Source organism: Nonomuraea spiralis (assembly GCF_014648435.1).
Taxonomy (GTDB): Bacteria; Actinomycetota; Actinomycetes; order Streptosporangiales; family Streptosporangiaceae; genus Nonomuraea; species Nonomuraea spiralis.
Genome location: NZ_BMRC01000002.1, coordinates 170,787 through 226,587, shown reverse-complemented (window position 1 = coordinate 226,587; position 55,801 = coordinate 170,787). Strand labels below are relative to the sequence as shown.

At 71.4% G+C, this 55,801-nt stretch carries 56 protein-coding genes (2 of these 56 only partly in view); 30 read left to right on the top strand and 26 right to left on the bottom strand.

The window, feature by feature from the left end; all coding sequences use genetic code 11:
- Window positions 1-785: the 5' portion of a 1-deoxy-D-xylulose-5-phosphate synthase gene (dxs, locus tag IEZ27_RS04940; RefSeq protein ID WP_189646486.1), read on the bottom strand. 1,099 nt of this gene lie to the left of the window's left edge; only the first 785 of its 1,884 coding nucleotides appear in the window; its start codon is at window positions 783-785; the stop codon falls past the left edge of the window.
- 148 nt (window positions 786-933) lie between these two features.
- Here dxs and IEZ27_RS04935 point away from each other — a divergent pair, with 148 nt between their 5' ends.
- From IEZ27_RS04935 to IEZ27_RS04925, 3 genes are all read left to right on the top strand, one after another.
- Window positions 934-1,818 carry a neutral zinc metallopeptidase gene (locus IEZ27_RS04935; RefSeq protein ID WP_125646310.1) on the top strand — a complete coding sequence of 295 codons (885 nt, stop codon included), beginning with the start codon at window positions 934-936 and terminating at the stop codon, window positions 1,816-1,818.
- Window positions 1,819-1,871: 53 nt separating this feature from the next.
- Entirely contained in the window at window positions 1,872-2,684 is an 813-nt protein-coding gene (locus tag IEZ27_RS04930; RefSeq protein ID WP_189646120.1) for a neutral zinc metallopeptidase, read from the top strand.
- 69 nt (window positions 2,685-2,753) lie between these two features.
- A complete protein-coding gene (locus IEZ27_RS04925) occupies window positions 2,754-3,470 on the top strand; it encodes a neutral zinc metallopeptidase (protein ID WP_189646119.1) in 717 nt (238 codons plus the stop codon).
- Between the two features lie 10 nt (window positions 3,471-3,480).
- Here the strand turns inward: IEZ27_RS04925 and IEZ27_RS04920 are convergent, their stop codons facing one another.
- Genes IEZ27_RS04920 through IEZ27_RS04905 form a run of 4 tightly spaced genes read right to left on the bottom strand, consistent with a single transcriptional unit; the run spans window position 3,481 to window position 7,924 of the window.
- Complete coding sequence (locus IEZ27_RS04920; protein WP_189646118.1) at window positions 3,481-4,686, bottom strand: ROK family transcriptional regulator; 1,206 nt, start codon at window positions 4,684-4,686, stop codon at window positions 3,481-3,483.
- Window positions 4,687-4,721: 35 nt separating this feature from the next.
- Window positions 4,722-5,984 carry a sugar ABC transporter permease gene (locus IEZ27_RS04915; protein WP_189646117.1) on the bottom strand — a complete coding sequence of 421 codons (1,263 nt, stop codon included), beginning with the start codon at window positions 5,982-5,984 and terminating at the stop codon, window positions 4,722-4,724.
- Entirely contained in the window at window positions 5,981-6,745 is a 765-nt protein-coding gene (locus IEZ27_RS04910; RefSeq protein WP_125646320.1) for an ATP-binding cassette domain-containing protein, read from the bottom strand. Before IEZ27_RS04910 ends, IEZ27_RS04915 begins: the two co-directional genes overlap by 4 nt.
- A 60-nt stretch (window positions 6,746-6,805) precedes the next feature.
- Window positions 6,806-7,924 (bottom strand): sugar ABC transporter substrate-binding protein, encoded by a 1,119-nt coding sequence (locus IEZ27_RS04905; protein WP_189646116.1) that lies wholly within the window; start codon window positions 7,922-7,924, stop codon window positions 6,806-6,808.
- 304 nt (window positions 7,925-8,228) lie between these two features.
- Here IEZ27_RS04905 and IEZ27_RS04900 point away from each other — a divergent pair, with 304 nt between their 5' ends.
- From IEZ27_RS04900 to IEZ27_RS04890, 3 genes are read left to right on the top strand one after another with little or no spacing between them, the layout of a single operon-like run.
- Complete coding sequence (locus IEZ27_RS04900; RefSeq protein ID WP_189646539.1) at window positions 8,229-8,423, top strand: hypothetical protein; 195 nt, start codon at window positions 8,229-8,231, stop codon at window positions 8,421-8,423.
- A gap of 11 nt (window positions 8,424-8,434) precedes the next feature.
- On the top strand, window positions 8,435-9,091 hold the full coding sequence (locus IEZ27_RS04895; RefSeq protein WP_189646115.1) for a helix-turn-helix domain-containing protein: 657 nt from the start codon (window positions 8,435-8,437) through the stop codon (window positions 9,089-9,091).
- 33 nt (window positions 9,092-9,124) lie between these two features.
- A complete protein-coding gene (locus IEZ27_RS04890; protein ID WP_189646114.1) occupies window positions 9,125-9,376 on the top strand; it encodes a hypothetical protein in 252 nt (83 codons plus the stop codon).
- Window positions 9,377-9,638: 262 nt separating this feature from the next.
- Here the strand turns inward: IEZ27_RS04890 and IEZ27_RS04885 are convergent, their stop codons facing one another.
- The gene (locus IEZ27_RS04885) at window positions 9,639-9,944 is read right to left on the bottom strand and encodes a DUF1330 domain-containing protein (protein ID WP_189646113.1); all 306 of its coding nucleotides are present in this window, start codon (window positions 9,942-9,944) and stop codon (window positions 9,639-9,641) included.
- Between the two features lie 188 nt (window positions 9,945-10,132).
- Here IEZ27_RS04885 and IEZ27_RS04880 point away from each other — a divergent pair, with 188 nt between their 5' ends.
- A complete protein-coding gene (locus tag IEZ27_RS04880; protein WP_189646112.1) occupies window positions 10,133-11,035 on the top strand; it encodes a LysR family transcriptional regulator in 903 nt (300 codons plus the stop codon).
- A 391-nt stretch (window positions 11,036-11,426) separates the two neighbouring features.
- Entirely contained in the window at window positions 11,427-12,128 is a 702-nt protein-coding gene (locus IEZ27_RS04875; protein WP_229823291.1) for a DinB family protein, read from the top strand.
- Window positions 12,129-12,137: 9 nt separating this feature from the next.
- On the opposite strand, the gene IEZ27_RS04870 is transcribed toward IEZ27_RS04875, so the two are convergent.
- Window positions 12,138-12,815: a sulfite exporter TauE/SafE family protein gene (locus IEZ27_RS04870; RefSeq protein ID WP_268246040.1), complete on the bottom strand. Its 678-nt coding sequence runs from the start codon at window positions 12,813-12,815 to the stop codon at window positions 12,138-12,140.
- A 368-nt stretch (window positions 12,816-13,183) separates the two neighbouring features.
- Window positions 13,184-14,410, bottom strand: coding sequence for an MFS transporter (locus IEZ27_RS04865; RefSeq protein ID WP_189646110.1), 1,227 nt, complete (start codon window positions 14,408-14,410; stop codon window positions 13,184-13,186).
- An 86-nt stretch (window positions 14,411-14,496) separates the two neighbouring features.
- Between IEZ27_RS04865 and IEZ27_RS04860 the strand changes: the two genes are divergently transcribed.
- Complete coding sequence (locus IEZ27_RS04860) at window positions 14,497-15,627, top strand: GlxA family transcriptional regulator (protein WP_189646109.1); 1,131 nt, start codon at window positions 14,497-14,499, stop codon at window positions 15,625-15,627.
- The gene (locus IEZ27_RS04855) at window positions 15,564-16,274 is read left to right on the top strand and encodes a neutral zinc metallopeptidase (RefSeq protein WP_229823286.1); all 711 of its coding nucleotides are present in this window, start codon (window positions 15,564-15,566) and stop codon (window positions 16,272-16,274) included. The genes IEZ27_RS04860 and IEZ27_RS04855 overlap by 64 nt, the downstream gene beginning before the upstream one ends.
- A 28-nt stretch (window positions 16,275-16,302) precedes the next feature.
- Here IEZ27_RS04855 and IEZ27_RS04850 read toward each other — a convergent pair whose 3' ends face one another.
- Complete coding sequence (locus IEZ27_RS04850) at window positions 16,303-16,935, bottom strand: TetR/AcrR family transcriptional regulator C-terminal domain-containing protein (RefSeq protein WP_229823274.1); 633 nt, start codon at window positions 16,933-16,935, stop codon at window positions 16,303-16,305.
- Window positions 16,936-17,006: 71 nt separating this feature from the next.
- Between IEZ27_RS04850 and IEZ27_RS04845 the strand changes: the two genes are divergently transcribed.
- Both IEZ27_RS04845 and IEZ27_RS04840 read left to right on the top strand, forming a co-directional pair.
- The gene (locus tag IEZ27_RS04845; RefSeq protein WP_189646108.1) at window positions 17,007-17,918 is read left to right on the top strand and encodes an ATP-binding cassette domain-containing protein; all 912 of its coding nucleotides are present in this window, start codon (window positions 17,007-17,009) and stop codon (window positions 17,916-17,918) included.
- 64 nt (window positions 17,919-17,982) lie between these two features.
- Entirely contained in the window at window positions 17,983-18,777 is a 795-nt protein-coding gene (locus IEZ27_RS04840; protein WP_189646107.1) for an ABC transporter permease, read from the top strand.
- A 147-nt stretch (window positions 18,778-18,924) separates the two neighbouring features.
- On the opposite strand, the gene acnA is transcribed toward IEZ27_RS04840, so the two are convergent.
- Window positions 18,925-21,654 (bottom strand): aconitate hydratase AcnA, encoded by a 2,730-nt coding sequence (gene acnA, locus IEZ27_RS04835; RefSeq protein WP_189646106.1) that lies wholly within the window; start codon window positions 21,652-21,654, stop codon window positions 18,925-18,927.
- A 145-nt stretch (window positions 21,655-21,799) separates the two neighbouring features.
- Complete coding sequence (locus IEZ27_RS04830) at window positions 21,800-22,528, bottom strand: metal-dependent hydrolase (protein WP_125646343.1); 729 nt, start codon at window positions 22,526-22,528, stop codon at window positions 21,800-21,802.
- A 311-nt stretch (window positions 22,529-22,839) separates the two neighbouring features.
- Between IEZ27_RS04830 and IEZ27_RS04825 the strand changes: the two genes are divergently transcribed.
- From IEZ27_RS04825 to IEZ27_RS04810, 4 genes are all read left to right on the top strand, one after another.
- Entirely contained in the window at window positions 22,840-23,592 is a 753-nt protein-coding gene (locus IEZ27_RS04825) for a PadR family transcriptional regulator (RefSeq protein WP_189646105.1), read from the top strand.
- 55 nt (window positions 23,593-23,647) lie between these two features.
- A complete protein-coding gene (locus IEZ27_RS04820; protein WP_189646104.1) occupies window positions 23,648-24,142 on the top strand; it encodes a DUF1707 SHOCT-like domain-containing protein in 495 nt (164 codons plus the stop codon).
- 90 nt (window positions 24,143-24,232) lie between these two features.
- The gene (locus IEZ27_RS04815; protein WP_189646103.1) at window positions 24,233-24,913 is read left to right on the top strand and encodes a DUF6879 family protein; all 681 of its coding nucleotides are present in this window, start codon (window positions 24,233-24,235) and stop codon (window positions 24,911-24,913) included.
- Window positions 24,914-25,067: 154 nt separating this feature from the next.
- A complete protein-coding gene (locus IEZ27_RS04810) occupies window positions 25,068-25,940 on the top strand; it encodes a CAP domain-containing protein (RefSeq protein ID WP_189646102.1) in 873 nt (290 codons plus the stop codon).
- Window positions 25,941-25,979: 39 nt separating this feature from the next.
- On the opposite strand, the gene mug is transcribed toward IEZ27_RS04810, so the two are convergent.
- The 6 genes from mug to IEZ27_RS04785 form a co-directional block, all read right to left on the bottom strand.
- Window positions 25,980-26,477, bottom strand: coding sequence for a G/U mismatch-specific DNA glycosylase (gene mug / locus IEZ27_RS04805; protein ID WP_229823272.1), 498 nt, complete (start codon window positions 26,475-26,477; stop codon window positions 25,980-25,982).
- Window positions 26,478-26,508: 31 nt separating this feature from the next.
- Window positions 26,509-27,903 (bottom strand): sugar porter family MFS transporter, encoded by a 1,395-nt coding sequence (locus tag IEZ27_RS04800; RefSeq protein ID WP_189646101.1) that lies wholly within the window; start codon window positions 27,901-27,903, stop codon window positions 26,509-26,511.
- A gap of 85 nt (window positions 27,904-27,988) precedes the next feature.
- Entirely contained in the window at window positions 27,989-28,114 is a 126-nt protein-coding gene (locus tag IEZ27_RS54875; protein ID WP_268246035.1) for a hypothetical protein, read from the bottom strand.
- A gap of 67 nt (window positions 28,115-28,181) precedes the next feature.
- Entirely contained in the window at window positions 28,182-30,641 is a 2,460-nt protein-coding gene (locus IEZ27_RS04795; RefSeq protein WP_189646100.1) for a polynucleotide kinase-phosphatase, read from the bottom strand.
- On the bottom strand, window positions 30,625-32,142 hold the full coding sequence (locus tag IEZ27_RS04790) for a 3' terminal RNA ribose 2'-O-methyltransferase Hen1 (protein ID WP_189646099.1): 1,518 nt from the start codon (window positions 32,140-32,142) through the stop codon (window positions 30,625-30,627). The genes IEZ27_RS04795 and IEZ27_RS04790 overlap by 17 nt, the downstream gene beginning before the upstream one ends.
- A gap of 54 nt (window positions 32,143-32,196) precedes the next feature.
- The gene (locus IEZ27_RS04785; RefSeq protein ID WP_189646098.1) at window positions 32,197-33,111 is read right to left on the bottom strand and encodes an LLM class F420-dependent oxidoreductase; all 915 of its coding nucleotides are present in this window, start codon (window positions 33,109-33,111) and stop codon (window positions 32,197-32,199) included.
- Window positions 33,112-33,230: 119 nt separating this feature from the next.
- Between IEZ27_RS04785 and IEZ27_RS04780 the strand changes: the two genes are divergently transcribed.
- From IEZ27_RS04780 to IEZ27_RS04765, 4 genes are read left to right on the top strand one after another with little or no spacing between them, the layout of a single operon-like run.
- Window positions 33,231-34,235, top strand: coding sequence for a glycoside hydrolase family 18 protein (locus IEZ27_RS04780; RefSeq protein WP_189646097.1), 1,005 nt, complete (start codon window positions 33,231-33,233; stop codon window positions 34,233-34,235).
- A 37-nt stretch (window positions 34,236-34,272) separates the two neighbouring features.
- Complete coding sequence (locus IEZ27_RS04775; protein ID WP_189646096.1) at window positions 34,273-35,391, top strand: sensor histidine kinase; 1,119 nt, start codon at window positions 34,273-34,275, stop codon at window positions 35,389-35,391.
- Entirely contained in the window at window positions 35,388-36,488 is a 1,101-nt protein-coding gene (locus IEZ27_RS04770) for a sensor histidine kinase (RefSeq protein WP_189646095.1), read from the top strand. The genes IEZ27_RS04775 and IEZ27_RS04770 overlap by 4 nt, the downstream gene beginning before the upstream one ends.
- Window positions 36,485-37,084 carry a response regulator transcription factor gene (locus IEZ27_RS04765; RefSeq protein ID WP_125646369.1) on the top strand — a complete coding sequence of 200 codons (600 nt, stop codon included), beginning with the start codon at window positions 36,485-36,487 and terminating at the stop codon, window positions 37,082-37,084. Before IEZ27_RS04770 ends, IEZ27_RS04765 begins: the two co-directional genes overlap by 4 nt.
- A gap of 2 nt (window positions 37,085-37,086) precedes the next feature.
- On the opposite strand, the gene IEZ27_RS04760 is transcribed toward IEZ27_RS04765, so the two are convergent.
- From IEZ27_RS04760 to IEZ27_RS04745, 4 genes are all read right to left on the bottom strand, one after another.
- A complete protein-coding gene (locus tag IEZ27_RS04760) occupies window positions 37,087-38,229 on the bottom strand; it encodes a DUF418 domain-containing protein (RefSeq protein WP_189646094.1) in 1,143 nt (380 codons plus the stop codon).
- A gap of 143 nt (window positions 38,230-38,372) precedes the next feature.
- Window positions 38,373-38,729 carry an STAS domain-containing protein gene (locus tag IEZ27_RS04755; RefSeq protein ID WP_189646093.1) on the bottom strand — a complete coding sequence of 119 codons (357 nt, stop codon included), beginning with the start codon at window positions 38,727-38,729 and terminating at the stop codon, window positions 38,373-38,375.
- A 652-nt stretch (window positions 38,730-39,381) separates the two neighbouring features.
- A complete protein-coding gene (locus IEZ27_RS04750) occupies window positions 39,382-39,702 on the bottom strand; it encodes a GYD domain-containing protein (RefSeq protein ID WP_189646092.1) in 321 nt (106 codons plus the stop codon).
- Window positions 39,703-40,531: 829 nt separating this feature from the next.
- Complete coding sequence (locus IEZ27_RS04745; protein ID WP_229823269.1) at window positions 40,532-41,782, bottom strand: class I SAM-dependent RNA methyltransferase; 1,251 nt, start codon at window positions 41,780-41,782, stop codon at window positions 40,532-40,534.
- Window positions 41,783-41,879: 97 nt separating this feature from the next.
- On the opposite strand from IEZ27_RS04745, the gene IEZ27_RS04740 reads away from it, so the two are divergent.
- A complete protein-coding gene (locus tag IEZ27_RS04740; protein ID WP_189646091.1) occupies window positions 41,880-43,520 on the top strand; it encodes an alpha/beta hydrolase in 1,641 nt (546 codons plus the stop codon).
- Here IEZ27_RS04740 and IEZ27_RS04735 read toward each other — a convergent pair.
- Window positions 43,507-45,552: an APC family permease gene (locus tag IEZ27_RS04735; protein ID WP_189646090.1), complete on the bottom strand. Its 2,046-nt coding sequence runs from the start codon at window positions 45,550-45,552 to the stop codon at window positions 43,507-43,509. The two genes, IEZ27_RS04740 and IEZ27_RS04735, sit on opposite strands and share 14 nt — an antisense overlap.
- A gap of 101 nt (window positions 45,553-45,653) precedes the next feature.
- On the opposite strand from IEZ27_RS04735, the gene IEZ27_RS04730 reads away from it, so the two are divergent.
- From IEZ27_RS04730 to IEZ27_RS04720, 3 genes are read left to right on the top strand one after another with little or no spacing between them, the layout of a single operon-like run.
- Window positions 45,654-46,319 (top strand): potassium channel family protein, encoded by a 666-nt coding sequence (locus IEZ27_RS04730; RefSeq protein ID WP_189646089.1) that lies wholly within the window; start codon window positions 45,654-45,656, stop codon window positions 46,317-46,319.
- Window positions 46,319-46,978 carry a potassium channel family protein gene (locus IEZ27_RS04725; protein ID WP_189646088.1) on the top strand — a complete coding sequence of 220 codons (660 nt, stop codon included), beginning with the start codon at window positions 46,319-46,321 and terminating at the stop codon, window positions 46,976-46,978. The genes IEZ27_RS04730 and IEZ27_RS04725 overlap by 1 nt, the downstream gene beginning before the upstream one ends.
- Window positions 46,979-46,986: 8 nt before the next feature.
- The gene (locus IEZ27_RS04720; protein ID WP_189646087.1) at window positions 46,987-47,394 is read left to right on the top strand and encodes a TIGR03668 family PPOX class F420-dependent oxidoreductase; all 408 of its coding nucleotides are present in this window, start codon (window positions 46,987-46,989) and stop codon (window positions 47,392-47,394) included.
- Here IEZ27_RS04720 and IEZ27_RS04715 read toward each other — a convergent pair.
- From IEZ27_RS04715 to IEZ27_RS04700, 4 genes are all read right to left on the bottom strand, one after another.
- Window positions 47,360-47,827: an NUDIX domain-containing protein gene (locus tag IEZ27_RS04715; protein ID WP_189646086.1), complete on the bottom strand. Its 468-nt coding sequence runs from the start codon at window positions 47,825-47,827 to the stop codon at window positions 47,360-47,362. The genes IEZ27_RS04720 and IEZ27_RS04715 overlap by 35 nt on opposite strands.
- Window positions 47,828-48,338: 511 nt before the next feature.
- Window positions 48,339-49,136 carry an SDR family oxidoreductase gene (locus tag IEZ27_RS04710; RefSeq protein WP_189646085.1) on the bottom strand — a complete coding sequence of 266 codons (798 nt, stop codon included), beginning with the start codon at window positions 49,134-49,136 and terminating at the stop codon, window positions 48,339-48,341.
- Between the two features lie 45 nt (window positions 49,137-49,181).
- Entirely contained in the window at window positions 49,182-49,853 is a 672-nt protein-coding gene (locus IEZ27_RS04705; protein ID WP_229823268.1) for a DUF3159 domain-containing protein, read from the bottom strand.
- A gap of 4 nt (window positions 49,854-49,857) precedes the next feature.
- Complete coding sequence (locus tag IEZ27_RS04700; protein WP_103955393.1) at window positions 49,858-50,244, bottom strand: OB-fold nucleic acid binding domain-containing protein; 387 nt, start codon at window positions 50,242-50,244, stop codon at window positions 49,858-49,860.
- A 205-nt stretch (window positions 50,245-50,449) separates the two neighbouring features.
- Between IEZ27_RS04700 and IEZ27_RS04695 the strand changes: the two genes are divergently transcribed.
- The 6 genes in view from IEZ27_RS04695 to IEZ27_RS04670 are tightly spaced (at most 15 nt apart) and all read left to right on the top strand, a layout consistent with a single transcriptional unit that may run on beyond the window.
- Complete coding sequence (locus IEZ27_RS04695) at window positions 50,450-51,247, top strand: hypothetical protein (RefSeq protein WP_189646084.1); 798 nt, start codon at window positions 50,450-50,452, stop codon at window positions 51,245-51,247.
- Entirely contained in the window at window positions 51,247-52,968 is a 1,722-nt protein-coding gene (locus tag IEZ27_RS04690) for a peptidoglycan-binding protein (RefSeq protein ID WP_229823264.1), read from the top strand. The genes IEZ27_RS04695 and IEZ27_RS04690 overlap by 1 nt, the downstream gene beginning before the upstream one ends.
- Window positions 52,961-53,635, top strand: a complete 675-nt coding sequence (locus IEZ27_RS04685; protein WP_189646082.1) for an ABC transporter ATP-binding protein — start codon at window positions 52,961-52,963, stop codon at window positions 53,633-53,635. Before IEZ27_RS04690 ends, IEZ27_RS04685 begins: the two co-directional genes overlap by 8 nt.
- Before the next feature lie 2 nt (window positions 53,636-53,637).
- On the top strand, window positions 53,638-54,813 hold the full coding sequence (locus IEZ27_RS04680) for an ABC transporter permease (protein WP_229823259.1): 1,176 nt from the start codon (window positions 53,638-53,640) through the stop codon (window positions 54,811-54,813).
- Between the two features lie 15 nt (window positions 54,814-54,828).
- Window positions 54,829-55,518 carry a two-component system response regulator CseB gene (cseB, locus tag IEZ27_RS04675; protein WP_189646081.1) on the top strand — a complete coding sequence of 230 codons (690 nt, stop codon included), beginning with the start codon at window positions 54,829-54,831 and terminating at the stop codon, window positions 55,516-55,518.
- Window positions 55,515-55,801 carry the 5' end (the start) of a sensor histidine kinase gene (locus IEZ27_RS04670; protein WP_189646080.1) on the top strand. The gene runs 916 nt beyond the window's last position, so the window shows 287 of its 1,203 coding nt (coding positions 1-287); it begins with the start codon at window positions 55,515-55,517; its stop codon lies off the right edge, out of view. Before cseB ends, IEZ27_RS04670 begins: the two co-directional genes overlap by 4 nt.

Below are 55,801 nucleotides of genomic sequence, written 5' to 3'. Positions count from 1 at the left end.
GCCTTGCGCAGCGCCGCCTCCATGGCCTGCTCGTCGTGGCCGTCGATGGGGCCGACGTACTTCAGGCCGAGGTCCTCGAACATCGCCTGCGGGGCCAGGACGTCCTTGACGCCCTTCTTGAAGCCGTGGAGGGCGTCGTAGATGACGGGAACGTTCCCGAGCTTGTCCTTGACGTATTCGAGCATGTCCTCGTAGCGGCGGGTGACGCGCAGCGAGGACAGGTGGGAGGCCAGGCCGCCGATGGTCGGGGAGTAGGAGCGGCCGTTGTCGTTGACCACGATCACGACGGGCAGGTCCTTGATCCCGGCGATGTTGTTCAGCGCCTCCCAGGCCATGCCGCCGGTGAGCGCGCCGTCGCCGATCACCGCGACGGCCGTGCGCTCGCGATCGCCGCGCAGCTTGAACGCCTTGGCCAGGCCGTCGGCGTAGGACAGCGCGGTGGAGGCGTGGGAGTTCTCGACGAAGTCGTGCTCGGACTCGGCCTGGCTCGGGTAGCCGGACAGGCCGCCCTCCTGCTTGAGCGCCTCGAAGCCGGCCTGGCGGCCGGTGAGCAGCTTGTGCACGTACGACTGGTGGCCGGTGTCCCAGATGACGGGATCGTTGGGGGAGTCGAAGACGCGGTGGATGGCGATGGTCAGCTCGACCACCCCGAGGTTCGGCCCCAGGTGGCCGCCGAACCTGGCGCAGGAGTCGACGAGCAGGTCACGGATCTCCCCCGCGAGCCGCGGCAGCTCCTCGACAGCGAGTCGTTTGACGTCGTGCGGTCCCTCTATCGAGCCCAGCAACCCGCTCACGGATGCGACTCCCCTCTGCCTCGTACGCCGTCTGCTTCTTTCGACGACGCAGAAGAGTCTAGTTCGCCGACGTCTCACTGACTCCATCGAGTCAAATCCACCCACATATGTCCGATCTTGACCTAGTCTTGCCGGACATATGAACTCCCTCCCTAAAGGCAGGATCGCGGCCCTGGTCGCCGCGGCTGTCGCACTCACCATGGCCGCCGCCTCGCTTGTCCTCGTGCTCTCCGACGTCGCCGCACCCTCGGCCGAGCGCACACCGGTCAACGTGGCACAGAAGGTCGCCTCTCCTCCCGCCCCCAGCGGCGCCGCCGCCGTGCCCGGCGGCCGGGCGATGGCCACCGCCAACGCCCTCTACAAGACCGGCAGGCTCGCCGACGCGAACTGCGCCCCGGGCGCCCTGCCCGCGGGCAGCATGATCGCCTACCGCCGCTTCCTCACCCGGGTCACGAACTGCCTGAACAAGGCGTGGGCGACCCAGTTCCGCAAGGCCCGGATGCCGTTCAGCAAGCCGCGTCTGCGGATCATCACCAAGAAGGTCAGGACGCCCTGCGGCGCCTGGAACACCGGCGCGGACGGGGTCTACTGCTCCACCGACCGCACGATGTACCTGATGATCAGCCGCGACCAGCTCCGCAACCCGTTCCCGCTGGGCATCAGCCGCCTGATCGCCCACGAGTACGGCCACCACGTCCAGCAGGCCTCCGGCATCTGGAACTACTACTGGACGGCCAGGTCCGCCGCGGGCAAGACCGGACGCCTTCAGCTCTCGCGCAGGTCCGAGCTTCAGGCCGAGTGCTTCTCCGCCGTCTTCATGAGCACGATGAAGGGCACGGAGCTGGTGAACCAGGCCGACTGGGACTACACGGTCCAGTGGTTCTACAAGAACGGCGCCAAGGGCTGGCCGCAGAACGACCACGGCAAGGGCCCGACCCAGGCCGCCTGGATGACCAGGGGCTTCAACCGGGGCATGCCGGGCGCGTGCAACACGTGGGCGGCGGCTGCACGAAACGTCCAGTGACGTCTGGCGTTTCCGCTTTACCTGGAACCCCCTCTTTTGTAGTGTGCCTTCCCATGCGTACCCCCCGATTGGCGATCATTGCCGGCGCCCTGGCGAGCGTGGTCCTCGCCGGTACGGCCCCCGCGGCCGCGGCCGCCCCGGCAAACAAGCCGGTCCTGACGAAGAACCCGATCTACAAGACCGGCCGGCTCGCGCTCAAGACGTGCGAGGAGCCGCCGGTCCAGTCCGGGACCGAGGACGAGGCGCGGGTCTACTTCGACGCGGTGCTCGACTGCCTCAACAAGGCGTGGGGGCCGAAGCTCAAGCAGGCGGGCTTCACCTTCAGCAAGCCGAAGTTCAGGGTGACCACCAAGCTGGGCACTCCGACGGGATGCGGCGGCTTCCCCGAGGGCGCACAGGCCCTGTACTGCCCGGTCAACAAGACGATGACCCTCCTGCTCAGCCCGAACGTCGTGGAGGAGCCGTCGGACCCGGTGCTGATGCTGGTCCTGGCCCACGAGTACGGCCACCACGTCCAGAAGCTCACCGGCATGCTCCGGCACAACAAGCGCGGCGAGTACGTCCTGGACAATCCTCGTGACCTGGAGCCGATCCGCCGTACCGAGCTCCAGGCCGAGTGCTACGCCGGTGTGTTCATGGGCAGCGTCTGGGACTCGCTCGGCCGCAGCCAGAAGGAGTTCGACTCGCTGCTGCGGGGCTCGCACAACGCGTTCGACCTGAGCGCGATCGGCGTGAAGACGCGTTCCTCGGCCGACCAGACGCACGGCACGGACGCCAACGTCTCCTGGTGGCTCAAGCGCGGGTTCACCGGCAAGTCCGCGGGCTCCTGCAACACCTGGGTCGCCTCCAAGGGCAAGGTGCGGTAGCCCAAACTCGTACGAACTCCTCTAAGATCCGCGATCGTGCGCATTCCCCTCATAGCGCTTGCTATGTGCATGATCGCGGATCTTCTGCTGCCGGGTCCGGCGGCCGCGGCCGGCCGGCCCGCGCGAGGGGGACTGTCGGCCGCGCCGGCCGTCGCGCGGCAACGCCTGGCGTGCGCCGTGCCCGCCATCAGGATCGGCAGCCTCGCCTCGCTCAAGTCCTTCCACCGGGCCATGGCCACGTGCGCCGACCGGTTCTGGGCGGACCGGTTCGCGGCCGCGGGCCTGACGTACACCCCGCCGCGGGTCACCGTCACGACGGGCGCCGACTCGGTGTGCGGCCGGATCACCGTCAACGGCGCGCAGTACTGCCCGGCGCAGCGCACGATCGTCATCCGCATCATGCGGCACGACCTGCGCGACCCGTTCAGGATGAACATCGCGCACTCCGTCGCGCACGAGTGGGGACACCATGTCCAGCAGCTAACCGGCGTGCTGGACGCCCAGAACGCCCTCTACCTGCCCGCCTCCAGCGGCGCGCGCACCACGCTCAGCCACCGGCTGGAGATGCAGGCCGAGTGCTTCGCCGGCGTCTTCTACAGCGCCACGCTCACCTCGATCAAGCCCGACGTCACCTGGCGCGAGTGGCTCGACGCCGTCCGCAGGGCCGACTACAGCAAGATCCACGGACGGCCGCGCAACCTGGCCTACTGGCAGAACCGCGGTTACCGCGGCGGCTCCACGGCCTCCTGCGGCACCTGGACAGCGACCAAGGACCGGGTGCGCTAGGGATGATCGGCTAGATGCTGACCCGGGCCAGCACCTCCAGCGGGTCGGCCAGCACGTGGGCGAAGGCCAGCTCGGCCGCCCCGACGAGGGTCGCGTGGTCGCCGAGCGCCGAGGTGCGCAGCCGTACGTGCTCGCGCTGGGGCGCCATGGCGTGCAGGGCCAGCCGGGAACGGACCTGCGCCGCCGAGCCGAGGTAGACCTCCCGCAACATGCCCCCGAAGATCACCATCTCCGGGTTGAAGATGTTGACCAGGTTCGCCACGCCGAGCCCGAGCCAGTCGCCGACCCGGCTCAGCGCCTCCTGCGCGACGATGTCGCCCCGGTCGGCCGCGTCCACCACGGCCCGCACCGCGTCGCGGCCGTGCTGGCCGGGGCCGTAGCGGCCGGCCAGCTCCAGCAGCGCCCGCTCCCCCACCTCGGCCTCCAGGCAGCCGTGCGAGCCGCAGGAGCACTCGCGCCCGCCGGGGTTGACGACCATGTGGCCGACCTCGCCGCCGTAGCCGTCGAAGCCGCCGAGCAGGTGGCCGCCGGTGATGATGCCGCCGCCGATGCCCACGTCGCCGTGCAGGCAGATGAGGTCGCGCACGGCCACGCCGACGCCCCGGCTGTGCTCGGCCAGGGCCGCCAGGTTGGCGTCGTTGCCCACGCTGACCGGCAGCCCGAGCCCCAGCCTGCGGCCCAGCTCCTCGCCGAACGGCACGTCGTGGGCCATCAGGTTGGGCCCGAACGTGACCACGCCGTCGCCCTTGCGCACCCCGCCGGACACCGCGGCGGCGGCGCCGACGCACACGGTGTCGTCGCGCGTCTTGCGCCGCATCTGCCTGGCAAACCCCGACAACACCCCGGCCAGCTCGTCGAGGGCGAACTTGCCGCGCTCGCGGGTGGTCTCCCTGCGGTCGAGGATGACGCCGCCGAGCCCTACCCGGGCGGCCACGAGCCGGTCGGGGCCGACGTCGAAGGCGAACACGTAGACGCGCGCCGACTCCGGGCGCACCACCAGCGAGGGCCGGCCGGCGCGGCCGGTCTCGCGCGGCAGCTCCTCCCGTACCAGGCCGGCGGCCGTGAGGTCGGAGGTGAGCGCCATGATGGTGCTGCGGTTGAGCCCCATCTTCGAGGTCAGCTCGGCCCGCGAGATCGGCCCGCCCAGGTGGACATGGCGAAGCAGCGCGCCGAGATTGTGGCGCCTGATGTCCTCCTGGGACGGTCCGGCACGCATCGTCTGGGGTTCCTTCAGGGGCTGCGGGTCGCTGATCACCTTAGACCAGCAGCAGCCGCCCGCTTGCGCGCCAGGGCGTCGACACCCGCGGCCAGCAGCAGGACCGACCCCGTGACCAGGTACTTCACGCTCGCACCGTACCCCATCAGGCCCATGCCGTTCTCGATCACGGCCACCACGGCGCCGCCGAGCACGGCGTCGAGCACCCGCCCCTTGCCGCCGAACAGGCTGGTGCCGCCGATGACCGCCGCGCCGACCGCGTACAGCAGCACCGAGCTGCCGCCCGTGTTCGGGTCGACCGAGCTGGCCCTGGAGGCGGCCACGATCCCGCCGACCGCGGCCATCGCCGAGCAGATCACGAACGCGGCGATCTTGATGCGGTCGACCGGGATGCCGGCCCGGCGCGCGGCCTCGGTGTTGCCGCCGACCGCGTACAGATGCCGGCCGAACGCCGTGCGCCGGAGCACCAGCGTCCAGACGACCAGCAGCACGACGATCACCGGCACCACGATCGGGACGCCGGTGAGCGAGACCAGCGCGGGGTTGCGGCTGCGCTCCAGGTTGAGCACGTAGACCGCGAGCCCGCCGATCAGCGCGAGGGCGCCCACGCGGGCCGCGATCAGCGACAGCGGGTCGGCGACCAGGCCGCGCCCGGACCGGCTCCTGGCCCGCCTGAGCTGTACGGCCGCGAAGCCCGCCACGCACACCGCGTACAGGATCCAGCCGAGCAGGGGAGGCAGGTTCTTGTTGGCGACGGCGACGATCACGCTGTCGCGGACCGAGATGTTCGTGCCCTCGTTGACCAGCACCAGGACCAGGCCCTGGAAGGCCAGGAAGGCGGCGAGCGTGACCACGAACGACGGTATGCCGACCTTGGCCACCAGTGTGCCGAGCACGACGCCGATCAGCGCGCCGGTGGCGACGGCGGCCAGCACGCAGACGTACCAGGGCAGGCCGAAGCTCGCGAGCGTGACGGCGAGAACCGCCGCGCAGACGCCGCTGGCGAAGCCGGCCGACAGGTCGATCTCGCCGAGCAGCAGGACGAAGACCAGGCCCATGGCGATGAGCGTGACGTTCGCGCCCTGGGTGAACAGGTTGGCGAAGTTGATCGAGGTGACGAACGCGGGACGGGCGACGGCGAAGACCGTGCAGAGCACGGCCAGGCCGAGCACGGCGGGCAGCGCGCCCATGTCGCCACCGCGCACCCGCTCCCAGTACGCGCGCACGCTGTGGGCGATCGACGGCGACTGCGCGGCGGCGATGACGGCCTCGCCCGGGAGTTCCTTGACCTTGCTCATGAGGTGACCCCGTTCTTGAGGCCGAGTTCGCCGCTGCGACCCGAGGTGATCAGTTCGACGACCTGGGCGTGCGTCACGTCGGCGGTCTTGACCTGCGCGGCCATCCTGCCGAGGTAGAGCGCCGCGATCCGGTCGGAGACGGCGAACACGTCGTTCATGTTGTGCGAGATGAGGACGACCGCCAGGCCCGTGTCGGCCAGCCTTCGCACGAGTTCGAGCACCTGCGCCGTCTGGGCGACGCCGAGGGCCGCGGTCGGCTCGTCGAGGATGACGACCTTGCTGTTCCACAGGACGGCCTTGGCGATCGCGACGGTCTGGCGCTGGCCGCCGGACAGGCTGGAGACCTGCTGCCTGATGGACTTCACCGTACGCACGGACAGGCTGCTGAGGGTCTTCTCGGCCAGTTCCTCCATGCTGTCCTCGTCGAGCAGGAAGCCGTTCTTGCGTTCCCTGCCGAGGAACATGTTCTGGACGATGTCGAGGTTGTCGCAGAGCGCCAGGTCCTGGTAGACGATCTCGATGCCGAGCTCGCCCGCGTCCCGGGGGGTGTGGACGGTGACCTGGCGGCCGTCGAAGAAGATCTGTCCCGAGTCGATCGGGTAGATGCCGCCGATGCACTTGACCAGCGTCGACTTGCCCGCGCCGTTGTCACCGACGAGGGCCGTGACCTCGCCGGGGTAGGCGGAGAACTCGACCTCGTGCAGCACCTTCACCGGACCGAAGCTCTTGTCGATCCCGCGCACTTCGAGGAGGGGGGTCATGGGGCTCCCTAAAGAGGGGTGCGGCCCCGCGCCGATGGCACCCGGCCGCACCCTTCCATGCTATTGAATTCCGGCCTCAGTGCACTTCTTGGCGAAGTCGGCGGTGCAGAGCTCCTCCTTGGTGACGTAACCGTCGGCCACGACGTCCTTGACGGTGTCGAAGGTGATGGCCTGCGGGTCCAGCAGCTCGGAGGGCACGTCCTGGCTGGTCTCGGGGTCCTTGACGCTGGAGCTCGCCGTGGGCTTCTCGCCCTTGGCCAGCGCGACGGCGAGCTTGGCCCCGGCGTCGGCCTCCTTCTTGACCGCCTTGTAGACCGTCATGCACTGGTCGCCGACCAGGATGTTCTGCAGGCCCTGGACGGTCGCGTCCTGGCCGGTGACCGGCACCTTGCCGTTGAGGTTCTGCTTCTTCAGCACGGTGATGGCGGCGTTGCCGAGGCCGTCGTTGGCGGCCAGCACGCCGGCGATCTTCGGCTGCTGGGTGAGCATCTGCTCGAAGATCGTCCCGGCCTGGGCGTTGTCCCAGTCGGGCACGGCCTGGTCGGGGCCCTTGACGTACTCGCCGGAGTCGAACTTGGGCTTGAGCACGCCGTCGTAGCCGTTCTTGAACAGGGTCGCGTTGTTATCGGTCGGCGAGCCGTTCAGGTAGGCGACGATGGGCTTGTCGGCCTTCTTGTCGGCCAGGCACTTGCTCAGGCCCTCGCCCTGGAGCGTGCCGACCTTGGTGTTGTCGAAGCTGACGTAGTAGGCGGCGCCGCCGCCCAGCGTCAGGCGGTCGTAGTCGATGGTGGCCACGCCCTGCGACTTGGCCTTCTCGATCACGGCCTTGCCGCTGCCGCTGTCCAGGTTCACGATCATCAGGACGGTGGCCCCGTTCGTGATCATCTGGTCGGCGATGGTCTGGAACGCCGTCTTGTCGTTCTGGGCGTTCTGGATGTCGTACTCGACGCCGGCGGCCTTGAACGCCTCTTCCAGGTACTTGCGGTCCGCCGTCTCCCATCGAGCCGACGACTTGCTGTCCGGGAGGATGACGCCGATCTTGCCGGCCTTCGCGGACTGCGCCGCTGTGGCGGACGAGCTGGCGGTGGTACTGGTCTGACCGCTTTCGCCCCCGCAGGCGGTGAGACCGAGGGCGAGCGTCGCCGCCGCGGCGGTCAGGCTGAGGATCCCCTTGCGCATGATGCAGGGTCCTTTCTTCCGGAGGGGCCCGGATGAATGTTGTTTGCGGCAACGTATTCCGCGACGGCCTGCTTTGGAAGACCCCTCGCGTGGGGAGTTTGTTGTATCGGGTAACAATCCAGACACGTGACCTCAACCTCCCCGACACCGCGCCGCCGATGTCGGGGGCGACAGGTGGCCCATCTGGGAGCGGTAGTTGGCCTCGCGTGGCCGCAGGGCAGGTCCGGCTGAGCGCCTGAGTCGGCTGATGTGCGCTCGAGTTGGCGAGTTCCGCGCGTACGAGGAGCGAGGAGAGGCCGCTACGGTGCCGCCGAGACTGCTGGGCCGAAGTCTCGCCGAGGGGTACGCGGCCGAGAACGAGGCCGGCCCCCTGAACGCGTACTACGCGCGGCCCGCGATGCTCGAGCTCGCCGGGAACCTGACCGGCCGGCGGATCCTCGACGCCGGCTGCGGCCGGGGTGCGGCCAAGGTACGGCGGAAACCGGCAACAGGCGGGTAGCGGGGCCGGTAGTGGGTGCGGGTTCGGGCTACCGCCTCGGCTTCGGCGAATGCCCGGTAGAGGCATCCGGCGTCAAGGGCATCACCGGGCCCGGCCTGACCGCCGCCCTCGGTCACATGCGCCGCGGCGACACCCTCGTCGTGCTCGACCTGACCCGGCTGGGCCGCGACACCCGCGAACTCCTCGCCATCGCCGAAGACGACCTGCACGCCAACCGCCGCCACTTCCGCACCCGCGAAGGCCTCGACGCCGCCCGCGCCCGAGGCCGCGTCGGCGGCCGTCCTCGCGCCCTGACCTCCGAACGGATCGCCGACGCCCGCATCCTGCTCGGCGCCGGACAAACCCGAACCGCCGTCGCCGCCGAGCTGCGCGTCTCCCGATGGACACTCAGCCGCGCCCTCGACCACTGGATGCCAACGCCTGACCGCAGCGGACAGCCCCGGCCCCATGCGCGGATCGCGGAAGAGGACGGTCCAGTCGTCGCCTCGGTGTCCGTCGCGGACCACCGCCAACCCACCGACCCGGGTCGTGATGCCCGCAGGCCCGCGTCGGGCCGAAGCGAGCACACCGGCCGGTCGGCTGAGGGTGTCGTCTGTGCCTCTGTCGTGTCGAGCAGGTGGACGGCCAGGCATCCGGTGCTGTTGGCGTTGGCGACGTCCCGCGGCTGAAGAACATCGGCTCGGCTCGGCCGCACCTGCCCGGTGTCGGCGAGCTCGGCGAACAAGGTCATCTTCTACGGCAGGGCCGGCGACGACCGCGAGCATGTCGAGGTGTCCGCCCTCGCCCTGCACCTGATCCAGGCGACCATCGCCTGCCTCGACACCCATCTGATCCAGATCGTCCTGCGCGACGCCCCCAAGCAGCGCGCCCGCCTCACCCCTAGGACCTGCGCGGCCTTTCCGCTCTCTTCTGGAGCCACCTCAACCTGTACGGCCGCCTGGAACTCGACATGAGCAACCACCTCGACCTCGCCCCAGACCGGCAGCCCGGTCCGAGGGGAGCGTGAGACGAGCACAGCGGAGAAGACGGCCGTGTGGTCACGGCGCCGGGAGTGGGGCCGGTGCCGCTGGTGTGGGTGCCCCGCGACGGCCAGGTCGTGGCCGGGCTCCCGCCGCGCAAGGGCGGCACGAGCACCCGCGAACCCCGCCACACCAGCAGCCGCACCAGCGAAGACCAAGATGGTGGATCTTCAGTGAAGATCCGACTGGACCTCGGTCAGTCGATGCCTTCGACGATGCGGAAGTCGCGCTCGACGCCGTCGGGGAAGGCCACCAGCGCCTTCTGGTATGCCTCGCTCTCGTATGCCGCGACGGCCTGTTCAAAGCTGTCGAACTCGATCAGAACGACACGCTGCGTGATTCCGGCCTCGTGGGCGACGACTCGACCGCCGAAGGACGGGAGGAGGACCAGGTTGCGCCCGCCCCCGGCCTGGACAGCCGGACCGGCCAGCTTGTCGTAGGCAGTCAGCCTCTCAGTGTCGGAAATGGCGGGGTAGACGCTGACCCAGTAGCCCTTAGCCATGGAAACCTCCTGTGTTCGGCCGGACACGTCCGACTTCGAATTGACACTCATATCGATCGATCCCGGCGCCGGGTACTGCGGTCAGTTGAATCGTCATATGCGCAGGTTAGGGCTTGATGTTCGGCCGAGGGAAAGATCGGTACGAGATAGACTCAGAACGGATCGTTATCAATCGGCAGGGAGGGCACGTGGCGCCGGATACGGTGAGCCTGCGGTACTTCCTGGTGCTGGCACAGGAGTTGAACTTCACCCGCGCGGCCGCACGGATCGGTATCGCACAGCCCGCACTCAGCGCCCGGATGCGCCGATTGGAGGCGGAACTCGGTACGGCCCTGCTGGTCCGCAACACGCGTAGCGTCGTATTGACCACGGCCGGTGCGGCTTTGGCGGAGTCCGCGCCGCCCGCGCTGGCGGCGCTGGACCGGGCCTGGGACACCGCCCGGAGCGCGGCGGCCGGCGAACTGGGCACGCTGCGCATCGGCTACAGCCTCAGCACCGGGGCCGAGACGGCACCGACCCTGGTGGACAGGCTGATTCGCGGCAACAGCGGCCTTGAGGTCAGCGCGGTCCCGATGGCGACACCGGAGATCTCCCCCGCGGTCGCCGACGGCCGCATCGATGCCGGGATCACCCGCGGTGAACAGCCGGGCCGTGGCGTGCGCCGGTTCCTGCTGCGACGTCAGCGCATCGGGGTCCAGCTGGCGCAGCACCATCCGCTGGCCGAACACCCGGAGATCGAGATCGCCGACGCGGCCGCGTATCCGCTGCGACTCCCGGACCGTGCGGCCAACCCCGTGATCCACGATCAGCTGTCCGCACTGTTCCGAGACACCCGACCACACCCCCGATTCCACACGCCCGCAGTCTCTTTCGACATGTCTCAGCGCGACCTGCTCGACGGGGTCACCCTCGCCCCGGCAGGAGAAGCCGCGATCACGACATCACCGGCCGGTCTCACCTGGCGACCGCTGCGGGGCGCGCCCAGCCTGACGATCCACCTGGTCCTCCCACGCGAGCCGTCGCCACTGCACCGCCGCGTCCGTGCCGTCGCCAGAACCCTGGCGCACGAGCTGCACTGGCTGCCGGACTGACGCGCAAGAGGTCAAGCGAGACGGACGTCCGCGGTGGCGCGGCGACCGGACTTACCCCGGGCTTGGACCTGTCGCGGGCACCCGGTGCACCTCGCCGGCCTCTTCGGCGGCGGCCTGCACAGCACCACCCCGGACGGCTGGGGCCTCGACGTCGTCAGCCCCGAATGGCCCAACGACCGCGTCCTGCTCTCTGCCGATGGCGACATCTAAAGGATCCGCCGGGAGAAGGCTGGTGGCACATCTTTCACGCCAACGCCGCTGCCAGCAGCGACCTCACCCTCTGGACGCGGCCGACTCTCAACTCGCAGGCATGTGTACGGAGTTGGTCCCACCCGGTCGTCCCCGGCCGACAGCAGCCGGGAAGCGCCGCCAATGACTGGGAGTCGCGCCGATGCTGGCCTACCGCTCCCCGCTGGGCCATCTGTCGTCCCCATGGGCCAACCAGCGCCCCCTTGTCACGCCGCCGCCCCGCCGGCGTACCGGGCGCGCGGTGGCCGGCGGCTCGTCCTCGCCCTTGCGGGTACGGGAGGCCCGGCCGGTACGCTGTCCGCTCATGACCGACTTCGACGAACAGGGACGCCCCGAGCCGCCTCTCATGGGCGACGAGACGGCGACCCTCCTGGGCTACCTCGACTTCCTGCGGGCCACCTTGGAGTGGAAGTGCTCCGGCCTCGACGCGGCGGGCCTGAACACCACCGCCGCCGCCTCCCCCCTGACACTCGGCGGCATGCTCAAGCACCTGGCCTACGTCGAGGACCACTGGTTCTCCCGCCGGCTCCACGACCGCGAGCCGCATCCCCCGTGGAACACCGTCGACTGGAACGCCGACCCCGACTGGGACTGGCACTCGGCCGCCGACGACACCCCCGGCGAGCTGCTGGCGCTCTGGCGCGACGCGGTGGCCCGCTCCCGCGACCTGCTCGCCGAGGCCCTGGCCACCGGCGGCCTCGACCAGCCCGCCCGGCGCGCCTGGCCCGACGGCCGGAGCCCCAGCCTGCGCTGGATCCTCGTCCACATGATCGAGGAGTACGGCCGCCACGCCGGCCACGCCGACCTCATCCGCGAGTCCGTCGACGGATTGACGGGCGAGTAGCCGGGCCGTTCAGGCGAGCAGGCTCTGCGTGATCAGGGCCAGCGCCGAGGTGGTGGCCACGAGCAGGACGGCCACACGTACCTTGCCGCCGTCGAGGTGGCGCCGCAGCGGGCCCGACGCCAGGAAGCCCAGCACCATCGGCACGATCAGCGTCGCGCCCGTGGCGAGCGCGCGGGCGGGCAGGTGGCCGACGAGCGCCAGGACCACCATCGACTGGGCGGCGCTGAGGAAGAAGAACATCGCCAGGGTCGCCCGGATCTGGGGCCCCTTGGCGTTCTGGTACACCAGCGCGAGGGGCGGGCCGCCGATGCCCGTGGCGGTGCCGGTGATCCCGGACACGAAGCCCGCGCCGGTGATCGTCGCGCCGTTGCGGGTGACGCTGACCGTACGGGCGGTGAGGCCGACGGCCAGCAGCACCATGACGCCGACGAAGACGCCCAGTGCCTGGACCGAGACGTACACGACGATGAACGCGCCGACGGCGCTGCCGGGCAGCCTGCCGAGCACCGCGAACCCGAGCCCCCGCCAATCCACCCGCCGCCACTCCGCGGCCAGCGTGAACAGCGGCAGGGTCATGTTGACCACCTGGATCGCGCCGGGCATCACGGTGTGGTCGAGCATCGTCATCACGGGCGCCGCCACCAGCCCGAGCCCGAACCCCACACTCCCCTGAACCACCGCCCCCACAAATACGGCCAAACCACCAACAACAACCACCAAAACCGCATCTTCCACCCCCCGAGTCAACCACCCCCCAAACCCCCCATCCCAACCGCCGGCCCCAGCGAACACCCGCAGACCGTAGAGGGCCGGGGACGGTGGGGATGGCCTCGGCGGCGGGCGCCTGGGGCGGGTGCAGGACTGCGGGCGCGGGGGACAGCGCGGGGGCGGCGCGGGGGACAGCGCGGGGGGGCGGCGAGCTCGCCCCCTCCGAGGCCCTGGGCGTCGGGCGCGGGAGGCGGGCAGCTCGCCGCCCGCCTCCCGAAGTCAGGTGCAGGTGGCGGGGGCACCGCCCCGGACGTCCGACGGTCAGGACGGGGTGATGGGGCCCGGTGTCAGGTGCGGTGGAGGCGGCGGATGGAGGGGGTGAGGAGCAGGGCAGCGCAGACGGCGAACGAGGCCCCCGCCGAGACGAACAGCAGGTCCCGCGAGCTGACCACCTCCGACACCGGCCCCACCAGCGCCTGCCCCACCGCGATCCCGGACACCGACCCCGCGATCTCGTAGGCGGTCACCCGATTGAGTACGTCGGGCGCCACCTGCGTCTGCACGCTCGTCGACCACATGACCGCCCAGAACGCCAACGCCATCCCCCCCACCAGATGCCCCGCCATCAGCAGCGGCAACGGCAACTCCAGCGCCACCACCAGCGGCATGAACCCGAACCCGACGATGGCCGCCCCACCCGCGGCCAGCGGCCGTGACGGCCGGAACCGCATCGCGATCACCCCGCCGAGCACGGTCCCGGCGCCGAGACCGGCCATCACCCACCCGTACGCGGCCTCGCCGAGACGGTCGCCGATCAGGCGCGAGCTGAGCGGGACGAACGGGCCGAAGACCAGGATCCCGAAGACCACCCAGATGAGGATCACCGACCACATCCAGCTCCGGGAGCGGAACTCCACCCAGCCGCGCCGCAGGTCCACCAGGACCGTCGAACGCTCCTCCTTGGCCCGGCGGGCGGGAGCCAGCCGAATGAGGGCCAGGCACAGTCCGCTGATCAGGAACGTCCCCGCGTCGACCGCGTAGACGGCGCCCGCGCCGGTCAGCGCCATCAGCACGCCCGCCAGGACGGGCCCGCCGAGCTGGGTCATCGCGTCAGCGATCTTCAAGGTGCCGTTGGCGCGCTGCGGGTCCTCGGCGACGAGCGGGATCATGCCGTTGACGCCGGGCTGGAACATCGCGCTCGCCGTACCGGACAGGAAGGAGGCGGCCAGCAGCAGCCAGAGCGGCGGGGTGCCGGTGAAGAAGGCGACGGCCACGGCGGTCTGGGTGAAGATCCGGATGATGTCCGCGGTCACCATCATGGCCCGCGCGCCCAGCCGGTCGGCGAACACCCCACCGAACAGGATGAAGGCCACGAAGGGGGCGGTGCAGATGGCCAGTACGTACCCGACGCCGGCCACTCCGTAGATCGCGCCGACGGCCAGCGCGGTCGCGACGGGCATCATCGAGTCGCCGAGCAACGACACCGACCTGGCGCCGAAATACAGGACGAAGTCCCTGGTCCAGAGCCCGGCGGGGGCGGCGACGGACGGTTCGCGGTCGTAGAGGGCGGTCATTTCCTGAACTCCATGACCCACTACTCTGGACATCCCGCAACTCCGGCACAGGTGTCCACAATGACATCATTAGGTATATTTCTGCCATGAAGCACCGTGTCGTCGCCCTGGTCGGCCCGGTCCAGGAGCTGTACCCGGTGACCAGCGCCTCCGCGGTCTTCGGCTACCACGGCCCGGACATCCCCCACCACTACGAGTTCGCGCTCTGCGCCGAACGGCCCGGCCCCGTCCGCACGACCCTGGGCGTCGACATCGTCGTCGAACGCGGGCTGGAGTCCCTCGCCGAGGCCGACACCCTGATCGTCGCGCTCAGCGGCTGCTCACCGGTGGAGGTCTCCCCCGACCTCGGCGCCGCGGTGCTGGCGGCCCACGCCCGGGGCACGCGGATCGTGGCCATCGCCTCCGGCGTCGTCGTCCCGGCGAGCCTCGGCCTCCTCGACGGCCGCACCGCCGCCGTCCACTGGGAGCTGACCGCCGAACTCGCCGTACGCTTCCCGCGCGTACGTACCGACTCGTCCGTGTTGTACGTGGACCACGGCGACGTGGCGACGGCCGGCGCCACCGCCACGACCGTCGACCTCTGCCTGAACCAGGTCCGGGACGAGCACGGCGCCGCCCTGGCGATGCGCATCGGCCGCCAGTTGTCGGCCGCCCCGCACCGGGAGGGCTGCCAGCGCCAGTATCCCGAGCTGCCGACGACCGGCCCGGTGCCCGACTCGCTCGCCCCGCTGCTGGACTGGATCAACGCCAACCTGGACCGGCCGCTGACGGTCGAGGACATGGCGGCCCGTTCCGGACTGTCGGGCCGTACGTTCAGCCGTCACTTCACCGACCGGCTCGGCATCTCCCCCGGCCGCTGGCTGCTCGACCGGCGCATGGCCGGCGCCCGCGCCCTGCTGGAGGAGACCGACCTGCCGGTCGAGACCGTCGCCCAGCGCGTCGGGCTGTCCTCGGCGGTGAACCTGCGCCGCCACTTCCACAACGCGCTGAACACCACCCCCGCCGCCTACCGGCGCTCCTTCCGTCCGGACCGCGCACCGCACGTCCACCCCGAAGCCGCGCCCGTGAGCTGCACGCCGAGCACACCAGGCACGCAGGGCACACCGGGCACACCGCGCACGCCTCCCGAGGCCGTTCCTCTAAGCTGCTCACCGTGCATTCCCCCGCCCCCCGCGGCCGCGCCGCGTTCGCCGTCCTGGCGGTCCTGGCGTTCCTGACGGTCGTCGCCGCGCCCGCGCAGGCCGCCGCGCCGAAGCTCGGCCGGTCGGCCTGTCCCGAGACGCCCCTCAGCTCCGGCGGCATCCCCAGGAGCCGGGAGTACCTCACGGCGGTCGTGAAGTGCCTGGACACGTCGTGGCGGACGTACGTCGAACGGGTGGGGCACACGTTCCGCAAGCCCGTCGTGCGCTACTACGACGAGCCGGAGCGCCGGGTGTGCGGGATCGCCTGGCCCGAGCACGCGGCGGCCTTCTACTGCATCGGCCGTAACACCCTGGTCTTCCCCCTCACGGGCGGCTGGATCGAGGGCCGCACCGACCTCTACCCGTTCAAGGTCGCCGCCCACGAGTACGGCCACCACGTGCAGAGCCTCCTCGGCGTGCGCAAGGGCGCCGACAGCCGGCGCTACGAGCTCCAGGCCGACTGCCTGTCGGGCGTGTTCCTGGGCAGCGTGTGGCCGTCGTTGTCCCGCACCCGCCAGGACTGGACGGCGTTGCTCGACGCCACCAGGGCCGCCGGCGACGAGGGCGAGGAACACAGCCACGGCACGGGCGCCAACCGCGTCCACTGGCTGGAGCGCGGCTACCGGGCCGTCTCCCCGGCGGCCTGCGACACCTGGTCGGCCCCGGCCTCGAAGGTCTCCTGACCCAGCCGCGCCCCCATCCCGTCGAGGATCACTCGAAGGTCTCCTGACGCAGCCGCGCCCCCATCCCGTCGAGGATCAGCCGCAGCCCGCCCTCGAACGACCGCTCGCCCTGCGGGTCGCCCACCTCCGCCAGCCCGGCCATGAGCCGCGGGTGGGCCTCCTGGAACGCGGCCAGGTCCGGCATGGCCCCGTCGGCGTCCGGCCGCATCCGGTCGGCCTGCTCCTCCAGCACGAACCCGGCGACGTACGAGCTGACCGCGAACAGCCCGCGCACCGCGTCGCCCGCAGTGAACCCGGCCGACTCCAGTGACGCCACCGACCGCTCCACCACCTCGAACAGCAGCGGCGACGGCCGGGTGCCGGCCACGAGCCGGGCCCCGTCGCGGTAGGAGTTGAGCATCGCCCGGTCCCGGTGGGCGTAGTCCCTCATCCACTCCCGCCAGGCGGCGGGATCGGCGAGCGCGGGACGGGTCACGTGGGCGGCCGTCATCGCCTCGGCCATGGCGTCGAGCAGCTCCTGCTTGTTCTTGACGTGCCAGTAGAGCGCGGGCGCCTGGACGCCCAGCTCCCCCGCGAGCCGCCGCAGGGTGAGCCCGTCGAGCCCCTTGTCCTGCAGCAGCCGCAGCGCCGCGGCCACGATGATGCCCTTTTCGAGTGCCACGATTGACAGCTTAACAACGTTCAATACATCCTTGACGCTGTTGGATTTAACACCGTTAAGGAGACCTCGCGATGATCTACGCGGAGGGTTTGCGGAAGCGGTACGCCACCAAGGACGCGCTCAGGGGCATCGACCTCGACGTCCCGGCGGGCACGGTGTGCGGGCTGCTCGGACCGAACGGCGCCGGCAAGACCACGACTGTGCGCATCCTGGCCACCCTGCTCCGCCCGGACGGCGGCCGGGCCGAGGTCGCCGGGCTCGACGTCGTGCGCGACGCGGCCCGGCTGCGCTTCCGCATCGGCCTGGCCGGTCAGCACGCGGCCGTGGACGAGCTGCTGACCGGACGGCGCAATCTGGAGCTGTTCGGCCGCCTCTACCACCTGTCCAGGGCCCGGGCCAGGAGCAGGGCCGACGAGCTGCTGGAGCGGTTCGGGCTGGCGGAGGCGGGGCGGCGGCTCGTCAGGACGTACTCGGGAGGCATGCGGCGGCGGCTCGACCTGGCCGCCAGCCTGATCGTCGCGCCGCCCGTGTTGTTCATGGATGAGCCGACCGCCGGACTCGACCCGCGCAGCCGCCTCCAGCTCTGGGACGCCCTGCGCGACCTGGTACGCGAAGGCACCACGCTGCTGCTGACCACCCAGTACCTCGACGAGGCCGACCACCTCGCCGACCAGGTCGTGGTGCTGCACGAGGGCCGCGTGGCGGCGGCCGGCTCACCCGGCGCGCTCAAGAAGCAGGTCGGCGGCGACCGCGTCCAGATCGTCTTCCGCGAGCCCGGCGACGTGGCGGCGGGCCTCAGGGCGCTCGGCCCGGCCGTCTCCGCAGCCGAGCCGGGCGGGACGCGGGTGACGCTGCCCGCGCCCGACGGCGCGCAGTCGCTCGTCCGCGCCGCGCGCGCCCTCGACGCCGCCGGGATCGCCGTCGAGGACCTCGCGCTGCGCCGCCCGACACTCGACGAGGTCTTCCTCCACCTGACCGCGTGACGCGCCGGACAGCCCGACAGCCTGACCGCGTGACGTACCCGACAGCCTGACAGGAGCCACGAGAATGAACCTGCGTTGGACCATCGTCGACTCCCTCACCATCGCGGGCCGCACGTACTCGCGGTGGAAGGCGCAACCGGGCGAGATCGCCGGCTTCCTGGTCTTCCCCGTGATCATGACCGTGCTGTTCGGGTACGTCTTCGGCAGCGCGATCACCCTCCCGGACGGCGGCGACTACCGCAATTTCCTGATGCCGGGCATCTTCATGCAGGTCATGGCCATGACGGCGACAGCGGCCGCCACGGCGGTCGCCGAGGACATGGAACGCGGGATCATCGACAGGTTCCGGGCCCAGCCCATCGCCCGCAGCGCCGTGCTCGTCGGCCGCACGGTGGCCGACCTGTCGATGCACCTGATGTCGCTGGCCGCGATGGTCGCGGCGGGCGTCCTGCTGGCCGGATGGCGTACGCACGGGTCGCCGGGCGAGACGGCGGCCGCCTTCGGGCTGCTGGCGCTGTTCGGCCTGGCGATGATCTGGGTCGGCACCTACATCGGCCTGTACGTGAAGAGCGGCGCGCAGGCCGACGCCGCCACGTTCGGCTGGCTGTTCCCGATGACGTTCCTGGCCAACACGTTCGTGCCCACGGAGGGCCTGCCCGCCTGGCTCAGGCCGCTGGCCGACTGGAACCCGATGAGCGCGACCGTGGCCGCCGCCCGCCGCCTGTTCGGCAATCCCACCTCGGCGGGCTCGGTCTGGCCGCTGCAACATCCGGTCGCGGCCAGCGTGCTGTGGTCGGTGGCGCTCGTCGCCGTCTTCGCCCCGCTGGCCACCCACCGTTACCGCACCTCGAGCCGGTGACGTGGAAAGCGGAGAGCCGCCCGGCGGAGGGTGTTCCGCCGGGCGGCTCTCACGGGTCGGGTGATACCCCCGATGCGGGCGCGTGAGGATCGCGCCCCGTCCCCGGCCCGCGGCCGGCTCTTGACCGTACGCGGGCGCGGGAAGTCACTACTTGGCCAGCAGCGAGCGCAGGACGTACTGCATGATGCCGCCGTGGCGGTAGTAGTCGGCCTCGCCGGGCGTGTCGATGCGGACGACCGCGTCGAACTCCACGTCACCGGCCTTGACGTGCACCGTGGACGGGATGCCGCCCCCGTTGAGCGCCTCGACGCCGGTGATGTCGAAGGTCTCCTCGCCGGTCAGCCCGAGCGAGTCCGCCGTGGCCCCCTCGGGGAACTGCAGCGGGAGCACGCCCATGCCGATCAGGTTGGAGCGGTGGATGCGCTCGTAGGACTCGGCGATCACGGCGCGCACGCCGAGCAGCGCGGTGCCCTTGGCCGCCCAGTCGCGCGAGGAGCCCGAACCGTACTCCTTGCCCGCGAGCACCACCAGCGGCGTGCCGGCCTCGGCGTAGTTGACCGAGGCGTCGTAGATGAACGACACCGGGCCGTCGGCCTGGGTGAAGTCGCGGGTGTAGCCGCCCTCGGTGCCGGGCGCGATCTGGTTGCGCAGGCGGATGTTGGCGAACGTGCCGCGGATCATCACCTCGTGGTTGCCGCGCCGCGAGCCGTAGGAGTTGAAGTCGCGGACCTCGACGCCGTTGGCCTGGAGGTATTGGGCGGCGGGGGTGCCGGTCTTGATCGAGCCGGCCGGCGAGATGTGGTCGGTGGTGACCGAGTCGCCGACCTTGACCAGCACGCGGGCGCCCGAGATGTCGGTCACCGGCTCCGGCTTCTCCGGCATGCCGTCGAAGTAGGGGGCCTTGCGCACGTACGTGGAGGACGGGTCCCACTCGAAGGTGTCGCCGGTCGGGATCGGCAGCGAGCGCCAGTGGTCGTCGCCCTTGAACACGTCGGCGTAGTCGCGCTCGAACATGTCGCGGCCGATCGAGGAGTTGACCACGGCCGCGATCTCCTCCGGCGCCGGCCAGAGGTCCTTGAGGAACACCGGCTGCCCGTCGGAGCCGAGACCGAGCGGCTCGGTGGCCAGGTCGAGGTCCATCGTGCCGGCCAGCGCGTACGCCACCACGAGCGGCGGCGAGGCCAGGTAGTTCATCTTGACGTCGGGGTTGATCCGGCCCTCGAAGTTGCGGTTGCCGGACAGGACCGCGGTGACCGCGAGGTCGTTGGCCTGGATGGCGTCGGAGATCTCCGTGGGCAGCGGCCCGGAGTTGCCGATGCAGGTGGTGCAGCCGTAGCCGACCAGGTTGAAGCCGATCTTGTCGAGGTACGGCTGCAGCCCGGACCGCTCGAAGTAGCCCGTGACGACCTGCGAACCCGGGGCCAGCGAGGTCTTGACCCACGGCTTGCGGGTCAGGCCCTTCTCGACGGCGTTGCGGGCCAGCAGCGCGGCGCCGATCATGACGTACGGGTTGGAGGTGTTGGTGCACGAGGTGATCGCGGCGATCGACACGATGCCGTGGTCGATCTCGAACGACGTGCCGTCGGCCAGCGTGACCGGGACCGGCTTGTGCGGCCGGCCGCTGTCGGCGCGGGCGTTGGAGGCGGGCGCGTCGGAGGCGGGGAAGGACTCCTCGCCCTCCTCGTCGACGCCGTCGACCACGTAGTTCTCGACGTCGCGGCGCCAGGTGGCCTTGGCCGCCGACAGCTCGATGCGGTCCTGCGGACGCTTGGGGCCGGCGATCGACGGGACGACCGTGCCGAGGTCGAGCTCGATGTACTCGGAGAAGACCGGCTCGGGGCCCTGCGGGTCGAGCCAGAGGCCCTGGGCCTTGGCGTACGCCTCGACCAGCGCGACCTGCTCCTCGGAGCGGTCGGTCAGGCGCAGGTAGTCGACGGTCTGGCCGTCGATCGGGAAGATGGCGCAGGTGGAGCCGAACTCGGGGCTCATGTTGCCGATCGTGGCCCGGTCGGCCAGCGGCACGGAGGAGACACCCTCGCCGTAGAACTCGACGAACTTGCCGACGACGCCGTGCTTGCGCAGGATCTCGGTGATCGTCAGGACCAGGTCGGTGGCGGTGGCGCCCGCGGGCAGCTTGCCGCTGAGCTTGAAGCCGACCACGCGCGGGATCAGCATGGAGATCGGCTGGCCGAGCATCGCGGCCTCGGCCTCGATGCCGCCGACGCCCCAGCCGAGCACGCCGATGCCGTTCTCCATCGTGGTGTGGGAGTCGGTGCCGACGCAGGTGTCGGGGTAGGCCTTGCCGTCGCGGATCATCACCACGCGCGCCAGGTGCTCGATGTTGACCTGGTGGACGATGCCGGTGCCGGGCGGGACGACCTTGAACTCGTCGAAGGCCGTCTGGCCCCAGCGCAGGAACTGGTAGCGCTCATGGTTGCGCTCGTACTCGCGCTCGACGTTGCGCTGGAAGGCGTCGGGGTGGCCGAAGTAGTCGACGATGACGGAGTGGTCGATGACCATCTCGGCGGGCGCGAGCGGGTTGATCCGCGCGGCGTCGCCGCCCAGGTCGCGCACGGCCTCGCGCATCGTGGCCAGGTCGACGACGCAGGGCACGCCGGTGAAGTCCTGCATGATGACGCGGGCGGGCGTGAACTGGATCTCCACGCTGGGCGCCGCGTTGGGGTCCCAGCCACCGAGCGCACGGATGTGGTCGGCGGTGATGTTGGCGCCGTCCTCGGTGCGGAGGAGGTTCTCCAACAGGATCTTCAGGCTGTACGGGAGGCGTGCGGCGCCCTCGACGGCGTCAAGCCGGAAAATCTCGTACGCCGCGTCTCCGACGCGTAGCGTGTCACGGCTGCCGAAGCTGTTCGCGGACACGGTGATTCGCCTCCTCCATCAGACAATTGCTCACTTGAATCCTGCCGCACCCACGGAACGACACGTACGTTAGGTGAACCTAACCTGCGGGACTCGCGGCGGATGTCTCGACGTCAAGATATTACTACGGTATCTCGACATCAAGTTAAAGCGGGGCCAGCCGCCAGAAGAGCAGCCCGATGATCGCGACGGACAGGATCGGCGCGAGGATCTTCTGCTCGAACTTCTTGCCGGTCTTGATGCCGATCTTCCACGGCAACACGAACTTGGCGCCGAGCGGCCAGAGCACCGGGCATCCCCGTTCGGTCATGCAGTCGCCGACCACGTGGATCAGGCAGCCGACGCCCACGGCCAGGCCGAGCCAGGCGTACCCGACGTGCAGGGAGAGGAAGACGGCGTAGAGGCCGGCGGTCAGGCCGATGTTGATCATCGCCGAACCGGCCTTGTTGCCCGGGATGCCGACGCCGATGGCCCGCAGGGCCAGCCCGACGAGCAGCACGACCACGATGTCGCGGCCGATCGGATAGGTGTTGGCCAGCCAGTGGACGCCGAACCCGAGCGCCGCGGCGAAGACCAGCGAGTGCGTCATGCCGCGGTGGCCGCCGCTGATCCACGACACGAACTTGCTGAGCAACCAGGTCACCGGACCGAAGGTCTGGGCGATGGTCGCGCTGGGATGGTCGAGGTCGGGCAGCATGGCCGCGCCCGCGCAGACCAGGGCGCCGGCGATCAGCTCGGCCGGGCCGAGCGCGCCGGCCATGATGCCGGTGTCGATGAACCGGGAGCTCTCGTTCAGCAGCGGAAGTGCGGCGAGCGGCGGCGCCAGCGCCAGCCAGGCGATCGCCCCGGTCATCGCGTGCGTGTGCCCCATCATGATCGGGACTGTATTGCAAAGAGCCGCTTTACGCGGAGAGCCCCGCCGCACGAGCCTCCGGACGGTGGAACGGTCCGGCCCGAAGTACCCGCAAACGCAGACGAGGTCGTCTCCGCGGCGACAGCACCCCCCAGCCCTGCCGACGCGGAACGACCTCGTCTGCTCTGTTCAACGGCGCTCATCCCAATACTGTTCCCCGATTCCGCAACTTTTTCGTGATCTGTCTCACTCTCCCCAACGGCTTGTGAACGAAACAGTAGCGATATATCGTTGACGCATCGAGAACAGATCGCGATAGAAGGAGAAAAATCATGAGTTACACACACGCAGCGGGCGGCGAGTGGTTCGGCCCCCGCGAGAACCTGCGCGCGGCCCGCGAGAAGCTGAGGGCCATGGCCGACGCCTTCGAGCAGATGGGCGGCCATCACCACCATCACCGGGGCGGCGACGGACAGGGCGAGCGCCGGCAACGCGGCAGGCGCGGCGGGCCGGGCGGACCGTTCCCGTTCGAATTCGGCCGCGGCGGCCCCTTCGGTCCGGGCGGGCCTTTCGGTCCGGGCGGCCCCTGGGGCGGACACCACGGCTGGCGCGGCGGCCGGGGCCGCAAGGCCAAGCGGGGCGACGTCCGCGCCGCGATCCTGGCCCTGCTGGCCGAGGAGCCGCGCAACGGCTACCAGGTCATCCAGGAGATCGCCGAACGCAGCGAGGGCGGCTGGAAGCCCAGCCCCGGCGCCGTCTACCCGGCGTTGCAGCAGCTCACGGACGAGGGCCTGGTGATCGCGGAGGAGAACGAGGGCCGCAAGACCTTCCGCCTCACCGACGAGGGCCGCGCCTACATCGAGGCGCACGCCGACGAGGTACGCGCCCCCTGGGACGACATGCGTCCGGACATCGACGACAACACCGCCGATCTCTGGCACATCGCCCGACAGTCGGCATTTGCCATGATGCAGGTTCTTCAGACCGGAAACGACGCACAAATCCGCGAAGCGCGTAAGACTCTGGTTGAGACCCGGCGCAAGCTCTACCAGATCCTGGCCGACGGCGAACCGGGCGAGGAGTAACCAGGTGACCGGCTCCGCAGCGACAGGCCGGTTCGGGGAGAGCGAGGAACCAGGCATGGACCACAACGATCTCCGTATCGGCGACGCCGAGCGCGAGCAGACGATGGCGGCCCTGCGCGAGCACTTCGCACAGGGCCGTCTGACCCACGAGGAACTCGACGAGCGGCTCGACCGGGCACTGGCCTCCAAGACGGTCCGCGACCTCTCCCAGGTGACGGCCGATCTGCCCGGCCAGGCGCCCGCCTACAGCCCCGGCTACGCCCCCGCCCAGCAGCTCCCCCAGTTCGACCGGGACGCCTGGCGCGACGCCATGCGGGCACACCGTCAGCAGATGCGGGCCATGCACCACGGGCAGGCGGGCCGCCGCTGGAACCGCCACCAGGGTCATGGGCGGGGCCACCACGGTCCCGGACCGTTCCTTCCCTTCCTGATCGTCTTCGGGGTGCTGGGGCTGGTCTTCGGGTTCGGCTTCTTCAAGATCCTGCTGGCGGTCTTCCTGGTGGCCACCGTGTTCAACCTGGTGCACCGCCGCTTTCACTACCGCGGGTGACCGTCACGCCCCTTCGTGATGTTGGGCCTTGACCCGGATCAAGCTCCATTTCATGATCTGGGCGGGTCTCACCGAGCGAAGGGGCGTCGCATGATCAAGCCGGGTTCCGTGCTGGCCGTCACGAATCCGTTCGCCGCCGTGGGCGGCGCCGGCGCACTCGTCCTGGACGCGCCCGGCTACCTGGCCGCCTTCGAGCGCGACCACGCGGGCTGCGCCGCTCCCCTGTGGAAGCTGGAGCGCGCCCAGAGTTTCTACGAGCCCGACGTGGCGAGCTGGCGGGCCATGATGGACGGCGACTGGGCCGGTTCCCTCGCCCTGTCGGAGAAGATGGCGCCGCTGGTGGCCGGCTACTTCCGCCACCGCGTGCCGGTCCGGCGGGTGCGGGTGGTGGAGTTCCCGGTCAGCCCGTACCTGCAGTGGGAGATGCATCTGCTGGACATGCGGGCCAGGGCCGGCTCGCCGTGCCGGGTGGTGTCCGCCGCGCGCGTGGCCGCCCTCGAACCGCTGCCCGAGCTGGTGATCTTCTCCCCCGAGCTGATGTACGAGGTCCTCTACGACGAGTACGGCGGCGGCGCGGGCGGCCGGCGCATCACCGATCCCGGCGTGGTCGGCCCATGCCTGCGGGCGGTCGAGGAACTGTTCGCCGAGGGGGAGGACGTACGCGACTTCCACCGGCGGGAGATCGTGCCGCTGCCGCCGCCGTCGATCACCGACGAGATGCGGGCCGCGGTGCCCGCGTACGCCCACAGGACCGAGGAATTCAGGGTCTGACAGCCCCCGGGCGTGGAACGGGCCAGGACGCCTCTGGGGACACTTTGGTTTACCCGGACCTCAAGGAAATTTCGCAAATATCGTGACATAGGGGTTCTGGTCCCACCAGAATGCGGTGCGATCCAGCGTCCATCGCAACTGGAGGAAGCCCCCGATGCGCAAACCCCTAGGGGCACTCGCCGGCCTCGTGAGCCTGGCCGCACTCTGTACGCCGATGACCACGGCCGAGGCCGCCACGGCCGGCAGCGAGGCCGCGAGCCGCTGCCGGGTCACCGTGGCCGCCCCTCGTGTCAACGACTCCGCCCAGATCGTCTCCGCCGCCACCCGCCGGGGCTGCCGTACGGACACGCTGCTGCGCGTGCGCGTCAAGCGCGCCGTCCCGGGCCCCGACCCGGTCGTCAAGAGCGGCGCCACCAGGTCCGGCAGCCTCGCGCTCACCCTGCCGTGCGCGCCCGGCGTCTACTACGCGGTCGCCACCGACTACCGCGGACGCGGCGCGAGGTCCAAGGCGGTCAAGCTGTCCTGTGCCCCGGCCGGCACGCCGACGCCCACCCCGACGACCTCGGCCACCCCGTCCCCCAAGCCCAGCGGCACGCCCACCGCCACCCCGACCGGCACCCCGGGCGGCGGCGCCGTGGGCACCGCGGAGGAGAACGAGGTCCTGAAGCTGGTCAACGCCGAGCGGGCCAAGGGCGACTGCAAGCCGCTCAAGCACGACCCGCAGCTGCGCGCCGCCGCGTTCGGCCACTCCTCGGACATGGCGGCCAAGAACTACTTCGACCACACCTCGAAGGACGGCCGCAGCTTCATGGACCGGATCAGGGCGGCCGGCTTCACCGGCGGCACCGCCTTCGCCGAGAACATCGCCTTCGGCCAGGCCACCCCGGCCTCCGTGATGAGCTCCTGGATGAACAGCTCCGGCCACCGCGCCAACATCATGAACTGCCGGTACACCGTGATCGGCGTCGGCGCGGCCAAGAACGCCCAGGGCCGCATCTACTGGACGCAGGACTTCGCGGCCAAGTAGCCCCGCGCGGGTGCCCCGCCACCGCGGGGCACCCGCGGCTCAGTCCAGCGACGCCCGCAGACGGGCCATCTCTTCGGCGATCGTGGCCACGGTCCAGTGGGCGTTGAGCCCGCTCGGGTTCGGCAACACCCACACGCGGGCCCCGCCGACCGTCTCGGGCTGCGGGCCGATGACCGACCTCGGCCGCGCGAAGGCCGTCCGGTACGCCGAGATCCCCAGCACCGCCAGCACCCCCGGCCCCAGCTCCGCCACCTTCCCCGCCAGGTGCCGCCCGCCCTCGGCCAGCTCGTCCCTGGTCAGCTCCGACGCCTTGGCGCTGGCCCGGGGGACGATGTTGGTGATGCCCAGCCCGTACGAGGGGAGCAGGTGCTGCTCGGCGGGGGCCAGCAGGCGCGGCGTGAAGCCGGACAGGTGGAGCGCCGGCCAGAACCTGTTGCCCGGCCGGGCGAAGTGGTGGCCGGTGGCCTCGGACATCAGGCCGGGGTTGATGCCGCAGAACAACACGTTCAGACCGGGACCGAGCACGTCGACGAGCACGTGCCGGAGATTAGCCCACCGCGCGGCCTGGTCAGCCCATGTCTTCGAGCTTGCGGCCCTTGGTCTCCTTGACCCATTTGGCGACGAAGAGGAGGGACAGCAGGGCGAACAGGGCGTACATGGCGTAGGTGAGCGGCAGGTTCCACTCCGACAGCGCCGGGAACGAGACCGTGATCGCCCAGTTGGCCAGCCACTGCGCGGCGGCGGCGACGCCGAGCGCGGCGGCGCGGATGCGGTTGGGGAACATCTCGCCGAGCAGGACCCAGACCACCACACCCCACGACAGGGCGAAGAACAACACGAACACGTTCGCCGCGACCAGCGCGATCGGCCCCTGCGGGCTCGGCAGCGCGCCCCCGGCGCCCGTGGCCGCGCTGAACGCCCAGGCCGCGGTGCCCAGCGCGATCGTCATGCCGGCCGAGCCGATCAGCAGCAGCGGCCTGCGCCCGATCCGGTCGACCAGCGAGATCGCGATGAACGTGCCGATGATGTTGATGATCGAGCTGGAGAAGCTGATCAGCAGCGAGTTGCTCTGGTTGATGCCCACCGACTGCCACAACACGGACGAGTAGTAGAAGATCACGTTGATGCCGACGAACTGCTGGAACGCCGACAGGATGATGCCGATCCAGACGATGGGCAGCAGCCCGAACGCGCGTCCGCGCAGGTCCTTCAGCCCCGGCACGCGCTCGGTCCTGAGCACGTGCTGGATCTCGGCGATCCGGGTGTCGAGGTCCACGTCCTCGCCCTCGACCTCGACCAGCACCTCGCGGGCCTTCCTGGACCGGCCCGACATGATCAGGTAGCGGGGGGACTCGGGGATGGCCGAGGCGAACAGCAGGTACAGCAGGGCCGGGACGGCGCACGCGCCCAGCATCCACTGCCACGCCTGCAACCCCCACAGATGGTTGTTGACCTTGCCGCCGGCGAGCTGGGCGATCAGGTAGTTGACGAGCTGCGAGACCGCGATGCCGAGCACGATGGCGAGCTGCTGGAACGAGCCCAGCCGCCCCCGGTAGGCGGGCGGCGCCACCTCGGCGATGTAGGCCGGCCCGAGCACCGAGGCCATGCCGATCGCGAAGCCCGCCATGACCCGCCACACCGCCAGGTCCCAGATCGCGAACGGCAACATCTGCCCGATCGAGCTGACGGTGAACAACACCGCGGCCACCTTCATCGACCGGGTACGCCCCCACCTGTCGGCCAGCCCGCCCCCCACCCAGGCACCCAGCGCGGACCCGAGCAGCGCGATGGCCACGACGAAGCCGATCTCCACCGCGCCCACCCGGAAGTGCCGCTGGATGCCGGTGACCGCGCCGTTGATGACCGAGCTGTCGTAGCCGAACAGGAACCCGCCGATGGCCGCCGCGGCGGTGATGAAGACGACGTGGCCCAGATGCTCCTGATGGGTGTGCCGAGTAGCCATGAAGGTCCCTTCCCCGTGATCGGGGACCTACCCGGCGGTCACCTCTGTAGCGCGGCGCTTACCCAACCTTGGCACAGAACCGGTGTCAGCTCCTGGTCAGCCAGAAGACCGCGATCACGACGAGCGCCACCGCCGTCGCCACGGCGTACAACAGCAGGGCGCGTCCGAGTCTGCGCCGGACGTAGCCGGGACGGTGGCGGTCGGCGGTCATCTCGTCTCCTTCGAAGGGGCCGGGTTCATGGGCGCGAGATCACAGACGCGGCGTCAAAGGAACGGCGTCACAGGCGCGGGTCCACGGGCTCGGACTCCAGGGCGAGCACCGCGAAGACCGGCTCGTGCACGCGCCAGCCCGCCTCGCCGTCGGCCAGGCGCGACAGCGCCTCCAGGCCCAGGGCGTACTCGCGCAGCGCCAGCGAGCGCTTCTTGCCGAGGAAACGCCGGCGCAGCACGTCGAGGGACTCGGTGTAGTCGGGCCCGTAGATGATCCGCAGGTACTCCCGGCCCCGCACCTTCACGCCGGGCTGCACCCGGCCGGGCACGTACGCGGCCGACTTGACCACCATGCCCTCTCCCCCGTCGGCGGTCAGCGACTCCCACCAGGCGGTGGCCTCGGCCCTGGACTCCGGCGAGCCGAGCGTGACGAACACGTGCCGCGTCGGGGCGATGAGCGGCGAGTCGAGCAGCGCCAGCGTGGACAGGTGCCAGGCGTGCGGCTCCAGCGCCGTGGCCCGCCCCTCGCAGGCCAGGATCTGGAACGGCGCCACCCGGATCCCGTCCAGCCCGTCGACCGGCCAGCAGTAGCGCGCATAGGCGTCGCGGAACAGGGCAGCGTTGCCGGAGCGGCGTCGGGTGCGGGTCAGCAGCCCGCTCACATCCAGCCCGCGCCCGGCCGCCGCCTCCAGAGCCGCGACCGCCTCGGGCAGCACGGCCCGCGCGGCCGCGCCGACGGAGGCGTACTGGGACCTGATCAGCTCGCCCGCCTTGGCCGACCACGGCAGCAGCTCGCAGTCGAGCACGACCCAGTCCGAGCGCAGCTCCTCCCAGAGCGGCGCGCAGGCCGTGCGCAGCGCGTCGACCAGCGGCGCCATGTCCCGGAAGAACGGCCGCCCGGTCCGCGTGAAGACCGCGCCCGCGCTGCCGTCGGTCACGCCGAACCGGGCCGCGGCGACCTCGGGCGTCCTGGCCAGTACGGCGACGGCCCGCGAGCCCATGTGCTTCTCCTCGCACACGACCTCGCCCACCCCCGCCGCGGCGAACTCCTCGAACGCCTCGTGCGGGTGCTCCAGGTAGCCGTCGAGCCTGGACGTCTCCGGCGGCGCCATGGTCGGCGGCAGGTAGACCAGCCAGCCCGGATCGACCGCGAACCGGCTCATGACCTCCAGCGCGGCGGCCGCGTTCTCCTCGCGCACCTTGACCCGGCCGCCGGAGCGGGTCTCGACGTGCCGGGTGCCGATCACGTCGCCGACGTCGAGCGTGCCGGGCTCGCGGGAGGGCGCGCCGAGCGGCTTGGCCGGCTCGTACCAGACACGCTCGGCCGGGACCTGGACGATCTCGCGCTCCGGGTAGCGCAGCGCGGTCAGCTGGCCGCCGAAGACGCAGCCGGTATCCAGGCAGATCGTGTTGTTGACCCACTCGGGCGTGACCGTGGGCGTGTGGCCGTAGACGACCATGGCCCGGCCGCGGTACTCGTCGGCCCAGGGGTAGCGGACCGGCAGGCCGTACTCGTCGGTCTCGCCGGTGGTGTCGCCGTACAGGGCGAAGGCGCGTACGCGCTTGGAGGCGCGGCCGTGGTAGGACTCCTTCAGCCCGGCGTGCGCGACGACGAGCCGGCCGCCGTCGAGCCGGTAGTGGCTGAGCAGGCCGTCCATGAACGTCCTGGCCCGCTCGGCGAACTCGGGCGGCCCGGCGGCGAGCTGGTCCAGCGACTCGCGCAGGCCGTGCGCGACCGTGACCTTGCGGCCGTTCATCGCGCGTACGAGCTTCTGCTCGTGGTTGCCCGCCACGCAGATCGCGGTGCCCGCCTCGACCATGTCCATGACCAGGCGCAGCACGCCCGGCGTGTCCGGCCCGCGGTCCACCAGGTCACCGACGAACACGGCGGTACGGCCCTCGGGGTGCGCGAGACCCTGCCAGCCCAGCTTCCGCAGCAGCGCCTCCAGCTCGGCCCGGCACCCGTGCACGTCACCGATGACGTCGAACGGGCCGGTCAGCTCGGTCCGGTCCGACCACGCCCTCTCGTACGTGATCTCGGCGTTGTCGATCTCCTCCAGGCCGCGCAGCACGTGCACCCGGCGGAACCCGTCGGCGGAGATCTTGGACAGCGAGCGGCGCAGCTCCTTGCGCTGGCGGATCACCACGCCGGGGCCGAAGTCGCGGTCGGGGCGGGCGGCATTGCGCTCGATCGCGACCTCCTCGGGCGTGTCCAGCACGATCGCGTCGGCCAGCACGTCGTGCTTCCTGGCCAGCTCGATGAGGCTCTTGCGGGCCGGGTACTGAACGTTGGTGGCGTCCACGACCGTGAACAGGCCCCTGGACAGGCGCATGCCGACGATGTGGTGCAGCAGGTCGAACGCCGCGGGTGTGGCGGCCTGGTCGTTCTCGTCGTCGGACACCAGGCCGCGGCAGAAGTCGGAGGAGATGACCTGCGTGGGCTTGAAGTGGCGGCGGGCGAAGGTGGACTTGCCGCTGCCGGAGATGCCGACGAGCACCACGAGGGACAGCTCAGGAACGCTGATCACGGGTGAAGACTCCCATCTGGGTGGGCGGGCCGACCTCGGGGTCGTCCTCGCCGACGGGTTCGACGGCGACGTGGTAGCCGTACCGGGCGGCCACCCGGGCGGCCCACTCGGCGAACTCGGCGCGGGTCCACTCGAAGCGGTGGTCGGGGTGGCGCAGGCCGGTCAGGAACTCGTAGCGCACGTTGTGCTCGATGTTGGGGGTGGTGACCAGCACGTGCCGCGGCTGGGCGCGGCCGAACACGACCCGTTCGAGCGCGGCCAGGCGCGGCGGGTCGACGTGCTCGATCACCTCCATGAGCACCGCGGCGTCGTAGCCCGACAGCCGCTTGTCGGTGTAGGTGAGCGCGCCCTGGAACAGGGTGAGCCGGGCCCTCTTGCCGTCGGGCATGCGGTCCAGGCGCAGCTTGCGGGCGGCGATGGTGAGGGCCATGGAGGAGACGTCCATGCCGGCGACGCGGGCGAACCTGGGCCTGGCCAGCAGGGCCGCGACCAGCTCGCCCTGACCGCAGCCCAGGTCGATCACGCTGACCGCGCCCAGCTCTTCGAGCCGGGCGAGCACGGCCTCGCGCCGCAGCGTGCTGAGCGACTTCGCCTTACGTCCCTCAGGGGCGGCCGACCCCTCAGCGGCGGACTCCTCAGCGACGGGCTCGCCGTCGGCGGGCTCGTCCGTGGTGGGCTCGCTGTCGGTGGACTCCCCGTCGGTGGTGGGCTCGTCGGGGGCGGGCTCCTCGGCCAGGGGTGGTTCCAGTTGCTCCTCGGTCTCGTCGCCCAGCTCGGCGAGCCTGGCCAGCGCCGTACGCGCCAGCGACCAACGCCGTCCCAGGTAGCGCCGGGTGATCAGGCCGCGCTCGGGATGCCCGCCGAGCCAGCCCGTCCCGGCCCTGATGAGCTTGTCGACCTCGTCGGGCGCGATCCAGTAGTGCTTGCCGTCGTCGAGCACGGGCAGCAGCACGTAGAGATGGTTGAGCGCGTCGGCCAGGAGCACGGTGCCGCGCAGGGTGAGCCGTACGTACCGGGACTCGCCCCACTCGGGGAAACCCTCGTCGAGCGGCAGCGCCTCGGCCTCCACCGCCCACCCCAGCGGCTCGAACAGCCGCCGGGCCAGCTCGGGGCCGCCCCGGCAGGGCAGCGCGGGCAGCCGGATCTCCAGCGGCAGCGGGGTGCCCGGCAGCTCGGGCCTGGCCTTGCAGCGTCCCGCCCGCGCGGTGCGGAAGACGTCGGCCAGCGCGACGGCCAGCAGCGACGAGGCCGCGTACGGGCGGTCGTTGACGTACTGCGACAGGCTGAAGTCGGGCGAGTTCCTGCCGCGCGACCTGACCAGCGCGATCGGGTCGACCTCCAGCAGGAGCGCCACCGTGCAGCGCTCCTCGCCCGCCTCCGGGTAGAACACCGTGGCCGTGCCGAACGACTGGCCGAACTCCTGCACGCGCTCAGGATGCTTGTGCAGGAGAAAGCCCAGGTCGGTGGCCGGGTTCGCGGTGGTCGTGATCGTCAGCAGCACGCCCCAAGTGTGCCGTAGCCGGGCGAACCGCCGCCAACGGATTAGCCACCGGAATCACACGTGCGGCAGCACCTCGGCGGCGATGAGCTCCAGGTGTTCGAGGTCGGCCAGGTCGAGCACCTGGAGGTAGATCCGCTCGGCCCCGAGCCCGGCGAACGCGTCGAGCTTGGCCAGCACCTCGTCCGGCGTGCCGCACAGGCCGCTCTCGCGCAGCGCGCCGGGGTCCTGGCCGATGGCCGCGGCGCGCCGCTCGACCTCGGCCCGGTCGGCGCCCACGACGACGGTCTGCGCCGCCGACAGGATCAGCCCGCGGCCCGCCGCGTCGGCCGCCGCGCGTACCCGCGCGAACGCCAGCCCGGTGTCGGCCACGGTGTGGAACGGCACGTTGTACTCATCCGCGTACGCCGCCGCCAGCCTGGGCGTGCGCTTGGCGCCGAAGCCGCCGATGATCAGCGGCGGCCTGGGCCGCTGGACCGGCTTGGGCAGGGCCGGCGAGTCCACGAGCCGGTAGTAGCGGCCCTCGAAGGAGTAGGAGTCCTTCGCCGTCCACAGGCCGGTGATGATCTCCAGTTGCTCCTCGAACCGGCCGAACCGCTCGCCGAGCGGCGGGAACGGGATGCCGTACGCGGAGTGCTCACCGTCGAACCAGCCGGTGCCGAAGCCCAGCTCGACCCGGCCGCCGCTCATCTGGTCGACCTGCGCCACGCTGATCGCCAGCGGGCCGGGCAGCCGGAACGTGGCCGGCGTCACCAGCGTGCCGAGCCTGATCGTGGACGTCTCCCTGGCCAGGGCGCCGAGCGTCACCCAGGCGTCGGTCGAGCCGGCGCCCGGGTCGCCCGGACCGATGCGCTGGTAGTGGTCAGAACGGAAGAAGGCGTCAAAACCCAGGCGTTCGGCGGCCTGGGCGACGGCGAGCAGGTCGTCATAGGTGGCGCCCTGCTGGGGCTCGGTGAAGATCCGCAGCTTCATGATGCTCATTATCCGCACACATCGGACGCCGCCCGGAAAAGGCCCGCGCCATCCGGCGGACGCTTGCTACCTTCACCCTCAACCGCTGAAAGTAACCGATCGATCACCATGGGTGTCATATGCCGCGAAAGAGAAGAGAGTCCGGCACGCTGCCCCGGCCGCTCGCGGTGCTCGCCGCGCTCGTGCTCGCCGGCGCCACGGGCCTGGCGATCCGGATGTTGCCCGCGGGCGCCACGCCCGCTTCGACACCTGCCGCGGCCCCCGCGCCCGCCCCGCCGCCGCCCAGGGTGCCGGTGGCCGTGCCGGAGCGGACGGGCTCGTTCATGGGGTTCGTCGACACCGCCGCCGACCCCGGGTTCGACCTGGCGGCCGAGTCCCGCCGCACCGGCGTGACCCGGTACGCGCTCGGCCATCTCGTCGCGGGCGGCGACGGCTGCCTCCCCCGGTGGGCCGGGCCGCCGCGGCCGGGCGGCGATCCGGTGGCCGCCGGGCTCGGGCGGCTCAGGGCGGCGGGCGGTGACGCCTTCCCGGTGTTCGGCGGGCCCGGCGGGCCCGAGCTGGCCGTGGCGTGCACCAGGCCGGGCGGTCTGGCCACCGCCTACCGCAAGGCGGCCGGCGCGTTCGGGGCCGGCACGATGGGCTTCGAGGTCCGCGACGCCGCCGACCCGGCCGCCGTGCTGCGAAGGGCGCGGGCGCTGCGGGCCCTGCAACAGGAACGCCCGCTGCGGGTGTGCTTCACGCTGCGGCTGGAGCCGGACGGGCTGGACGCGGCCGACCTGGAGATGCTGCGCGCGACCCGGCGGGCCGGCGCCCGGGTGGACACCGTCGAGCTGCTGGCCGAGATGGAGCCGCGTACGGCGCCGTCGGGCCGGCTGCGCAGGCTGGGATCGGCCGTACGGGCGGCGGCCGGGCAACTCGCGCGGGCCTGGGCGCTGCCCGGCGAGGAGCAGGTGTGGGCGCGCCTCGCCCTGACCCCGGTGCTGGCCCGCGGCGGCGATCTGGACGAGTCGGAGGCCGGCAAATTGTCCGCGTACGCCGTCCGTCACGGGCTGGCCTGGTTGTCGTTGCGCGGCACATCTCCCAAACCGGACGTCTCACGCATTCTCTGGCGTACCCACTCCTGACATAGGATTTTGCACGATCCAGGGGGGGAGGGAACCGATGGCCGGTCGTGCCGACACCGCGCGGAAGATCCTCATCTACTGGATGGACGCCATGTACGTCCTCCTGGGCCTGGTGTTCGTGACCCTCGTCACGATCTTCGCGATCCAGGGCGTGATCTCCGTCCCGCAGGCGGTGCTCACGGCCGCCTGCCTGGTCGGCCAATTCTCGTTCTTCCCCGGCCTGCTCAGGGCCGCCTTCGACGGCCGGCCGCGGCCCACGTCCAAACTGGTCCTGTCCGGGGTGCTGGCGGCCGGCTCGGTGTTGCTGCTGCCGCACCAGGAGTTGTCGTACACGGCCACCTGGCTGGAGACCGGCGTGCTGTGGGTGTCGATGGTCGCGTTCTACCTGCCGCTGTGGGCCACGGCCTGCGTGGGCGCGGCGGTGGTCAGCCTGGTCAGCGGGTACGTCGTGCTGATCACCGACCGGACCTGGCTCGGCACGCTGCTCCCCGAGGCGGCCAGCTGCCTGTTCGTGGTCGCGGCCATGCTGCTGTGGCGCTGGCTCTGGTGGACGATCAGGGACGCCCACGACGGGCAGGAGGCCAAGGCCCGCCTGGCCATCGCCGAGGAACGCCTGCGCTTCGCCCGCGACCTGCACGACCTGCTCGGCCGCAGCCTGTCGGTGATCACGCTGAAGAGCGAGCTGGCGGCCAAACTGGCGGCCAAGGACCAGGCCAGGGCCCTGTCGGAGATGGACGAGGTGCGCCGCCTGGCGACCGGTTCGCTGGCCGAGGTGCAACTGGCCGTGGACGGCTACCACACGCTCGACCTGGACGCGGAGCTCACCGGGGTGCGGGCCGCGCTGGAGGCGGCCGGCGCCCGGTGCCTGATCGAGACCAGGGTGGGCGACCTGTCCCCCGCCGGGCGCACCCTGCTGGCGTGGGTCGTGCGCGAGGGCGGCACGAACGTGCTCAAGCACAGCTCGGCCACCACCTGCGCGATCACCATCGACGGCGGCGTGCTGGAGATGCGCAACGACGGCGTCAGGGACGCCTGCGCGGCCCCGGGCAGCGGCCTGCGCGGCCTGTCCGAACGCCTGACCACGGCGGGCGGCTCGCTCTCGGCCGCCCCCACTCCCACCGGCGAGTTCCTGCTGCGCGCGGCGGTGCCCGCATGAGACGTCCGACCCGCCTGGACAAGGTCCGCTGGCTGATCGTCTACTCCACCGACTTCCTCCTGCTGGTGCCGGCCACCGGCTTCTACAACCTCTACGTGCTCCGCGAGACGGTCGGTCTGCCCTGGCAACCCCTCGTGGCGGCCGGCGTGCTGCTGCTGGTCTTCATGGCGCTGACCACGCGGCCGTTCAGGATCGCCGTCCGGGGCGGCCGCCGTCCGACGGCCCTGCTGGCCGTGACCGGGGTGCTCGCCCTGGTCCTCACGGCCTGCACGATCCTGTACGCGATCCCGGCGTGGCTGGCCATGCTGGCCCCCTTCGTCCGCCGGCGCACGGTCGTCGTGGCGTCCGCCGCCTGGGTCGCCGCGCTCGTCCTCGGCGTCTCGCTGACCCTCGGGATGCCTCTGGAACTGCTGCTGGTGATCGTGACCCTGGCGGTGTTCACGGTGCTCTGCGTGGGCGGCGTGCTGGCGAACCTGTGGTTGTGGCGGATGGCCAAGGAGGCGCACGAAGGGCAGGAGGCCAGGGCCAGGCTGGCGGTCTCGGAGGAGCGGCTGCGCTTCGCCCGCGACCTCAACGACCTGCTCGGGCAGAGCCTCGCCGACATCTCGACGAGGACGACGGGCGCGGCGCGATCGCTGCCGGCCGACCCGGCCGCCGCCGAGCGGGCCATGTTCGAGGTACGCGACCTGGCCAGGCGGTCGCTGCGCGAGGTGCGCGCAGTGGTGCAGAACTACCGGGCGCTCGACCTGGACGAGGTGCTGTCCAGCGTACGGGCGGTGCTGGAGGCGGCCGAGGTCCGCTGCACGGTACGGGCCGAGACCTCCGCGCTGACCCCGGAGGTGCGCACCCTGCTCGCCACCGTGGTCCGCGAGGGCGCCACCAACGTGCTCAAGCACAGCAAGGCCGAACGCTGCACGATCACGATCGAGAACGGGGTTCTGGAGATGTCCAACGACGGGGTGAGCGGCCCGGTGGGCGAGCACGCGGCCAACGGGCTGGCGGGCCTGGCCCAGCGGGTCGGCGCGGCGGGCGGCGTCCTGCGGGCCGAGCAGACGCCCGGCGGCGGCTACCTGCTGCGCGCGGCGGTGCCGGCATGACCACCCGGGTGTTGCTCGCCGACGACGAGCACCTGATCCGCGGCGCGATCGCCGCCCTGCTCGACCTGGAGGACGGCATCGAGGTCGTGGCCCAGGTGGGCCGCGGCGACGAGGTCGTGGACGCGGTCGCCGAGCACCGTCCCGACGTGGCCGTGCTGGACATCGAGATGCCCGGCATGGACGGCCTGAGCGCCGCCGAGCGGATCAGTGCGCAGTGCAAGATCGTCATCCTGACCAGCCTGGGCCGCCCCGGCTACCTGCGCCGGGCGATGGCCGCCGGGGTGAGCGGCTTCCTGGGCAAGGACGCCTCCGCCGAGGAGCTGGCCATGGCGATCCGCAAGGTCATGGCGGGCGGGCGCTACCTGGACGCCGAGCTGGCCGCCGCGGCGATGGCGGCCGGCGACAGCCCGCTGACCGAACGGGAGCGCGACGCGCTGCGCCTGGCGGGCGACGGGGCGACGATCTCCAGGATCGCCGGCGAGCTCCACCTCACCGAGGGCACCGTGCGCAACTACCTGTCCAGCGCCATGACCAAGCTGAACGCCCAGAACCGGCTGGAGGCGATCCGCACCGCCCAGCGCATGGGCTGGCTCTGACCTCAGCGCCAGTGGGTGATCCGGCGCAGGACGTACTCCACCGGGCCGTGGCGGTGGGTGCGCAGCCAGCGTCCGCTCGCCCACACGAGCACGGTGTAGATCACCAGGGCGACGCCCATCACCGCGAGGGGTGACAGCCTGCCCGCGAGCGCGAGGCCGTACCCGGTGAAGACCAGGGCGATGAGCAGCGACTGGCCGACGTAGTTGGAGGCGGCGACCCGTCCCGGGGCGGCCAGGACGCGGCCCGCCGCCGGGAACCGGTCGATCACCCGGAGCAGGGTGGCGACGTACGCGGCCGCCAGCAGGATCGAGGTGATCGTGTTGACCGCGTTGCCGATCAGTTCCGCGGCGCCGCCCCGGCTCGCGCTCCAGGCGTACAGGAGGCCGCCGGGCAGGCCGGCGCCGAAGCCGATCCACTGCACCCTGCTCAGCAGGCGGGACCGGCTCGCCAGGCCCTCCAGCAGCCCGGACTTGCCGGCCGCGAGCCCGAACAGGAACATGGCCAGCGCGGTCGGCCCCTGGAAGATCCAGATCATGGTCACCAGCGGCGGGTAGATCTCGGTCTGCATCGTCAGGAAGTCCAGCGGGCCGCCGGTGGCCAGGGCCAGCACGCGGGCGGCCTCGGCCGGGTCGGCCGCGACGGGCTGCCCGGCGGCCGGGTCGAGGGTCGTCAACCAGGCCAGCGCCAGCCAGAGCAGGGTCAGCACGCCGATGATCGCCGAGCCGGCGATGACGGCCGTCCTGGGTCTGAGCCCGCGCAGGGCCAGCAGGGCCACTCCGAGCACGGCGTACAGGGTGAGGATGTCGCCGACCCACAACAACAGGCCGTGGGCCAGGCCGATGACGAACAGGGCCAGGCACCGGCGCAGCGTCCTGGCCCGTACGCTCGCCCCGGCCCGCTCGGCGGCGCGCATCTGGAGGGTGAAGGAGTACCCGAACAGGAACGAGAAGACGATGTAGAACTTCGTCAGCACGAAGGCGGTGACGGCCAGGGCCACGGGACCGTCGGGGACGGGCATGGTGCCCGACAGCGCGTACCCCGGGTCGGACAGGAAGCCGATGTTGGCGACCAGGATGCCCGCCAGCGCGAACCCGCGTACGGCGTCGACCTCCTGAACCCGGCCCGCGAGGGTGGTTTGCGTCATGCTCCGACGCTAGGGACGCCTCCCCGGGCGGCGCGTCCGTCCTTGGTCTCGGCGGGGGTGACCAAAGGCGGGCTCAACGGGACGGGCTCAGCGGAACGGGCCGGTCACGGCGGGCTCAACGGGAAGGGCCGGTCACGGCGGGCTCAGCGGGACGGGCCGGTCGCGGCGGCCACGGCGGCCTCGGTCGTGGGGAAGACCGGTAGGTGCGCGTCGACCCCGGTGATCTCCAGCAGCCGGGCGGGGGCGCCCCGCGGGGCGGCCAGGTGGACCCGCGCGCCGTGCCGCACCGCGTCCTGGTGGCAGGCGAGCAGCACGTGCAGCCCCGCGCTGTCCATGAAGGTCATCGCGCTCAGGTCGAACACCACGTGATCGGCCGGGTGCGCCCTGGCCGACCGGACGTGCTCGCGTAAAAGTTCGTGGTTGGTGGCGTCGACCTCGCCGCGCACCTCGATCACCGTCACGCCGGGCAGGTGCCGGTGGCACATCGTCAGCGGCGTCATCGGCGGCCTGTCCGATCCTGAGTGACCCGTGCCTCCGGAGGCGACCATGGATGCACGATAGACAGCTTCGCCGCCCCGGCGTTCCGGCAAACCGTCACGATGAGGTCACGCCTTCGGGGCCGCCCGCCCCTCACCGCCGCCCGGCGACCGGCAGCGCCACGCACTCGACGTGATGGGTCGTCGGGAGCACGTCGAATCAGCATCGTTGGAGGCTACCGCGATGCGATCACGCGCCAGGCGCCGCCGTACGCTGCCGGTGCACGATGGTCTTCGACCATGCGTCCGGTTCGCGAAGGTCGCGCACGACATGGGCATCGCAGGAGACACCACACCATGATCACCACCCGACTCACCGTCCGGCCGTCCGACGTCTGGCTGAGCACATCGGCCGAACTGGTGCAGACGTGGCGATCACAACTCCAGCGAACTCTTCCCCAGAGGAGTCATCTGGTCCCTCGCGATCACCGGAAGCCCCAGTTCAAGGCGAGCAGATGTGAGGAACACCCATTCAGCGGCCCAGAGGCGCTCAAAGTTCTCTGTGGGGATGCTCTCCGCCTCACACTCGGCACGGGCCGCGGCGACGGCGCGAGCACGTCTCACCTGTCCTGAGGAAGCCGTACAGGCCGTCGCCGCGCCTGCGACCGCTCTGCCGTCACGAGCCAGGAGCCCGGTAGGCGACCTCGGTTCGCGTGGCCTCGTCGACCTCCTCCGGCGTCAGCAGGACGATCGTGTTCGTCCGCACAGCCCCAGACGCCGAAACAGCGAGAGCCAGCGCGGCCGAGGCCGCATTGCTCGGCAGATCGAGGATCACATACGTGTCCGTCTCGCCGAACGCGAAATACATCTGCTCGACTCGCCCGCCGACGCTTTGCGCCAGGCGATCGACCGCTTGCCGACGTGCGCTGCCGCCGTCTCGTAGCAGCCCCCGGAGGCCCTCTGTGGTGTAGGTGGATTGCAGCAGGTATTTGGGCATGAGCGGCCTTCCTCGTCTCGTGCCATCGCCTTGGCGAGCCGTTGCGGTCACGGGTCGAAGTTCTCTGCTTCGAGTGACGGTAACCCCACCCGCTGTCCTGGGTTTCACCCTGCTGCCCGGCCCTGCCCGGACGGGTGGGACGGCGACGGCTGGATCGTCCTCGACACCGACTGCGAACCTGTCAGTACAGCAAGGCGGACGCCCACGCGATCTCCATCCCGCTCGGCCTGTACGTCCGCCGTATCGACTGCGGAACGGGACCCGTCAACGGCATGCTCCCCGAAGCGGTCGAGGTGATGCGCCGCTGGAAGCAGGACGGCGATCGCATCATCGGCCCTTGGCCCTGCGGTGGGCGTCCTGGTCGGCCTTGCTCGGAATGCACGCCTTGATCCCACGCCGGCGCAGATGAGTCCGGTTGGCCTTTCTGGAGTAGGCCTTGTCGGCCAGGACCCGGTCCGGGCGGGTCCTGGGAGGGCCGCAGCCCGCCCGCATTCGCCCCACGATCTACCGACTGCGCCACGCTATGGAGTGCGGCATCAACCTGCTTAACGGCGGCATGGCAACCCGATGCGACAAAATGAAACACGGCCTGGTCGCAGACGACGGTCGGACAGGCACCGGCTGAATGTCGGGTCGTTCGTCGGCCGGCCTCCCGATGACGATGAGGGCCGACCGATCTGCAGCACGAGGACGCCCCGTCACCGGATCTCGATGGCGAGGCGTTTCTCGATCGTGCGCTGTACATACGTCATGATCTTGGAATATCCAGAATCAACCTGACGCGTCGTGGAACTTATCCTGTTGTCCCGCTGCTGGTCAGGGCCACGAATCAGCGCTTCACCAGCAGCGCCACGCACTCCACGTGGTGGGTCATCGGGAAGGCGTCGAAGGCGCGCAGGTCGGTCAGCTCGTAGCCCAGCTCGCCCAGCCACTTGAGGTCTCTGGCCAGCGTCGCGGGGTCGCAGGAGACGTAGACGATGCGCAGCGCCTCAAGGGCGGCGACGCGCTCGACGACCTCGCGCCCGAGCCCCGCCCGCGGCGGGTCGACCACCACGAGGTCGGCGCGCTCGATCTGGAACCGGTCGAGCGCCTCCTCGACCCGGCCGCGCTCGATCCTGGCCTGCGGCAGGTCGCGTAGGTTGGCGCGGGCGTCGCGGACGGCCGCCGCGTCGGACTCCAGCCCGAACACCGCGCCCTCCGGCCCCACCGCTTCGGCCAGCCCGGCCGCGAACAGGCCGACCCCGCAGTAGAGGTCGAGCGCCCACTCCCCCGGCTCGGGGGCGGCGTAGGCCAGCACCGCGTCGAGCAGCGTCTCGGCCGCCCCCGGATGCACCTGCCAGAAGCCGCTGCCGGCCACCCGGAACTCGCGGTCGCCCACGTGCTCGCGCAGCACGCCCGAGCCGCGCCGCGGCACGGTACGGCCCTTGCCCTGGTCGAGCAGGATCGAGGCGGGCGCGTCGAGCTCGGGCACGGTCACGCTGCGCCGCGGGCGCGGCGAGACCACCACGGCACGGTCGCCGGCGGCGGAGGCGATGACCTCGATGCCCGCCGCGCCCGGCCATTCGTGGTCCTCCGCCGCGACCGCCTCGACCTCGGGATGGGCGATCAGGCAGGCGTCGACGACCTCGATCTCGTGCGAACGGTGGCGGCGGAAGCCCAGTTCACCGGCGGGCGTGGCGGCGAACTGCACGCGGGTGCGCCAGCCGAGCCCGTCCTTGGCGCCGGGCACCTCCTCCACGACGACCTCGCGCTCGATGCCCGCCAGGCGGTGGAGCTGCTCGGCCACGACCTGGGCCTTGAGCCGGCGCTGCGCCTCCAGGGTGGCGTGCTGCCAGTCGCAGCCGCCGCAGCGGCCGGGGCCGGCGTACTGGCAGGGCGGGACGACGCGGTCGGGCGAGGGCTCCAGGATCTCCACGGCGTCGGCGCGCAGGAACCGGGTCGTCTCCTCGGTCACGTCGGCGATCACCCGCTCACCGGGCAACGCGTGCCGGACGAAGACCACCCGCCCTTCGTGGCGCGCCACACACCAGCCGCCATGCGCGACCGGACCTACCGTCAGCTCCAGAGATGCCTGTTCCACACCCCCACCCTATGGTGAGCCGCCACACGCGACGGCCGCGTGCCCCGCGCCACCACCCACATGACTACTATTCGGACTTGATTCAATACTCTAGGTGATGATGGACAGAGGTCGGGTGGTGCGCCGGCGGCTCGGATTCGGGGGCACGCTGCTGGCCACGCTGTTCGCCTGCGCCTCGCTGACGCCCTCGTTGTTGCCGCGCACGTGGTTGTTCCAGGGCGTGATGGGCGCGATCACCGGCATCCTCGGCTACGCGGTGGGGGCGACGCTGGGGGCGCTCGGGCGGGCGGTGATCCCGTACCGGCTGCCCGAGCCGGCGCGGCGGACCGCCTGGCAGGTGATGGTGGGCGGCTGTTGCGGGCTGGGCGTCGTGGCGCTGTGGTACAGCATCGACTGGCAGCGCGACGTACGGGCGCTCATGGGCATGGACACCCGGATCACCTGGTTCCCGCCGGTGATCCTCGCGGTGGCGGTCACGCTGTTCGCGTTGTGCCTGCTGGTGGCCCGGCTCGTACGCCTGGGCGGCCGCAGGCTGATCGACTGGCTCGACCGGTACGTCCCCGCCTACGTGGGCCACGTGGCCGGGGTGCTGATCATCGCCGCGCTGGTCGCGGTGTTCGCCAACGACGTGTTGTTCTCCGGGTTCGTCAACACGGTGAGCGACGTCTCCTCGGTCACCAACAAGGGCACCCATCCGGGTGTGCGCAGGCCGGACTCCGACAAGGTGTCGGGCGGGCCGGGCTCGCTGGTGACGTGGGAGTCCCTGGGACGGGAGGGCCGCCGATTCACCGGCACCGCCGCCACGGTCCCCCAGCTGACCGCCTTCTCCGGCCGGCCGGCGACCGAGCCCGTCCGCGTGTACGTCGGCCTCGGCGCCGCCTCCTCGCCCCAGGCGCAGGCCGCGGTGGCCGTACGCGAGCTGGAGCGGACGGGCGGGTTCGGCCGTCCGGTGCTCGCGGTGCTCGGCACGACCGGCACCGGCTGGGTGGACCAGCACATCGCCCACTCGCTGGAGTTCATGTACAACGGCGACACCGCCCTGGTCGCGCTGCAGTACTCCTACCTGCCGAGCTGGGTGTCGTTCCTGGCCGACAAGGACAAGGCGGCGGCCGCGGGCCGGGCCCTGTTCGAGGCCGTGTACGCCAGGTGGGAACGGCTCCCGCCGGCCGCGCGGCCCCGGCTGCTGGTCTCCGGCGAGAGCCTGGGCTCGTACGAGCTGGAGGGCTCCTTCCGCGACCTGGACGACCTTGCGGGACGGACCGACGGCGCGCTGTTCGTCGGCCCGCCGAACGCCAACCACATCTGGCACCACCTGACGACCCACCGCGACCCCGGCAGCCCCGTGTGGCGGCCGGTCTACCAGTCGGGCCGGACGGCCCGCTTCGCCCAGCATCCGGCCGACCTGTCCCTGCCCCAGGGGCCGTGGCCGCTGCCCCGGGTGGTCTACCTCCAGAACGCCACCGACCCCGTCGTATGGTGGTCGCCCACGCTGCTCTACCACCGGCCCGCCTGGCTGGAGGGCCCGCGGGGGCCGGGGGTGAACCCGCAGATGAACTGGTTCCCGCTGGTGACGTTCTGGCAGGTGCTGGTGGACATGACGGCGGCGATGTCCGTGCCGCCCGGCCACGGCCACCGCTACGGCGGCAACATCGTGGACGGGTGGGTCGCCGTCGCCGCGCCGCGGGGCTGGACCACGGACGACACCTGGCGGCTGCGGGCGCTGATCAGCGCGCCTTGATCTGCTCCTCGTCCTGGACCGTCTGGTGCCACGGGCGGCGCACCGCGCCCGGCGCGTACGGCTCGGGCCGGCCCTTGAGCCGGTCGGAGGAGTGGAGCTGCCAGGGCACGCTGGTCACCATGACGCCCGGCTTGAACAGCAGCCTGGCCTTCAGCCGCAGCGCGCTCTGGTTGTGCAGCAGGTGCTCCCACCAGTGGCCGACGACGTACTCGGGGATGAAGACGGTGACGACGTCGCGCGGCGAGCGGCGGCGCAGGGTCTTGACGTAGTCGAGGATGGGCTGGGTGATCTCGCGGTAGGGCGAGTCGAGCATCTTCAGCGGCACCGGGATGCCGCGCCGCTCCCACTCCTCCTGGAGCTGGCGCGCCTCCTCGCCCTCGACGCCCACGGTGATCGCCTCCAGCGAGGAGGGACGGGTGGCGCGGGCGTAGGCGAGCGCGCGCATGGTCGGCTTGTGGATCTTGGAGACGAGCACGATCGCGTGGTTGCGCGCGGGCAGCATGGTGGGCTCGTACTCGTCGGTGATCTCCAGCTCGGCCGCGACCTTGTCGTAGTGGCGGCGGATGCCCTTCATCATGAGGAACAACACCGGCATCGCGATGACCACGATCCACGCCCCGACCAGGAACTTCGTCAGCAGCACGACGATCAGCACCAGGCCGGTCATGATGGCGCCGAAGAAGTTGATCACGCGGGAGCGCTGCATCTGGTGGCGGACCTGGCGGTCGGTCTCGGTCTTCAGGTGACGGGTCCAGTGGATGACCATGCCGGTCTGGCTGAGCGTGAAGGAGACGAACACGCCGACGATGTAGAGGTTGAGCAGGCGGCTGACGTCGGCCTGGAAACCCCACAGCAACAGGCAGGCGCCGAGCGCCAGGATGATGATGCCGTTGGAGAAGGCCAGCCGGTCGCCGCGGGTGTGGAGCTGGCGGGGCAGGTATCGGTCCTGGGCGAGGATCGAGCCGAGCACGGGGAAGCCGTTGAAGGCGGTGTTCGCGGCCAGGAACAGGATGAGCGCGGTCACCGCGGAGATCACCACGAACGGCAGCGAGCCGCCCCCGAACACCGCGTCGGCCACCTGGGAGATGATCGGCTGCTGGTAGTAACCCTCTCCGACGGGCTTGCCGTCGAGCCCGAGCAGGTCCTCGGCGACGACGCTCGGCTCGGCCACCCGTACGCCGGAGGCCAGGCCGAGCGCGATGATGCCGCCGAACATGGTGATGGCGATCAGGCCCATCATGAGCAGGGTCGTGGCGGCGTTCTTGCTCTTGGGCTTGCGGAAGGCGGGCACGCCGTTGCTGATGGCCTCGACGCCGGTCAGCGCGGCGCAGCCGGAGGAGAAGGCGCGCAGGATCAGGAAGGCCGCGGCGAAGGAGGCCAGGTTGGTCTGCTCGGGCCGGATCGTGAACCCGGCGCTGGGCGCCCGCAGCTCGTCGCCGAACACCAGCAGCCGTATGCCGCCCCACGCGACCAGGCCGATCACCGCGAACATGAAGGCGTACGTGGGGACGGCGAAGGCGGCGCCGGACTCGCGGATGCCGCGCAGGTTGACCACGGTGAGCAGGATCACGATGACGATGGCGATCACCGGGCGGTGCTCGGCCACGAAGGGGATCGTCGCGCCCACGTAGTCGACGCCGTTGGCCACCGACACGGCGACGGTCAGCACGTAGTCGACCATGAGGGCGCTGGCGACGGTGAGCCCGGCGTTCTTGCCGAGGTTGGTGGTGGCCACCTCGTAGTCGCCGCCGCCGCTGGGGTAGGCGTGCACGTTCTGCCGGTACGACGCCACGACGGTGAGCATCACCACCACGACGGCGATGGCGATCCAGGGGCTGTAGGAATAGAACGAGACTCCGGCCAGCGACAGGATGACCAAAATCTCCTGCGGGGCGTAGGCCACCGAGGACAGCGCGTCACTGGCGAAGACCGGCAGGGCGATGCGTTTGGGCAGGAGTTGCTCGTGGAGCTGCCCGCTACGCAGGGCGCGCCCCACGAGCACGCGTTTGACAAGATCCGTTACCTTCGCCACGTAACGAGATGCTAGCCGCATGCCGGCGTCCTAAACGAGGCGCTCCCCCATCGGGCCATACTGGTGTCGAGCAACCGGCCGACCGCGGAGTGCGGGGGAGTATGCATATAGTGATCATGGGATGCGGCAGGGTCGGTTCGACCCTCGCCCACATCCTCGAGGACAGCGGCCATTCCGTCGCCATCATCGACCGCGACCCGCAGGCGTTCCGTCGCCTGCGCGCGGGCTTCCGCGGGCGGCGGGTGACCGGCGTCGGCTTCGATCGCGACGTGCTCACCGAGGCCGGCATCGAGTCGGCGACCGCCTACGTCGCGGTCTCCAGCGGCGACAACTCCAACATCATCTCCGCCCGGGTGGCCCGCGAGACGTTCGGCGTCGACAACGTGGTCGCCCGCATCTACGACCCCCGGCGGGCCGAGGTCTACCAGCGGCTGGGCATCCCCACGGTGGCCACCGTGCGCTGGACGGCCGACCAGATCCTGCGCCGCATCCTGCCCGAGGGCGCCGAGCCGCTGTGGCGCGACCCCACGGGCACGGTCGTGCTGGCCGAGGTCAACGCCAACCCGGCCTGGATCGCCACCCGTGTCGTCGACCTCGAAGCCCGCGCAGGCGCCCGCGTGGGCTTCATCACCCGCATGGGCGAGGCCCTGACCATCAAGGACGACACCGTGGTGCAGGAGGGCGACCTGCTCCACGTCATCGCGGCCGAGAACGACATGGACCGGATCAACAAGGTGCTCGCCGCGGCGCCGGAAGAGGACGACTGATGCGCATCGCCATCGCCGGCGCGGGCGCCGTGGGCCGTTCCATCGCCTCCGAGCTGCTGGAGAACGGCCACGAGGTCCTGCTGATCGACGTGGACCCGCGGGCCATCAAGATCGACAGTGTGCCGCGCGCCGAGTGGCTGCTCGCCGACGCCTGCGAGATCGCCTCCCTCGACGAGGCCGGGCTCAGCAACTGCCACGTCGTGGTGGCCTCCTCCGGCGACGACAAGGTCAACCTCGTCGTGTCGCTGCTGGCCAAGACCGAGTACGGCGTGCCGCGCGTGGTGGCCCGCATCAACCACCCCAACAACGAGTGGCTGTTCAACGAGTCGTGGGGCGTCGACGTCGCCGTCTCGACGCCGCGCCTGCTGAGCGCGCTGGTGGAGGAGGCGGTCAGCGTCGGCGACCTGGTGCGCCTGATGACGTTCCGCCAGGGCCAGGCCAACCTGGTGGAGCTGACCCTGGCCGAGGACGCGCCGGTCGTGGGCCAGCGGGCCGGCTCGGTGCCGTGGCCGGTCGACTCGGCGCTGGTGGCGATCCTGCGCGAGGGCCGGGTGCTGGTGCCGACCGCGGACGACCCGCTGGAGGCCGGTGACGAGCTGCTGTTCGTGGCCAGCCAGGAGGTCGAGCAGGAGCTCGCCCACCTGCTCTCGCAGCGCTGAGCACGAGCTTGCACGCCGGCCGCGCCCGGTCGCTGTTCGAGCACGCCCGCGTCGCCCGTCTGGCGACGGCCGACGCGGGCGGGGTGCCGCACCTGGTGCCGGTCACCTTCGCCGTCCTCGGCGACGACGTGGTCTTCGCGATCGACCACAAGCCGAAGGCCACGTACGACCTGCGGCGGCTGCGCAACATCCGCGCCAACCCGCGGGTCAGCCTGCTCGCCGACCACTACGACGACGACTGGACCAAGCTGTGGTGGGCGCGCGCCGACGGCACGGCGACCGTACGCGAACCCGGCCACGACGCCGCCCTGCGGGCGCTGGCCGGCAAGTACGAGCAGTACCGCGGGCGTCCGCCCGAGGGGCCCGTGGTCGTGGTCGCGGTCAGTCGGTGGTCTGGCTGGGCGTACGCGGGATGAGCAGCTCGCGGTGGGCGGCCTGGAGGCCCTCGGGCAGGTCGTCAGGGGTGACCCAGCGGGCTTCGAGGATCTCCAGCGGGTCGATCCGGAGCGTTCCGCCGATGAGCGCGGCCTCGTAGGCCACCTCGGCCCGCAGCCCGAACCCGCTGCGTACGCGCAGCAGCCGCCCGGTGCGTACGCGCAGGCCGGTCTCCTCGAACACCTCGCGCTCCACCGTGCCCTCGAACGTCTCGCCCCGCTTGGCGAACCCCGTGGGGAAGCCCCACTGCCGCCCCTCCTGCCACAGGCGGTGGCGCAGTACGAGCACGCGGCCGTCGGGGTCGCGTACGAGGCCGGTGACGCCGACCATGAAGGTGGCGTGCGTGAGCCACAACACCCGCCACCGCACCCGCCCGCCGAGCACCCCCCACACCCACGACACCAACCTGACCACAAGCCCACCCCTCACCCACCCACACTCCCACGCCCTCACTCCCCCTCAGACCACCCAAGCCCGCCACGGACCCCCTCTCCCACCAGAGGGCGGGCCGACTACATCGGGGAATTTCCGGGCGCCGGCCCTCCGAGCTTGCGAGCGATAGTGCGCCACCCCCGCCCGCCATCGCCCCGAACGGTGAAACCGCCAGGCTCAGACGCGCAGGAACGTTCCAGCAGCACCTCCCACACGCCGCGCCTTCAGGGGGACGGGCCGACGACGCCGTCAGTGGCTCCCCAGAGGGCCGGACTGCGGGGGCAGCTGGCGGGGCGCCGGCTCCTGGGAGCTGGGCCTCCAGGGGCAGGCTGGGGGGCAGCGGGGTGGTTCGGTGGTGTGCAGGGGGTTCAGACGTTCGAGTGGCTCTGAGGCCGGGGGCGAGCCCCGTGGCCCGAGCCCGGAGGCAGGTCCAAGCCCCGGAGGCCGAGAGGCCGGGGCGCGAGCCCAGGGGCCGGGGCTGCGGGGTTCGGGGCTATTTGGACCAGCGGCGGAAGCCGCCTTCGGAGTTGATCACCTGGCCGGTGATCCAGGCGGCCTCGTCCGTGGCGAGCCAGCGGACGAGCCGGGCGGCCTCCTCCGGACGGCCCCACCGGCCTGCCGGGAGCGCGGTCCCGACCTGGCGGGCCAGTTCGGGGCCCGCCCAGCCCGTGTCGACCGGGCCCGGGTTGACGCAGTTGACGGTGATGCCGCGATCGGCGAGCGCGTCGGCGAGGCTGAGCGTCATCTGGTGGATCGCGCCTTTGCTGATCGCGTACGGCAGCTCGTCCGGCATCGGCCCCAAATGCTGACCGGAGGTGAACAGCACCACCCGCCCACCGGGACGCCGGTCGTCGTGCCGGGCGGCGAACGCCTGCGTCAGCAGCACACTGGCCCGCGCGTTGACCGCCCACGCCAGGTCGAGCTCCGCCGCGGTCACCTCCTCCAGCGACTGCTTGGAGCTGCGCGCGTGGTTGGCGACCAGCACGTCGACATGCCCGAACCGGCTCGCGGCCCGCTCCATCACGTACGCGGGGGCCGCCGGGTCGGCGAAGTCCGCCTCGATGTGCAGCAGCCGGTCACCCGTGCCGCCCAGGGCGTCGAGCACGCCGTCGATGCCCGCCGGGTCGCTGCCCCACGGCTGCCCGGCGTCGTGCGGGGTCCAGGACTGCACCGCCACCCGCGCGCCGCACGCCAGCAGCTCGCGCGCGACCGCGAAGCCGATCCCGGCCCGGCGGCTCACCCCGGTCACCACCGCCACCCGCCCGGCCAGCGGGCCTTCGTCGTACGTCATCCGGGAATCATGGCCGACCGAGCGGGCAGGGGCGACGGGTCGAGGTCAGGCGGGGGCGACGGGGGGCTTGATGGGGGTGCGGCCGCGGCCGAGCAGCCAGAGCATCGCGGCCAGGGCCGCCACCTGGAGGGGCCAGCCCATCACGATCTTGGCGAAGCCGAGCGCGGCCACCGCCTGGTCGCCGCCGCCGAACAGGTAGACGGGACCCTGCACCGCCACCCGCACCACGCACGGCACCATGAGGAGCCAGGTCAGCCGCGTGCACAGGCGGACGACGCCGGGGTCTTTGTGCCAGCCCACCGGGTCGTTGGTGACCGAGCCGATGAGGAAGCCGACGACCGGCCAGCGGGTGACGATGGACAACAACATGCCCACCGAGTACGCGCCGTTCCACAGGATGCCGGGCAGGAAGTAGTCTTTCGCGTTGCCGGTGCGGCTGGCGAAGAACGCGCCGATCGCGATGCCGATCAGGCTGTTGATCACGAACTGCGGCGTCGACCGCTGGAGCACTCTGGCAAGCAGGAGCACCACCGACAGCGAGACGCTGACGATGAGCGACAGCTTGAGCTCCTCGGTGGCGATCCACGACACCGTGAAGGCGATCGTCGGCACCGCGGCCTCGATGATGCCCCGGACCCCGCCGAACGCCTTGGCGAGCTGGGCTCGCACGGCCGCCTCGACAGTGTCGTGCGCGACCTCTTCCGCCTCAGCACTCACCTGATCAACTCCCTGGGCGCAGTTCGTATCGCGGATTGAACATCACCTTGCGCCCGTCCTGCATGCTGACCAGGCCCTCGGCCTTGACCGTGCGGCCGGGCTCGATGCCGGCGATCTTGCGGCGGCCGAGCCAGACGAGATCGATCACGTCGGACCCGTCGTACAGCTCGGCCTCCAGGGCGGGGGCGCCGCCCCTCGGACGCAATGTCACCGTACGTAGCGTACCCGCTACGCAGAACCTGCGGCGCCCGCCACACGACACGATGGGGGTCGCGCCCACCTCGTCGGCGTCTTCCCGCAGTTCCTGGGCCTCGATCTCGGACTGGGTGGTGGCCAGCCGGCTGAAGAAGCCGCGCAATCCCCCGCGTTTCGGAGGCTCTGCCGTACTCATGATGGTTCAGCCTATGTGATGGCCAGCCGTCCGCGAATATCGCCGTTACGGGTGTCGCAAATGTCGCCGGTGGTGGCTTTGATGCACGGCGGATACACGGCTGAGCGTCCCGGGATACACAGCGGACGCGGGACGGACGCGTACGGCCTCCAGAGTGGCCACCGCGCCGCACGGGCGGCGCGTTCCCACCGACAAGGAGCCCCTGATGCGTGTGCTGGTGTGCGGTCTGCTCGTCCTGGCGGTGCTGACCGGCTGCGGAGGCGCGCCGGCGGGAGACCCGGACCCGGCGGCCGGCGGCGGGAGCACGGCGGCGGGCAAGGTACGCGAACGGGAGACCGTCATCGCCACGTGCATGAAGCAGAAGGGCTTCGCCTACACCCCCTCGGTCTCCGGACCGGCCAGGGTCGAGGCCGAGCCCGCCGAGTACGGCGCGATGAAGGCCGACCGCGCCAAGTACGGCTTCGGCGTCTTCTCCGCCATCGTCTACCCGAAGCCGCGGGAGACGCGGGCGCCGGACCCCAACCAGGCCACGATCGACGCGCTCTCGGGCAGCGCGCGGGCCGCGTACGTCAAGACCATGAACGAGTGCCGCGTCACCGCCCTGCGCCAGGTGGACGGCCTCAAGGTCACCTCGGTCGCCGATTACCAGGACCAGATGAGCACCGAGATCGAGAACATCGACAAGTCCCTCGACGGCGACCCCAAGCTGCTGGAGCTGGCCGCGCCGTTCGCCGAGTGCCTGAAGTCCAAGGGTGAGCGGGTGCCCTCGGCCAGGCCGCTGGCGCTGAGCGCGCGCGGGATGACGGTGTGGGGCGAGCAGGCCGACCGGCTGGCGAAGGCGGGCAAGGTCACGGCGGAGGCGGCGCGGCCGTACCTGGCCAAGGAGATCAGGTCGGCGCTGGCGGACCTGGAGTGCGGCAAGGACTTCTACGCCGCGTTCATCCCCCAGCAACGGCGGCTCACCAATGAGGCCAGGGTGAAGTACGGGTTCCAAGAGCGGTGATGCGTACTCCCCGTGGCAAGCTGCTGGTCGTCCTGGCCGTGGTCGTGGTGGTCGCGGCGGCCGGGTGGGGGGTGGGCACCCTGCTGCGTTCCCCGGCTGACGAGGCGGCGGCGCGCAGACCGCCCAAACCGTCGCTGGTCACCGTCGAGGTCGAGCGGCGCAAGCTGGTCGCCACCGTCGTGGTCAGCGGCACGCTGGAGTACGGCTCGCCCTACCCGGTGTCGCTGGCGGGGACGGTGGGCGGCGGCGAGACCGTCCAGCGCGCCACCCGCGCTCCCCGCCGGGGCACGCTCGCGGAGGGCGCGGTGCTGATGGAGGTGAACGGGCGCCCGGTGTTCGTCCTGTCGGGACGGGTGCCGATGCACCGGGGCATCGTCCCCGGCGCCGAGGGGGCCGACGTCGAGCAGTTGCAGAAGGCGCTGCGCAGGCTCGGCCACCGCGTGCCGCTGACCGGGGTGTTCGACCGGGCGACCGTCGCCGCGCTGTCGCGCTTCTACGCCAAGCGGGGCTACGAGGCCCAGCAGCCCACGCTGGAGCTGCGGGAGAAGCGCGAGGAGCTGCTCCGGTCCGTACGGACCGCGCGGGAAGTGCTGGCCACCGAGCGCAAGGCCCTCGACCAGGGCCGGGACGTGCTCCCGCTGAAGGTCAGGCTCGCCAACGCCCGGCAGGACCAGCGGGCGGCCGAACGGGCACTGGACAGGGAGCGGGCCCAGGACCGCAGCGCCGAGGACGAGGCCAAGGTCGAGGCCGCCGAGAGCGCCGTACGGGCGGCCGAGGAGAGGCTGCTGACCGCGCAGCAGGAGCTCGCCCAGGCCACCGCGAAACCCACCGCCCCGGCGGACCCCACGGCGAGCCCCACGAACGCCCCCACAGCCGCACCCACCCTGGGGTCACCCGCCGACACCCGCCTGGCCGAGCTCCGGGTCGCCAACGCGCGGGCCGACCTGGCCGCCGCCCGGACGGCCCTGGACCGCGTACGGGAGGAGGCCGGGCTCGCGCGGGCGCGACGGCTGACCGAGCTGAAGAAGGACGTACGGACGGCGCGCGAGGCCGTCCTGACCGCCGAGCAGGCGCTCCGGCAGGCCAGGCAGCTCTCCCCCGCCGAGCTGAAGGTGGCCGGCGCACGCAGCGACCTGGCGTCGGCGCGGGCGATGCTGGCCGAGTTCTCCCGGACGTACGGGACGACCGTGCCGCCGGGAGAGGTCGTCTTCCTGCCCAAACTGCCCGTCCGCCTGCACAAACCGGCCGTCAAGGCGGGCGAGACGGTGGACCGGGCGGTCGCCACGGTCACCGGCTCCGCCTTCGTGGTGTCCGGCTCGCTGGACGTGGCCGAGGCCGGACGGGTCAAGGCGGGGCTGGCGGCCGACATCGAGACCGAGGCCGGCACGACCGTTCCCGGCACGGTGACCTCGATCGGCGGACGCGACGCGAAGGGCGCCGTGCCGGTGGCGATCACGCCGGTCTCGATGAAGGGGCTCAAGAAGCTCGCCGGCGCGCCCGTCACGGTCCGCGTGACCATCGGCGCGACCGACCGGGAGGTGCTCGTGGTGCCCGTCGCGGCGGTCGTCACGGCCGCGGACGGCAGGGCCAGGGTGCAGGTGGCGACCGCGGCCGACCGGACCAGGGAGGTCGAGGTGCGTACCGGGTTGTCCGCCGACGGAGCCGTGGAGGTGACCGGCGACCTCAAGCCGGGAGACCAGGTGGTGATCAACAGTGCCTGAGCCGGTCATCCTGCTGAGCGGCCTGACCAAGGAGTTCCCCGCCGACCCGCCCGTCAGGGCGCTGTCCGCCGTCGACCTGCGGGTCGAACGGTCGGACTACGTCGCCGTCGTCGGCCCGTCGGGGTCGGGGAAGTCGACCCTGCTCAACACCCTCGGCCTGCTCGACCGGCCGACCGGCGGCAGCTACCGGCTCGACGGCATCGAGACCACCACCCTGAAGGACGGCGTGCGCACCGCCGTACGCGGCAGCCGGATCGGCTTCGTCTTCCAGTCCTTCCACCTGCTGCCGCACCGCACCGTACTGGAGAACGTCATGCTGGCCGAGGTCTACGGCGCCGCGCCGCGCGCCGGACGGCGGGAGCGCGCGATGAGCGCCCTGGAACGGGTACGGCTGTCGCACCGGACGGGCTTCCTGCCCGGCAGGCTGTCCGGCGGCGAGCGGCAGCGTGCCGCCATCGCCCGCGCCCTCCTCGGCGGGCCGTCGCTGCTGCTGTGCGACGAGCCCACCGGCAACCTCGACAGCAGGAACACCGACGCCGTGCTCGACCTGTTCGACGAGCTGCGCGCCCAAGGGATGACCATCGTCGTCATCACCCACGAGACCGAGGTGAGCGACCGGGCCGGACGCCGGGTGCGCATCACCGACGGCGTCCTCACGGAGGAGTAGACGTGCACCCGCGCGACCTGCTGACCGAGTCGATGGCGGGCCTGCTGGCCCGCCCGGTGCGCTCGGCCCTGACCACGCTGGGCACGGTGCTGGGCATCACCACGCTCGTGGTGACCCTCGGCGTCGCCGCCACGGCGGGCAACCAGATCGTCGGCCGCTTCGACGAGCTGACCGCCACCTCCGTCACGGTCGAGGTGCCGGCGAACCCGTTCCCCCTGGTCGGCTGGGCCGACGTCGGCCGGGTGAGCCGGCTGCGCGGGGTGGTCTCGGCCGCCGCGCTGGCCGAGTCGGACCAGAGCGCCAACCTCGTCGTACGCTCGAACGACGTCGTGGACCCGTCCCGGGTGACCGACCAGACGCTGACCGTGGTCTCCAGCGGGCCCGGCCTGCCGGCGGCGGTCAAGGGCCGGATGATCGAGGGACGCTACTTCGACGCCGGGCACATCACCCGCGGGGACGAGGTCGTCGTCCTCGGCCGGAACGCGGCCGAGCTGCTGGGCATCACCCGGCTGACCCGGGCGCCGGCCGTCTTCATCGGCAACCGGGCGTACACGGTGATCGGCGTGCTCGGGGACCCGCAGCGGGAGAAGAGCCTGACCAGCGCGGTCATCCTGCCGCCGACGACCGGCGCGCGCTACGGCCTGGGCACCGTGACCCGGGTGCTGGTCAACACCTCGGTCGGGGCCGCGGAGCTGATCGCCGGGCAGGCCCCGGCCGCGCTCAGCCCCGGCAACGAGGCGCTGCTCCAGGTCATCTCGCCACCCAGCCCGACCCGGGCGCGCGACGCGGTGGAGGGCGACGTGAACGCCCTGTTCCTGATCCTCGGGCTGGTCTCGCTGGTCGTGGGCGCGGTCGGCATCGCCAACGTCACACTGGTGACGGTGATGGAACGGGTCTCCGAGATCGGCCTGCGCCGCGCGCTCGGCGCCGCCCGCCGCCACATCGCCGCGCAGTTCCTGCTGGAATCCACCCTCACGGGGCTGACCGGCGGGATCATAGGCGCTTCGGTGGGGATCGTGGTGATCGTCACCGTCTGTGCCGTCAAGCAGTGGACGCCCGTCCTGGACGTACGGCTGGCCGTGCTGGCCCCCGCCGCCGGGGCCGTCGTCGGGCTGCTCGCGGGCCTCTACCCGGCCCTGCGCGCCGCCCGCATGGAACCTGTCACCGCACTTCGCTAGGTATGGTGCACATTCATGACATCCCTCCTGCTCGTCGAGGACGACGCGGTGATCCGTACGTCGCTGGGCAAGGCCCTGGAACGGTACGGCTACCGGATGACCACGGCCGCCGACGGGCTCGACGGGCTGGAGGCCGCCCGTACCGGGGATCACGACCTGCTGCTGCTGGACGTGATGCTGCCCGGCCTGGACGGCATCAGCGTGTGCCGCCGGATCAGGGAGACCAGCCAGGTGCCGATCCTCATGATGTCGGCCCGCGGCGACGGGCTGGACGTGGTCGCCGGGCTGGAGGGCGGCGCCGACGACTACGTGGTCAAACCGGTCGACCTGCCGGTGCTGGTGGCCAGGATCCGGTCGCTGCTGCGCCGGGCCACGTTCGCGCGGCCGCCCGCCGGGGCCGAGCCGGGGCCCACGCAGGCCGTGCTGGAGTTCGGCGAGCTGAGCGTCGACACCGGCGCGCTGGAGGTGCGGCGGGCCGGGCGGCGCGTCGAGCTGTCGCCGACCGAGCTGCGGTTGTTGCTGGAGTTCGCCGCCCATCCCGGCATCGTGCTGGAACGCGCCACGCTGCTGCGCAACGTGTGGGACTACGGATGGGACGGTGACAGCCGCGTGGTCGATCTGTGCGTCCAGCGGCTGCGCAGGAAGATCGGCGTCGAGCGCATCGAGACGGTACGCGGGTTCGGCTACAAGCTGGCCGTCACATGAACCCGTCCTCGCTGCGCTGGAAGATCGCCGCCCTGGTCACGCTCGCCTCGACCGTCGTCGCCGCCGTGGTGGGGCTCCTGGTGCACCGGGCGACCTGGCAGCGGTCACTGGCCATCGGCGAGGCGCGGGCGGTGGCGGCCATCGAGAAGTCGCTGGCCGTCGCCGGTGGGCCCGCCGACGTGGTGAGCGTCGAGGAGCTCCCCGACGCCCTGGCCGCGCAGCTGCGGCCCGGCGAGCGGGTCGTCTGGTACGGCCTCGACCACCGGGACGAGCCCTGGGTGTG

Excerpts from the sequence above, each read along its gene's own strand:
- IEZ27_RS04775 (WP_189646096.1), top strand. The coding sequence starts at position 34,273 with ATGGCCGGTCGTGCCGACACCGCGCGGAAGATCCTCATCTACTGGATG.
- IEZ27_RS04825 (WP_189646105.1), top strand. The coding sequence starts at position 22,840 with ATGAGTTACACACACGCAGCGGGCGGCGAGTGGTTCGGCCCCCGCGAG.
- IEZ27_RS04860 (WP_189646109.1), top strand. The coding sequence starts at position 14,497 with ATGAAGCACCGTGTCGTCGCCCTGGTCGGCCCGGTCCAGGAGCTGTAC.
- IEZ27_RS04910 (WP_125646320.1), bottom strand. The coding sequence starts at position 6,745 with ATGACCCCCCTCCTCGAAGTGCGCGGGATCGACAAGAGCTTCGGTCCG.
- IEZ27_RS04765 (WP_125646369.1), top strand. The coding sequence starts at position 36,485 with ATGACCACCCGGGTGTTGCTCGCCGACGACGAGCACCTGATCCGCGGC.
- IEZ27_RS04710 (WP_189646085.1), bottom strand. The coding sequence starts at position 49,136 with ATGACGTACGACGAAGGCCCGCTGGCCGGGCGGGTGGCGGTGGTGACC.
- IEZ27_RS04875 (WP_229823291.1), top strand. The coding sequence starts at position 11,427 with ATGCTGGCCTACCGCTCCCCGCTGGGCCATCTGTCGTCCCCATGGGCC.
- IEZ27_RS04810 (WP_189646102.1), top strand. The coding sequence starts at position 25,068 with ATGCGCAAACCCCTAGGGGCACTCGCCGGCCTCGTGAGCCTGGCCGCA.
- IEZ27_RS04845 (WP_189646108.1), top strand. The coding sequence starts at position 17,007 with ATGATCTACGCGGAGGGTTTGCGGAAGCGGTACGCCACCAAGGACGCG.
- IEZ27_RS04695 (WP_189646084.1), top strand. The coding sequence starts at position 50,450 with ATGCGTGTGCTGGTGTGCGGTCTGCTCGTCCTGGCGGTGCTGACCGGC.
- IEZ27_RS04840 (WP_189646107.1), top strand. The coding sequence starts at position 17,983 with ATGAACCTGCGTTGGACCATCGTCGACTCCCTCACCATCGCGGGCCGC.
- IEZ27_RS04780 (WP_189646097.1), top strand. The coding sequence starts at position 33,231 with ATGCCGCGAAAGAGAAGAGAGTCCGGCACGCTGCCCCGGCCGCTCGCG.
- IEZ27_RS04815 (WP_189646103.1), top strand. The coding sequence starts at position 24,233 with ATGATCAAGCCGGGTTCCGTGCTGGCCGTCACGAATCCGTTCGCCGCC.
- IEZ27_RS04740 (WP_189646091.1), top strand. The coding sequence starts at position 41,880 with ATGATGGACAGAGGTCGGGTGGTGCGCCGGCGGCTCGGATTCGGGGGC.
- IEZ27_RS04935 (WP_125646310.1), top strand. The coding sequence starts at position 934 with ATGAACTCCCTCCCTAAAGGCAGGATCGCGGCCCTGGTCGCCGCGGCT.
- IEZ27_RS04905 (WP_189646116.1), bottom strand. The coding sequence starts at position 7,924 with ATGCGCAAGGGGATCCTCAGCCTGACCGCCGCGGCGGCGACGCTCGCC.
- IEZ27_RS04730 (WP_189646089.1), top strand. The coding sequence starts at position 45,654 with ATGCATATAGTGATCATGGGATGCGGCAGGGTCGGTTCGACCCTCGCC.
- IEZ27_RS04930 (WP_189646120.1), top strand. The coding sequence starts at position 1,872 with ATGCGTACCCCCCGATTGGCGATCATTGCCGGCGCCCTGGCGAGCGTG.
- IEZ27_RS54875 (WP_268246035.1), bottom strand. The coding sequence starts at position 28,114 with ATGACCGCCGACCGCCACCGTCCCGGCTACGTCCGGCGCAGACTCGGA.
- IEZ27_RS04920 (WP_189646118.1), bottom strand. The coding sequence starts at position 4,686 with ATGCGTGCCGGACCGTCCCAGGAGGACATCAGGCGCCACAATCTCGGC.
- IEZ27_RS04770 (WP_189646095.1), top strand. The coding sequence starts at position 35,388 with ATGAGACGTCCGACCCGCCTGGACAAGGTCCGCTGGCTGATCGTCTAC.
- IEZ27_RS04800 (WP_189646101.1), bottom strand. The coding sequence starts at position 27,903 with ATGGCTACTCGGCACACCCATCAGGAGCATCTGGGCCACGTCGTCTTC.
- IEZ27_RS04830 (WP_125646343.1), bottom strand. The coding sequence starts at position 22,528 with ATGATGGGGCACACGCACGCGATGACCGGGGCGATCGCCTGGCTGGCG.
- IEZ27_RS04725 (WP_189646088.1), top strand. The coding sequence starts at position 46,319 with ATGCGCATCGCCATCGCCGGCGCGGGCGCCGTGGGCCGTTCCATCGCC.
- IEZ27_RS04755 (WP_189646093.1), bottom strand. The coding sequence starts at position 38,729 with ATGACGCCGCTGACGATGTGCCACCGGCACCTGCCCGGCGTGACGGTG.
- IEZ27_RS04690 (WP_229823264.1), top strand. The coding sequence starts at position 51,247 with ATGCGTACTCCCCGTGGCAAGCTGCTGGTCGTCCTGGCCGTGGTCGTG.
- IEZ27_RS04760 (WP_189646094.1), bottom strand. The coding sequence starts at position 38,229 with ATGACGCAAACCACCCTCGCGGGCCGGGTTCAGGAGGTCGACGCCGTA.
- IEZ27_RS04700 (WP_103955393.1), bottom strand. The coding sequence starts at position 50,244 with ATGAGTACGGCAGAGCCTCCGAAACGCGGGGGATTGCGCGGCTTCTTC.
- IEZ27_RS04915 (WP_189646117.1), bottom strand. The coding sequence starts at position 5,984 with ATGAGCAAGGTCAAGGAACTCCCGGGCGAGGCCGTCATCGCCGCCGCG.
- IEZ27_RS04925 (WP_189646119.1), top strand. The coding sequence starts at position 2,754 with ATGATCGCGGATCTTCTGCTGCCGGGTCCGGCGGCCGCGGCCGGCCGG.
- IEZ27_RS04785 (WP_189646098.1), bottom strand. The coding sequence starts at position 33,111 with ATGAAGCTGCGGATCTTCACCGAGCCCCAGCAGGGCGCCACCTATGAC.
- IEZ27_RS04750 (WP_189646092.1), bottom strand. The coding sequence starts at position 39,702 with ATGCCCAAATACCTGCTGCAATCCACCTACACCACAGAGGGCCTCCGG.
- IEZ27_RS04820 (WP_189646104.1), top strand. The coding sequence starts at position 23,648 with ATGGACCACAACGATCTCCGTATCGGCGACGCCGAGCGCGAGCAGACG.
- cseB (WP_189646081.1), top strand. The coding sequence starts at position 54,829 with ATGACATCCCTCCTGCTCGTCGAGGACGACGCGGTGATCCGTACGTCG.
- IEZ27_RS04885 (WP_189646113.1), bottom strand. The coding sequence starts at position 9,944 with ATGGCTAAGGGCTACTGGGTCAGCGTCTACCCCGCCATTTCCGACACT.
- IEZ27_RS04865 (WP_189646110.1), bottom strand. The coding sequence starts at position 14,410 with ATGACCGCCCTCTACGACCGCGAACCGTCCGTCGCCGCCCCCGCCGGG.